The sequence below is a fragment of the Actinoplanes solisilvae genome, assembly GCF_003999975.1.
Taxonomy (GTDB): Bacteria; Actinomycetota; Actinomycetes; order Mycobacteriales; family Micromonosporaceae; genus Actinoplanes; species Actinoplanes solisilvae.
The window spans coordinates 1,025,108-1,081,164 of record NZ_RJAC01000001.1 but is presented as its reverse complement, the minus strand read 5'-3'; the positions used below and the strand labels follow the sequence as shown (position 1 = coordinate 1,081,164).

At 70.5% G+C, this 56,057-nt stretch carries 60 protein-coding genes (2 of these 60 running past the window's edge); 36 read left to right on the top strand and 24 right to left on the bottom strand.

Going from position 1 to position 56,057, the window contains the following annotated elements; all coding sequences use genetic code 11:
• The 3 genes from EER30_RS05200 to EER30_RS05190 form a co-directional block, all read right to left on the bottom strand.
• Positions 1-309, bottom strand: partial view of an ATP-binding protein gene (locus EER30_RS05200; RefSeq protein ID WP_127498724.1) — the beginning only. The gene continues 3,126 nt to the left of window position 1, outside the view; only the first 309 of its 3,435 coding nucleotides appear in the window; it begins with the start codon at positions 307-309; its stop codon lies off the left edge, out of view.
• A gap of 103 nt (positions 310-412) precedes the next feature.
• On the bottom strand, positions 413-775 hold the full coding sequence (locus EER30_RS05195; RefSeq protein ID WP_127498722.1) for a hypothetical protein: 363 nt from the start codon (positions 773-775) through the stop codon (positions 413-415).
• A 1-nt stretch (position 776) separates the two neighbouring features.
• Positions 777-1,070: a hypothetical protein gene (locus tag EER30_RS05190; RefSeq protein WP_127498720.1), complete on the bottom strand. Its 294-nt coding sequence runs from the start codon at positions 1,068-1,070 to the stop codon at positions 777-779.
• Positions 1,071-1,423: 353 nt separating this feature from the next.
• On the opposite strand from EER30_RS05190, the gene folP reads away from it, so the two are divergent.
• From folP to EER30_RS05155, 7 genes are all read left to right on the top strand, one after another.
• Entirely contained in the window at positions 1,424-2,296 is an 873-nt protein-coding gene (gene folP, locus EER30_RS05185) for a dihydropteroate synthase (protein WP_127499374.1), read from the top strand.
• Positions 2,297-2,301: 5 nt separating this feature from the next.
• Positions 2,302-2,664 carry a dihydroneopterin aldolase gene (gene folB / locus EER30_RS05180; protein WP_127498718.1) on the top strand — a complete coding sequence of 121 codons (363 nt, stop codon included), beginning with the start codon at positions 2,302-2,304 and terminating at the stop codon, positions 2,662-2,664.
• Positions 2,661-3,188 (top strand): 2-amino-4-hydroxy-6-hydroxymethyldihydropteridine diphosphokinase, encoded by a 528-nt coding sequence (folK, locus tag EER30_RS05175; protein WP_127498716.1) that lies wholly within the window; start codon positions 2,661-2,663, stop codon positions 3,186-3,188. Before folB ends, folK begins: the two co-directional genes overlap by 4 nt.
• Before the next feature lie 35 nt (positions 3,189-3,223).
• The gene (locus EER30_RS05170) at positions 3,224-3,706 is read left to right on the top strand and encodes a DUF3180 domain-containing protein (RefSeq protein ID WP_127499372.1); all 483 of its coding nucleotides are present in this window, start codon (positions 3,224-3,226) and stop codon (positions 3,704-3,706) included.
• 138 nt (positions 3,707-3,844) lie between these two features.
• Positions 3,845-5,086, top strand: a complete 1,242-nt coding sequence (locus EER30_RS05165) for an ABC transporter permease (protein WP_127498714.1) — start codon at positions 3,845-3,847, stop codon at positions 5,084-5,086.
• Between the two features lie 31 nt (positions 5,087-5,117).
• Positions 5,118-5,405, top strand: a complete 288-nt coding sequence (locus EER30_RS05160; RefSeq protein ID WP_127498712.1) for a hypothetical protein — start codon at positions 5,118-5,120, stop codon at positions 5,403-5,405.
• Positions 5,406-5,470: 65 nt separating this feature from the next.
• Positions 5,471-5,962: a hypothetical protein gene (locus tag EER30_RS05155; RefSeq protein ID WP_127498710.1), complete on the top strand. Its 492-nt coding sequence runs from the start codon at positions 5,471-5,473 to the stop codon at positions 5,960-5,962.
• Here the strand turns inward: EER30_RS05155 and EER30_RS05150 are convergent, their stop codons facing one another.
• Positions 5,963-6,982, bottom strand: coding sequence for an ABC transporter ATP-binding protein (locus EER30_RS05150; RefSeq protein WP_127498708.1), 1,020 nt, complete (start codon positions 6,980-6,982; stop codon positions 5,963-5,965).
• 2 nt (positions 6,983-6,984) lie between these two features.
• On the opposite strand from EER30_RS05150, the gene EER30_RS05145 reads away from it, so the two are divergent.
• From EER30_RS05145 to EER30_RS05130, 4 genes are all read left to right on the top strand, one after another.
• The gene (locus tag EER30_RS05145) at positions 6,985-7,707 is read left to right on the top strand and encodes an ABC transporter permease (RefSeq protein WP_127498706.1); all 723 of its coding nucleotides are present in this window, start codon (positions 6,985-6,987) and stop codon (positions 7,705-7,707) included.
• Entirely contained in the window at positions 7,704-8,417 is a 714-nt protein-coding gene (locus EER30_RS05140; RefSeq protein ID WP_127498704.1) for an ABC transporter permease, read from the top strand. The genes EER30_RS05145 and EER30_RS05140 overlap by 4 nt, the downstream gene beginning before the upstream one ends.
• A gap of 160 nt (positions 8,418-8,577) precedes the next feature.
• Positions 8,578-9,555, top strand: coding sequence for a glycine betaine ABC transporter substrate-binding protein (locus EER30_RS05135; protein ID WP_127498703.1), 978 nt, complete (start codon positions 8,578-8,580; stop codon positions 9,553-9,555).
• Between the two features lie 171 nt (positions 9,556-9,726).
• Complete coding sequence (locus EER30_RS05130; RefSeq protein ID WP_127498701.1) at positions 9,727-10,821, top strand: hypothetical protein; 1,095 nt, start codon at positions 9,727-9,729, stop codon at positions 10,819-10,821.
• Between the two features lie 6 nt (positions 10,822-10,827).
• On the opposite strand, the gene EER30_RS05125 is transcribed toward EER30_RS05130, so the two are convergent.
• Together EER30_RS05125 and EER30_RS05120 are read right to left on the bottom strand one after the other, a co-directional pair.
• Positions 10,828-11,952: an NADH-quinone oxidoreductase subunit D gene (locus tag EER30_RS05125; protein ID WP_127499370.1), complete on the bottom strand. Its 1,125-nt coding sequence runs from the start codon at positions 11,950-11,952 to the stop codon at positions 10,828-10,830.
• Between the two features lie 17 nt (positions 11,953-11,969).
• Positions 11,970-12,938, bottom strand: coding sequence for an SAM-dependent methyltransferase (locus tag EER30_RS05120; RefSeq protein ID WP_127498699.1), 969 nt, complete (start codon positions 12,936-12,938; stop codon positions 11,970-11,972).
• Between the two features lie 126 nt (positions 12,939-13,064).
• Between EER30_RS05120 and EER30_RS05115 the strand changes: the two genes are divergently transcribed.
• The 10 genes from EER30_RS05115 (at position 13,065) to EER30_RS05070 (ending at position 24,638) form a co-directional block, all read left to right on the top strand.
• A complete protein-coding gene (locus tag EER30_RS05115; RefSeq protein WP_127498697.1) occupies positions 13,065-13,961 on the top strand; it encodes a Rossmann-like and DUF2520 domain-containing protein in 897 nt (298 codons plus the stop codon).
• Positions 13,958-14,788: a pantoate--beta-alanine ligase gene (panC, locus tag EER30_RS05110; protein ID WP_127498695.1), complete on the top strand. Its 831-nt coding sequence runs from the start codon at positions 13,958-13,960 to the stop codon at positions 14,786-14,788. Before EER30_RS05115 ends, panC begins: the two co-directional genes overlap by 4 nt.
• Positions 14,788-15,216 carry an aspartate 1-decarboxylase gene (gene panD, locus EER30_RS05105; RefSeq protein WP_127498693.1) on the top strand — a complete coding sequence of 143 codons (429 nt, stop codon included), beginning with the start codon at positions 14,788-14,790 and terminating at the stop codon, positions 15,214-15,216. Before panC ends, panD begins: the two co-directional genes overlap by 1 nt.
• 140 nt (positions 15,217-15,356) lie before the next feature.
• On the top strand, positions 15,357-16,265 hold the full coding sequence (locus EER30_RS05100; protein ID WP_127498691.1) for a septum formation family protein: 909 nt from the start codon (positions 15,357-15,359) through the stop codon (positions 16,263-16,265).
• Between the two features lie 62 nt (positions 16,266-16,327).
• Positions 16,328-17,971 carry an L-aspartate oxidase gene (locus EER30_RS05095; protein ID WP_127498689.1) on the top strand — a complete coding sequence of 548 codons (1,644 nt, stop codon included), beginning with the start codon at positions 16,328-16,330 and terminating at the stop codon, positions 17,969-17,971.
• A gap of 14 nt (positions 17,972-17,985) precedes the next feature.
• Complete coding sequence (gene nadC / locus EER30_RS05090; protein ID WP_127498687.1) at positions 17,986-18,837, top strand: carboxylating nicotinate-nucleotide diphosphorylase; 852 nt, start codon at positions 17,986-17,988, stop codon at positions 18,835-18,837.
• Between the two features lie 82 nt (positions 18,838-18,919).
• Positions 18,920-19,684 (top strand): type III pantothenate kinase, encoded by a 765-nt coding sequence (locus tag EER30_RS05085; protein WP_127498685.1) that lies wholly within the window; start codon positions 18,920-18,922, stop codon positions 19,682-19,684.
• Between the two features lie 72 nt (positions 19,685-19,756).
• A complete protein-coding gene (gene lysS, locus EER30_RS05080; protein ID WP_127498683.1) occupies positions 19,757-21,265 on the top strand; it encodes a lysine--tRNA ligase in 1,509 nt (502 codons plus the stop codon).
• Positions 21,266-21,382: 117 nt separating this feature from the next.
• Positions 21,383-21,739, top strand: coding sequence for a histone-like nucleoid-structuring protein Lsr2 (locus EER30_RS05075; RefSeq protein WP_127498681.1), 357 nt, complete (start codon positions 21,383-21,385; stop codon positions 21,737-21,739).
• Between the two features lie 376 nt (positions 21,740-22,115).
• Positions 22,116-24,638: an ATP-dependent Clp protease ATP-binding subunit gene (locus tag EER30_RS05070; RefSeq protein ID WP_127498679.1), complete on the top strand. Its 2,523-nt coding sequence runs from the start codon at positions 22,116-22,118 to the stop codon at positions 24,636-24,638.
• Positions 24,639-24,744: 106 nt separating this feature from the next.
• Here the strand turns inward: EER30_RS05070 and EER30_RS48435 are convergent, their stop codons facing one another.
• The 4 genes from EER30_RS48435 to EER30_RS05055 all read right to left on the bottom strand — a co-directional run bounded on the left by EER30_RS48435 (position 24,745) and on the right by EER30_RS05055 (position 29,701).
• The gene (locus EER30_RS48435) at positions 24,745-25,095 is read right to left on the bottom strand and encodes a hypothetical protein (RefSeq protein WP_240669754.1); all 351 of its coding nucleotides are present in this window, start codon (positions 25,093-25,095) and stop codon (positions 24,745-24,747) included.
• Positions 25,082-26,149: a glycoside hydrolase family 43 protein gene (locus EER30_RS05065; protein ID WP_240669753.1), complete on the bottom strand. Its 1,068-nt coding sequence runs from the start codon at positions 26,147-26,149 to the stop codon at positions 25,082-25,084. Before EER30_RS05065 ends, EER30_RS48435 begins: the two co-directional genes overlap by 14 nt.
• Before the next feature lie 10 nt (positions 26,150-26,159).
• Entirely contained in the window at positions 26,160-28,658 is a 2,499-nt protein-coding gene (locus EER30_RS05060) for an alpha-L-arabinofuranosidase C-terminal domain-containing protein (protein WP_240669752.1), read from the bottom strand.
• A 146-nt stretch (positions 28,659-28,804) separates the two neighbouring features.
• Positions 28,805-29,701: an HhH-GPD family protein gene (locus EER30_RS05055; protein ID WP_127498675.1), complete on the bottom strand. Its 897-nt coding sequence runs from the start codon at positions 29,699-29,701 to the stop codon at positions 28,805-28,807.
• Between the two features lie 21 nt (positions 29,702-29,722).
• Between EER30_RS05055 and EER30_RS05050 the strand changes: the two genes are divergently transcribed.
• The 4 genes from EER30_RS05050 to EER30_RS05035 all read left to right on the top strand — a co-directional run bounded on the left by EER30_RS05050 (position 29,723) and on the right by EER30_RS05035 (position 32,115).
• Positions 29,723-30,226, top strand: a complete 504-nt coding sequence (locus EER30_RS05050; RefSeq protein ID WP_127498673.1) for a glycine cleavage system transcriptional repressor — start codon at positions 29,723-29,725, stop codon at positions 30,224-30,226.
• Positions 30,223-30,753, top strand: a complete 531-nt coding sequence (def, locus tag EER30_RS05045) for a peptide deformylase (RefSeq protein WP_127498671.1) — start codon at positions 30,223-30,225, stop codon at positions 30,751-30,753. The genes EER30_RS05050 and def overlap by 4 nt, the downstream gene beginning before the upstream one ends.
• 84 nt (positions 30,754-30,837) lie before the next feature.
• Positions 30,838-31,596: an RAD23 family protein gene (locus EER30_RS05040; protein ID WP_127498669.1), complete on the top strand. Its 759-nt coding sequence runs from the start codon at positions 30,838-30,840 to the stop codon at positions 31,594-31,596.
• Positions 31,597-32,115 (top strand): 2'-5' RNA ligase family protein, encoded by a 519-nt coding sequence (locus tag EER30_RS05035; protein ID WP_127498667.1) that lies wholly within the window; start codon positions 31,597-31,599, stop codon positions 32,113-32,115.
• Between the two features lie 184 nt (positions 32,116-32,299).
• On the opposite strand, the gene EER30_RS05030 is transcribed toward EER30_RS05035, so the two are convergent.
• From EER30_RS05030 to EER30_RS05010, 5 genes are all read right to left on the bottom strand, one after another.
• Positions 32,300-32,932, bottom strand: a complete 633-nt coding sequence (locus tag EER30_RS05030) for a DUF6518 family protein (protein ID WP_127498665.1) — start codon at positions 32,930-32,932, stop codon at positions 32,300-32,302.
• 93 nt (positions 32,933-33,025) lie between these two features.
• Entirely contained in the window at positions 33,026-34,213 is a 1,188-nt protein-coding gene (disA, locus tag EER30_RS05025; RefSeq protein WP_127498663.1) for a DNA integrity scanning diadenylate cyclase DisA, read from the bottom strand.
• Positions 34,214-34,286: 73 nt separating this feature from the next.
• Complete coding sequence (gene radA, locus EER30_RS05020) at positions 34,287-35,705, bottom strand: DNA repair protein RadA (protein ID WP_127498661.1); 1,419 nt, start codon at positions 35,703-35,705, stop codon at positions 34,287-34,289.
• A 29-nt stretch (positions 35,706-35,734) separates the two neighbouring features.
• Positions 35,735-36,415 carry a hypothetical protein gene (locus EER30_RS05015; RefSeq protein WP_127498658.1) on the bottom strand — a complete coding sequence of 227 codons (681 nt, stop codon included), beginning with the start codon at positions 36,413-36,415 and terminating at the stop codon, positions 35,735-35,737.
• Between the two features lie 97 nt (positions 36,416-36,512).
• Positions 36,513-37,340: a UbiA family prenyltransferase gene (locus tag EER30_RS05010; protein WP_127498657.1), complete on the bottom strand. Its 828-nt coding sequence runs from the start codon at positions 37,338-37,340 to the stop codon at positions 36,513-36,515.
• A gap of 46 nt (positions 37,341-37,386) precedes the next feature.
• Between EER30_RS05010 and EER30_RS05005 the strand changes: the two genes are divergently transcribed.
• The 4 genes from EER30_RS05005 to EER30_RS04990 are packed head-to-tail and all read left to right on the top strand — an operon-like array spanning position 37,387 to position 40,810.
• Positions 37,387-38,115: a methyltransferase domain-containing protein gene (locus tag EER30_RS05005; RefSeq protein ID WP_127498655.1), complete on the top strand. Its 729-nt coding sequence runs from the start codon at positions 37,387-37,389 to the stop codon at positions 38,113-38,115.
• Positions 38,112-39,266 carry an acyl-CoA dehydrogenase family protein gene (locus EER30_RS05000; RefSeq protein WP_127498653.1) on the top strand — a complete coding sequence of 385 codons (1,155 nt, stop codon included), beginning with the start codon at positions 38,112-38,114 and terminating at the stop codon, positions 39,264-39,266. The genes EER30_RS05005 and EER30_RS05000 overlap by 4 nt, the downstream gene beginning before the upstream one ends.
• Before the next feature lie 33 nt (positions 39,267-39,299).
• Positions 39,300-40,355 carry a type III polyketide synthase gene (locus tag EER30_RS04995; RefSeq protein WP_432417519.1) on the top strand — a complete coding sequence of 352 codons (1,056 nt, stop codon included), beginning with the start codon at positions 39,300-39,302 and terminating at the stop codon, positions 40,353-40,355.
• On the top strand, positions 40,352-40,810 hold the full coding sequence (locus tag EER30_RS04990; RefSeq protein WP_127498649.1) for a DUF6023 family protein: 459 nt from the start codon (positions 40,352-40,354) through the stop codon (positions 40,808-40,810). The genes EER30_RS04995 and EER30_RS04990 overlap by 4 nt, the downstream gene beginning before the upstream one ends.
• A gap of 148 nt (positions 40,811-40,958) precedes the next feature.
• Here the strand turns inward: EER30_RS04990 and EER30_RS04985 are convergent, their stop codons facing one another.
• Both EER30_RS04985 and EER30_RS04980 read right to left on the bottom strand, forming a co-directional pair.
• Positions 40,959-41,177: a hypothetical protein gene (locus tag EER30_RS04985; protein WP_127498647.1), complete on the bottom strand. Its 219-nt coding sequence runs from the start codon at positions 41,175-41,177 to the stop codon at positions 40,959-40,961.
• A gap of 292 nt (positions 41,178-41,469) precedes the next feature.
• Complete coding sequence (locus EER30_RS04980) at positions 41,470-42,240, bottom strand: hypothetical protein (protein ID WP_127498646.1); 771 nt, start codon at positions 42,238-42,240, stop codon at positions 41,470-41,472.
• Positions 42,241-42,576: 336 nt separating this feature from the next.
• Between EER30_RS04980 and EER30_RS04975 the strand changes: the two genes are divergently transcribed.
• The 4 genes from EER30_RS04975 to EER30_RS04960 all read left to right on the top strand — a co-directional run bounded on the left by EER30_RS04975 (position 42,577) and on the right by EER30_RS04960 (position 45,690).
• Entirely contained in the window at positions 42,577-43,062 is a 486-nt protein-coding gene (locus EER30_RS04975) for a CarD family transcriptional regulator (RefSeq protein ID WP_030443670.1), read from the top strand.
• A gap of 50 nt (positions 43,063-43,112) precedes the next feature.
• Positions 43,113-43,805: a 2-C-methyl-D-erythritol 4-phosphate cytidylyltransferase gene (ispD, locus tag EER30_RS04970; RefSeq protein WP_127498644.1), complete on the top strand. Its 693-nt coding sequence runs from the start codon at positions 43,113-43,115 to the stop codon at positions 43,803-43,805.
• Between the two features lie 94 nt (positions 43,806-43,899).
• Complete coding sequence (gene ispF, locus EER30_RS04965; RefSeq protein WP_127498642.1) at positions 43,900-44,373, top strand: 2-C-methyl-D-erythritol 2,4-cyclodiphosphate synthase; 474 nt, start codon at positions 43,900-43,902, stop codon at positions 44,371-44,373.
• A gap of 153 nt (positions 44,374-44,526) precedes the next feature.
• Positions 44,527-45,690 (top strand): tetratricopeptide repeat protein, encoded by a 1,164-nt coding sequence (locus EER30_RS04960; RefSeq protein ID WP_127498640.1) that lies wholly within the window; start codon positions 44,527-44,529, stop codon positions 45,688-45,690.
• Between the two features lie 136 nt (positions 45,691-45,826).
• On the opposite strand, the gene EER30_RS04955 is transcribed toward EER30_RS04960, so the two are convergent.
• From EER30_RS04955 to EER30_RS04930, 6 genes are read right to left on the bottom strand one after another with little or no spacing between them, the layout of a single operon-like run.
• Positions 45,827-46,810: an N-acetylglucosamine kinase gene (locus EER30_RS04955; protein ID WP_127498638.1), complete on the bottom strand. Its 984-nt coding sequence runs from the start codon at positions 46,808-46,810 to the stop codon at positions 45,827-45,829.
• A complete protein-coding gene (locus EER30_RS04950) occupies positions 46,807-48,063 on the bottom strand; it encodes a family 4 glycosyl hydrolase (RefSeq protein ID WP_127498636.1) in 1,257 nt (418 codons plus the stop codon). The genes EER30_RS04955 and EER30_RS04950 overlap by 4 nt, the downstream gene beginning before the upstream one ends.
• Complete coding sequence (locus EER30_RS04945; protein ID WP_127498634.1) at positions 48,060-48,944, bottom strand: carbohydrate ABC transporter permease; 885 nt, start codon at positions 48,942-48,944, stop codon at positions 48,060-48,062. The genes EER30_RS04950 and EER30_RS04945 overlap by 4 nt, the downstream gene beginning before the upstream one ends.
• Entirely contained in the window at positions 48,941-49,879 is a 939-nt protein-coding gene (locus EER30_RS04940; RefSeq protein WP_127498632.1) for a carbohydrate ABC transporter permease, read from the bottom strand. The genes EER30_RS04945 and EER30_RS04940 overlap by 4 nt, the downstream gene beginning before the upstream one ends.
• 6 nt (positions 49,880-49,885) lie before the next feature.
• Positions 49,886-51,193, bottom strand: coding sequence for an ABC transporter substrate-binding protein (locus EER30_RS04935; RefSeq protein ID WP_127498630.1), 1,308 nt, complete (start codon positions 51,191-51,193; stop codon positions 49,886-49,888).
• Positions 51,194-51,214: 21 nt separating this feature from the next.
• The gene (locus EER30_RS04930) at positions 51,215-52,396 is read right to left on the bottom strand and encodes an ROK family transcriptional regulator (protein WP_127498628.1); all 1,182 of its coding nucleotides are present in this window, start codon (positions 52,394-52,396) and stop codon (positions 51,215-51,217) included.
• Positions 52,397-52,637: 241 nt separating this feature from the next.
• Here EER30_RS04930 and EER30_RS49570 point away from each other — a divergent pair, with 241 nt between their 5' ends.
• The gene (locus EER30_RS49570; protein ID WP_284699700.1) at positions 52,638-53,801 is read left to right on the top strand and encodes a chitosanase; all 1,164 of its coding nucleotides are present in this window, start codon (positions 52,638-52,640) and stop codon (positions 53,799-53,801) included.
• Between the two features lie 58 nt (positions 53,802-53,859).
• Here the strand turns inward: EER30_RS49570 and EER30_RS04920 are convergent, their stop codons facing one another.
• Entirely contained in the window at positions 53,860-55,017 is a 1,158-nt protein-coding gene (locus EER30_RS04920) for a homogentisate 1,2-dioxygenase (protein WP_127498626.1), read from the bottom strand.
• 97 nt (positions 55,018-55,114) lie between these two features.
• Between EER30_RS04920 and EER30_RS04915 the strand changes: the two genes are divergently transcribed.
• Together EER30_RS04915 and EER30_RS04910 are read left to right on the top strand one after the other, a co-directional pair.
• Positions 55,115-55,960 carry a hypothetical protein gene (locus tag EER30_RS04915; protein WP_127498624.1) on the top strand — a complete coding sequence of 282 codons (846 nt, stop codon included), beginning with the start codon at positions 55,115-55,117 and terminating at the stop codon, positions 55,958-55,960.
• Positions 55,957-56,057: the 5' portion of a fumarylacetoacetate hydrolase family protein gene (locus tag EER30_RS04910; RefSeq protein ID WP_127498622.1), read on the top strand. 997 nt of this gene lie beyond the right edge of the window; 101 of the gene's 1,098 nt are visible here — the first part of the coding sequence; it begins with the start codon at positions 55,957-55,959; its stop codon lies off the right edge, out of view. The genes EER30_RS04915 and EER30_RS04910 overlap by 4 nt, the downstream gene beginning before the upstream one ends.

Genomic DNA, 56,057 nt, shown 5'->3' with positions numbered 1-56,057 from the left:
GGGGGACGGCGGTGCCGGCGAAGGGGCTGCCGTCACCCGGTCGTCGAAGTCGAACCCGTAGTCGAAGTCGAGTTCTGGATCGGGCCGGGATTCACCCGCCGGAGTGGCCGGTGCCGGTGGCGCCGCCCCGCCGAAGAGATCGAGGAACGGCGAATCGATGTCGAGTGTGGTGTCGACCGCCCCGTTCCGCGGCCGCACCGGCTGCGGCGACTGGAAGACCCCCACGGCGCCGTGTCCCGGCGCCGCGACGAACTCCTCCGCGGCCTCAAGATCCCCGGAATCAGCCGGAGGGTAGCCGTCCGAACGCATTCCGTTACTCCGCCTGCCCTGCGCGTCGGCATCCGCGCGGGGATGCCCGTGCGGGAAAGGTCCGCTCATGCGTCGGCCCCGAGGGAGTGTGCGACAGAACTGGTCATACCAACTCCTCCCGAACCCGGATGCGAGTGGCGACAAGTCTCGGATCGCGGCGCTCGACCGCCGGCTCGCGGGTGCGACGCCAGTCGGTGAGGGCGGTCCGGATGACGACCCGTGCGGGACGGTCGGGGTCGACATGGCGGAACACGTACGACGTGGTGACCATGGCCAACGCGATCTCCCAGGCCGGGAACGCGTCGAACTCGAAGGTCATCAGGTAGTGCAGGACCATGAAGAGTGGAACCAGCGCCACGAACATGCCGTACTGCGCGTACGGCAGGTGGATGGGCAGGGTGTAGCCCGGGGGGCCCAGATAGACGAGCCTCGCCCGGTAGATGTCGTCGTCGGTACGAAGCCGCATCTCAGTTGAAGATCAGGTCGATGAGGAAGTCGCCGACGAAGAACAGGGTTGCCGCACCGGCGATGAAGGCCAGGCCGACGATGGCGATGGCCGAGCTGGTCAGCACCTTCGAGATCTCACCGCGGCTGGCGCGGCCGATGAAGATGACGCCCAGCACCGCGAGCAGGATCGGCGCGATGTTGCTGGCGAAGAACTTGACGACGCCATTGGTATCGATGCCCTTGGGTTCGGGCGCGGCGAGCGTAATCTGCTCGAGCACGGACGCGGCCTGCGTGGCGAGCTCAGTGGCGATCATCGTTAAACCTCCCCGTGCCCGGCTAGGGGGTTCCGGACACGCTGCAGTTGTGAAGCCTCACGGCACCGCCCATATCGTGCTACTTCCCACCCTGGCGCGTCGAGTGAGCCGTTTGGGCACAGCCATGCTCGTCTGCTCTCTCCGGTCCTTCAAATGATGCCCAGTTCCGAAGAGTACGGCCCGCCGTTCTTCGCTACAAGCGTCCGAAACGTTACGCAAGGTGATGGCGTGCGTGAAATTGAGTTACGGGCCATCGTACGCACGTGCGACAACCCCGGCCGCCGTACCCTCGTCCCGTGACGACTGAGCCGACGGCCGAGCCGACAGATGCGCAGGTGGCGGGCCGCGCACTGATGCACGTGGATCACCCGGTCGTGATGGGCATCCTCAACGTCACGCCCGACTCCTTCTCGGACGGCGGCCGATACACGGACGTGGAAGCCGCGATCTTGCACGGCGTCGAGCTTTACCACGCAGGTGCGAACATCGTGGACGTCGGCGGCGAGTCGACCCGTCCGGGCGCCGAGCGCATCGACGCCGATACCGAGATCGAGCGTGTGGTCCCGGTGATCGAGGGTCTGGCGCGGGCGGGCGTGCCGCTGAGCATCGACACCACCCGTGCGGCCGTCGCGACCGCGGCTCTCGACGCGGGCGCCGCCGTGATCAACGATGTCTCGGGCGGTCTCGCCGACCCCGGGATGGCCCGCGTGGCGGCCGAGTCGGGCTGCCCGTGGATCCTCATGCACTGGCGCGGCCACTCGCGGCACATGACGAAGATGGCCGTCTATGACGATGTGGTCGCCGAGGTGCGCGGTGAACTGCTGCAACGGGTTGGCGAAGCGCTGAGCGCCGGTGTCGATCCCGGACAGATCATTCTCGACCCCGGGCTGGGCTTCGCCAAGAACGCCGAGCACAACTGGGCCCTGAGCGCCCGCCTCGACGTCTTCGTCGATCTCGGCTACCCGGTCCTCTTCGCGGCCAGCCGCAAGACCTATCTGGGCCGGTTGCTGGCCGGTCCGGACGGCACTCCCCGCCCGGTCGAGGACCGTGAGGCGGCGACCCTGGCCACGTCGATCCTTGCTGTCGCGGCAGGAGCCTGGGGCGTACGGGTCCACGACGTCACCGCGACCGCCGACGCGCTCGCGGTCTGGCGCGCGACCGGCTCGCCGCGGCTCCAGCGGCCCGTGACAGGCAGTGTCGAAGATCGGGTGAGTGAGAAGGAGTGAGCGGGGTGCAGGGTCAGATCGCGCTGAGCGGGCTGCGGGTGCGAGGACGGCACGGCGTCTTCGACTTCGAGCGCGAGCAGGGTCAGGACTTCGTGATCGACGTACGTCTCGAGCTCGACCTCGGCCCGGCCGCGGCCAGCGACGACGTCGCCGACACGGTGCACTACGGCGAGTTGGCGGGCCGCCTCGCCGAGATCGTCGGCGGCGAGCCGGTCAACCTGATCGAGACCCTCGCCGACCGGTTGCTGACCGCCTGCCTCGACGACGCGCGGGTCGCCGCGGCCGAGGTCACCGTCCACAAGCCGCAGGCCCCGATCCCGCTCGAGTTCGCCGACGTGTCCGTCACGCTGCGCGGGAGCCGTACATGAGCCGGGCTGTTCTCTCGCTCGGGAGCAACCTGGGAGATCGTGAAGAGCACCTGCGGCTGGCCCTGAGAGTGCTCGGCCCGGCCGTCGAGGCGAGTTCGGGCGTGTACGAGACGCCACCGTGGGGCGATGCCGGCCAGCCGGCGTACCTGAACGCCGTTGTTCTGGTCTCGGACCCGGCGGCGGGCCCGCGGGACTGGCTGGAGCGCGCCCGCACGGCCGAGATCGCGGCGGGACGGGTGCGTGATCCGCTGCGGCGTTTCGGCCCGCGCACCCTCGACGTCGACGTGATCGCCGTCTGGGACGACGACGGCCGGCCGGTGCTCAGCGACGATCCGGAGTTGATCCTGCCGCATCCGCGCGCCCATCTGCGGGCCTTCGTGCTGCGCCCCTGGCTCGACCTGCGACCCGACGCCGAACTGCCCGGTCACGGCCCGATCGCCGCGCTGTTGGACGAACCTGCTCTGGCCGGCGACCTCGCCGGGCTGACCCCACGACCCGATCTCGCACTAGAGTCGACGAAGTGAGCAGCAACCCGCAGGCGCCCCGGCCGGATCCGTCGATGCGCCCGACCAGCATCTCGGTGCTGATCGTCGTGGTTCTCGTCGCCGCGGCCGTCGGCTGGCTGCTGCTCAGCGCGTTCTACGAGACGCTGCCGCCTCTGCCGTGGTCGCCCGTGGTCGTGCTGGCCGCGCTCGCGATCGCCGAGGGTCTGCTGGCGCAGAACACGTGGGCCCGCATCCGGCGACGCAAGCCCGGCACCCCGCCGGTCGACCCTCTCGCCGTCGCCCGATACGTCGCTCTGGCCAAGGCGTCCTCACTGCTCGGGGCGCTGTTCACCGGTTTCTCGGCGGGCGTGCTCATCGTTCTGCTCATGAAGGGAACAGTCGCGGCCGGCGCCGACCGGCCCGCCGCGATCGCCACGGTGGTGTCGGCCCTCGTCCTGATCGGCGCCGCCCTCTGGCTCGAGCGCGCGTGCCGCGTTCCCAAGCAGCCCGATTCCAAGGACAAGAACGACCTCGACCGCCCGTCCGGTCTTCTCTGACGCCCGTCGGCAACCCCCCGATTTCGGTCTTGAACTGAGACCGACTCGTATCCGTATGCTCTGGGCACGGGCACGCGCCCGGCGGGAGACATCGGCGTGCGTTCACCTCACGGGGGCGCACACGAGGAAGGCGCGACGATGGCGTACGACGAGGCGACCTACCGTCGGCAGGCCGAGGAACCCACGCCCACCGATCCGGCGGCGTACCGCGCCAACACGCTGGCCGGGGCCGATCAGCGACGCCGGGCCGAAGAGCTCGACAGCGTCGGCGAGACGACGGCCGACCTGCATCGCCGGGCCGAGGCCGACGAGGACGGCCGTGACCGGCTCGGCATCCACCTCGGCTGGGAGGTGGTGCTGCTGGTCGCCGCGGCGGCCATCGGCTTCCTGCTGTGGCGACTCGACGGCGACAGCATCCGGCGGCCCGCCCTCGACACGCTGCTGATCACCGGCGCCGCGATCGGCCTGCTGGCGCTGGGCGCGGGCCTGAGCCTGCGGGCCGGCGTGCCCAACCTGGCGCTCGGCCCGATCGCCCTGGCCGCCTCCCTGCAGTACGCCGAGCAGGGCGATCAGGGCCTGGTCAAGGCGATGGTGCCGGCCCTCATTCTCGCCGCGGCGGGCGCGATCGTGATCGCCGTGATCGTGCTGGTGCTGCACGTGCCCGGCTGGGCGGCGACGCTCGCCGGCGCCCTCGGGGTGATCGTCTTCGACCAGTTGCGGGTCGCCCCGGTCGCACTGCAGGGCACCTACGACCCGACCGATCACGCGTTCTTCCTCTTCGGCGGCTTCGCGCTGCTGGCCGTGCTCGGCGGCGCGCTGGGCACGATCAGCCCGGTGCGGCGCTGGCTGGGCCGGATGCGACCGATCGGCGACCCGGCCCGTCGCCGCGGCCCGGCCGTCGCCGTGCCGGTGCTCGGCGCGCTGCTGCTGTCCTCGCTCTTCGCGGTCGGCGCGGGCCTGCTGCTGGCCGCCCGGTCCGACGCCCCGGTCATTCCGGGCACCGGCCTCGAGTGGACCGGCATCGCGCTCGGCCTCGCCCTGCTCGCCGGCACCAGCGCGTACGGCCGTCGCGGTGGCATCTTCGGCACGTTGTTCGCCGTCGCCGCGCTCACGCTGTTCCTCGACTACGCCGCGCGCCGCGATTTCGACATCTCGCTGTTCGCGATCGCGGCCGCCGTCTTCGCGGCCGGACTGGTCGTCACCCGCCTGGTCGAGACCTACGGCCGGCCGCTTCCCGTGGCCGGCCCGGCCGACTGGAACGCCGCGCCCACCTCGGCCGGCGCGAACTGGTCACCCGATCTGCCCGAGACCTGGTCGACCTCGACGACGACCCCGCGCGGCGACCGCTGGGACGCCGGTCCCTGGGGAACCAGCCGGTAACGGCCCCGCCGCCCCGCTTATGCTTTTACCCATGACCACCCCGAGCTTCGCCGAGCTGGACGCCCTGCCGACCGAGGAGCTGCGCGAGCGCTCCTTCAGCCTCGCCCGCGAGCGCCGCGACGTCAGCTTCTTCTGGTCGGTCTTCAAGCACCTGCCCGACTCGGAAGAGGCGTCGCAGCTCGACGGCGCACCCAACTCGATCGGCCCGATCGTCGACGAGGCGGTCGCGCTCTGGCGCGAGCTCGAGGGGCACATGCTCGAGGAGACCGAGCCGCTGCTGCGAGCCAAGTTCATCGACTACTTGCAGAAGCACCAGTAACGCCTTCACCAGGGCATTCATGGCCGTCGTTTGAAACAGGGCCCGCGCTGGGAATCCAGCAGCGCATGGCTCTCGGTAACCGGTACAAATCCGCTCCCGGCGCGGGCACTCTGGCCGCGCTGATACTGGTCCTCGTCTTCGGCAGCCCCTGGTATGCCGACTGGGCGGCGGACAACACAAACCCGAACACGGCCGGCGGCTGGTGGCTGCGCCTGCTGTCGTGGCCGCGCTGGTCCTTCGACTCCGACAACTCGCTGCGCGACATCATCGTCGGCGACCTCAAGGCGATCCTGCTGGTCGTGCTGACCGCGCTCTTCCTCTACCTGCTGCCGGGCTCGCAGCTCGCCCGGGCCCGCGGGACGATCAGCCAGTTCTTCGCCGGCTGGGCGTCCTACATCTTCGCCGGTGGCTTCGCCGCCCTGCTGACGACGCTGTTCCTGGCCAACCCCTCACTGCTGGGCGCGTTCCAGGCGGCCGGCAACGGGGCCTCGTACGGGCTGTTCGTCGGCTGGATCGTCGGCCTCGCCACGCTCGGGGGCTATCGCGGAACCCGATGATCAGATCTGGGCGGCCGGCTGCGTCTCGCGGCCGGGCGCCTCGAACAGGTCGGCGCGCGTCACGGTGCCGATCGCCTTCCCCTCCTCGACCACGACCACCTCGGCGACGTCGGAGGCCAGCATCACAGCGAGCGCGTCGTAGAGCGTGCCGCCGGCGTCCACCGTGGCTCTGCTGCCCGGATCGAGCGCCTGCTCGGCCGGGCGCAGCGCGGTGCGTACGCCGGTGACCGCGAGGCGGCGGATGCCCCGGTCGGCGCCCACGAAGTCGGCCACGTCGGAGGAGACCGGGCGGCTCAGCAGCTCGGCCGGTGGGGCGTACTGCAGGAGCCGCCCGCCCTGCGCGAGCACCGCGATGCGGTCGCCCAGCCGCACCGCCTCGTCGATGTCGTGGGTGACCATCACGATCGTCTTGCCGACCGCGGCCTGCAGTTTGAGGAACTCCTCCTGCAGGCGTCCGCGCGCGATCGGGTCGACCGCCGAGAACGGCTCGTCCATCAGCAGCACCAGCGGATCGGCGGCCAGCGCGCGAGCCACGCCGACCCGCTGCCGCTGACCGCCGGACAGCTCGTGCGGGTAGCGCTTGGCGTAGCGGGCCGGGTCGAGGCCGACCAGCTCCAGCAGTTCGTCGGCGCGGGACGCGACCTTCGAGCGGTCCCAGCCGAGCAGTCGCGGCACGGTGCTGATGTTGGTGCGGATGTTCTGGTGCGGGAAGAGCCCGACGTTCTGGATCACGTAGCCGATATGCCGGCGCAGATCCACCGGGTTGCGCTCGAGGATGTTCTGGCCGTCGATGAGGATGCGGCCGTTGGTCGGCTCGATCAGCCGATTGATCATGCGAAGGATCGTGGACTTCCCGCACCCCGACGGCCCGATCAGCACCGTGAGCTCACCGGCGTGCACCTCGAGGCTGAAGTCGCCGACCGCGACCGTGCCATCCGGGTACGTCTTGCCGACGTCCTCGAGCGTGATGGAGGCCGCGCTCCTGGCGCGACCGGACTCGTTGATCGCGGTAGCGTCCACGTATGTCCTTCCTGTCGTGGGGCCTGGCGGCCGCCTCGCCGCTGGCCGCACCCGCCGATGACGGGCCCGGCAACCCGTGGTTCTCGTGGCAGTACGTGCGGGACAACGCCGAGACCCTGGCCGCGGCAGTCCAGTTCCACGCGGGTCTGACCGCCCGAGCGGTCATCCTCGCACTGGTCGTTGCCCTGCCGCTGGCCGTGCTGGCCTACTGGATCAAACCGTTGACCGGCCCCATCCTCGCACTCTCCGGCGTGCTCTACACGATTCCGTCGCTGGCCCTGCTGGCCCTGCTGGCGCCCGCGGTGGGCACCACCACAGACACGTCGGTGCTGATCGCTCTGGTGCTCTACGCCCTGCTGGTGCTCGTCCGGAACTCCCTGACCGGCCTGGCCCAGGTCCCTGACGAGGTGCGCGACGCCGCGACCGGCATGGGGTACGGCCGCTTCGGCCGGCTGCTGCGCGTCGAGTTGCCCCTCGCGCTGCCGGGCATCATCACCGGGCTGCGGCTCGCGACGGTCTCGACCGTGGCCCTCGTCACCGTGGGCTCGCTGATCGGTCAGGGCGGGCTGGGCGACCTGATCCTCGGCGGCTTCCGCAACAACTTCTTCAAGGCCGAGATCCTCACCGGCTCTGTGCTCTGCCTGGCCCTGGCGCTGGTCCTCGACCTGCTGATCGCGGGTCTGGGGCGGCTGCTCACCCCCTGGACGCGAAGGGCCACCTCGTGAACACCCTGTCCGAGGCCATCCTCTGGCTCAACGACCCGCTGAACTGGACCAACCCGGGCGGGCTGCTCGAGCGGCTCTCCGAGCACCTCCAGATCAGCTTCTGGGCCGTCCTGCTCGGCTGCGTGATCGGCTGGCCGATCGGCATCTGGCTCGGTCACCGCGGCCGCGGCGGCGCGGCCGTGATCACCTTCTCCAACCTGACCCTCGCCCTGCCCACGCTGGCCCTGCTCACGATTCTGCCGCTCACCCCGCTCGGGTTCGGAAAGCCGCCGGTCGTCGTGGCCCTCGGCATCTTCGCGATCCCGCCCCTGCTCTCGAACGCCTACACGGGTCTGCGCTCGATCGACCCCGAGATCAAGGACGCGGCCAAGGGCATGGGCCTGTCCGGCGGCCAGATGCTGCGCCGGGTCGAACTGCCGCTGGCCGTGCCCTACCTGGCGGCCGGGCTGCGTACCGCCGCCGTGCAGGTGGTGGCGACCACGACGCTGGCGACCTTCGTCAACGGCGGCGGGCTCGGCGAGATCATCAGCGCCGGTTTCGGCCTGGGCATCAGTGTCGGGGGCAACCAGATCGTGGCCGGGGGGATCTTTGTGGTGCTCCTCGCACTCGCCGTCGAGGGACTGCTCGCGCTGCTACAACGCCTGGTCACACCCCGTCCGTTGCGGGCCGCCAAGCGTCGCCGGCCGACCGCGGCCGCCCCGGCCGGGTAACGAACTCGCATATTCCTGGAAAGTTGTCATACCCAGCGGGTAGACGTTGCTGGACACGGAAACGGGCAACGCACTCTCTCCAGCCCGTCGGACACGCGGCGCGACCGACCGGTCGCGCCGGGACACAGAAGGCGGCACCATGCGTCGAAAGTTGATCTTTATGGCCGCCACCGCAACGGCGGCCGTCGTCTCTTTGGCCGGCTGTGGTGACGCCGGCTCCTCCGGGACCGAGGCCCCACCCTCCGCCGCGGCCGGCGCCGGTTGTGCACCCGTGGCGGGCGACACCCTCGTCGTGCTCGAAGACGACAAGAAGCTGCAGAACACCGACAACATCCTCCCCGCGATCAACAAGAAGGCGTCCTCGCCCGCGTTGATCGCCGCGCTCGACAAGGTGTCGGCCGCGCTCGACACGACCAAGCTCATCGCGCTCAACAAGGCCGTCGCCGAAGACCGCAAGTCGTCCAAGGCGGCCGCGCAGGAATTCATCACGGCCAACAACGTCACCGCCGGCATCGCCAAGGGCCCTGGGGGCCAGCTCACGGTCGGCGCCGCCGACTTCCCCGAGAGCGCCACCCTCGCCGAGCTCTACGGCGCGGCGGCCACCGCTGCGGGCTACACGGTCAAGGTGCAGACGATCGGTAACCGCGAGCTCTACGAGCCCGCGCTCGAGAAGGGCGACCTCGACATCGTCCCCGAGTACGCCGCCACTCTCGCCACGTTCCTGGCCGGCAAGGTCGAGGGCAAGAACGCGAAAGACCCCTCCTCGCCCGAGCTGCAGACGACCATCACCAACCTGACCGCCCTCGGCGACAAGCGCGGCCTGGTCTTCGGCAAGCCTTCCACCGCGCAGGACCAGAACGCGTTCGCGGTCACGACCGCCTTCTCCGACAAGAACGGCGTGAAAACTCTTTCCGATCTCGCGGCCAAGTGCTCCGGCGCCGCCACCGTCCTCGGCGGCCCGGCCGAGTGCCCGCAGCGGCCCAAGTGCCAGCAGGGCCTCGTCGACGTCTACGGGTTCCAGGCCGGCAAGTTCAGCAGCCTGGACGCGGGTGGTCCCCTCACGGTGACCGCCATCAAGACCGGCACGGTGAGCGTCGGTCTGGTGTTCAGTTCCGACCCGGCACTGGCCAGCAGCTAGCCCAGATTGTCCGAGAGCGCCGGGTTTCTTACCATCTGAAGCCCGGCGCTCGCACATTTGCCGGATCGCCGTGTCTGGGTAATATCGGCGCCCATGCCGGAACTGGACTCCGTGGCGGGAAACGCGCGTCTGCTCCGTGGCCTCATTTGGGCGGGTGTTTCGCTTGCCCCCTTGGCCGCGGTCGTCGTGCTGCTCGGCACGGCCTCGAACTCGGTGCGGTTCGCGGTCATACTCATCGCGGTCGCCGTCGCGCTGATCGGTGCCTCGGTGCTGGTCCGCAACGATCCGGTGGTCAGCCGCCTCGAGGTCGAGGACCGGGTGGCCGAGGAGGTCGCCCAACTGCGGCGCGAACTGCGGGCCGAGTTCGGGCCGGGCGCGGCCATGCAGCACCCGGCGGCCATGCAGCACCCGGCGCCCGTGCCCGCCAAGCGCCCGCTGCCTCCGCAGCGCGGCTCGGTCGCGCCACCGCCGCCTCCTCCGGCCGAGGAGTCCGGCTTCTTCGCCGACGCCCCGCCGATGTATCCCGAGGACGACCCGTTCCCCGGCCCGTCCGACGACTTCACCATGCAGCCGGCCGGTCCGCCGCCGATGCAGCAGCCCGGCCCGCCGATGGGGGCTCGGCCGCCCGCACCGGGTGGACGAGCCGGCGCCGCCGCGGTGCGCCCGCCCGCTCGTACCGGGCCGGGCATGACCACCGGGGGACGCCCGATCGGTAACCCTGGGGCGCACGACCCCGGCTCGGTGACCGGGGGCCGAGCGGCCGCCGCAGCCGTGTCTCCGCCGCCCCAGCAACTCCCGCGTCAGCGCGGCGCGGCGTCGGTGCCACCGCCGCCTCAGGGCCCGCCACGCGCGTCAGCGGCCGTTCGCCCCGGTGCCGCTCCGGCGCCCGGTGTCTACGGTGCGCCCGCAGGCGGCGGCAACACCTATGGCGCCCCGAATCCCGGCGCGGGCGACGACTACTCGTTCGACTCCGATGAATACAACGGCTACGGCGCCCCCAACTACGGCGCGGACCAGGGCGACTACGGCTACGCGGAGAACGGCTACGCCGACGGCGAGGGCTACGTCGAAGCTGACGGATATGGGCACGACGCCGGCCGCGATGCCGGCGACCCCGCGTACAAGGCTCGCCGCCACCGCCCGTCGGCCAACGACACCAACGTGGGCTCGCTCAGCGACTTCGCCTCGTACGGCGGGTATGCCCCGGAGCCGCCGCCGGACGACCGGTACGTGCAGGGTTATGCCCCGCCGCGCGGCCGCCACTGAGCCGCCTTACTTGTCGATGTCGCCGACCACGAAGAACATCGAGCCGAGGATGGCGATCAGGTCGGGCACCAGGCAGCCTGGGATCAGTGTCGCCAGCGCCTGCACGTTGGCGTAGGACGCGGTGCGCAGCTTCATGCGCCACGGCGTCTTCTCGCCGCGCGACACCAGGTAGTAGCCGTTGATGCCGAGCGGGTTCTCGGTCCAGGCGTACGTGTGCCCCTCGGGTGCCTTGACCACCTTGGGCAGTCGTACGTTGACCGGCCCCGAGATGCGGTCGACGCGGTCGAGGCACTGCTCGGCGAGATCGAGCGAGACGAAGGCCTGCTCGAGCAGCACCTCGAAACGGGCGTGGCAGTCACCGGCCGTACGCGTCACCACGGGCACGTCCAGTTCGTCGTAGGCCAGGTAGGGCTCGTCGCGGCGCAGGTCGAAATCGAGTCCGCTGGCCCGCGCGACCGGGCCCGACGCCCCGTACGCGGCAGCCTCCTCGGCGCTGAGAACACCGACGCCGACCGTACGGGCCAGGAAGATGTCGTTGCGGCGGATCAGGTTGTCCAGATCGGGCAGTCGCTTGCGAACCGTGGCGATCGCCTCGCGGGCCCGGCCCGTCCACCCGGCCGGCACCTCTTCCTTGAGGCCGCCGACCCGGTTGAACATGTAGTGCATGCGGCCGCCGGAGACCTCCTCCATCACCGCCTGCAGGGTCTCGCGCTCGCGGAAGGCGTAGAACATCGGCGTGATCGCGCCGATCTCGAGCGGGTAGGAGCCGAGGAACATCAGGTGGTTGAGCACCCGGTTGAGCTCGGCCAGGGCCATGCGCAGCCAGGTCGCCCGCTCGGGCACCTCGATGCCCATCAGCCGTTCGACGGCGAGCGCCACGCCCAGCTCGTTGGAGAAGGCGGAGAGCCAGTCGTGCCGGTTGGCCAGCATCAGGATCTGCCGGTAGTCGCGCACCTCGAAGAGCTTCTCGGCGCCGCGGTGCATGTAGCCGACGATCGGCTCGCAGGCGACGACCCGTTCACCGTCGAGCGTGAGCTTGAGCCGCAGCACGCCGTGGGTCGAGGGGTGTTGCGGGCCGATGTTGAGCACCATGTCGGCGGTCTCGAGCCCGGCGCCGGTCCCGACCGTCATCTCACGCAGCGCGTCCGTCACGGAAACATGCTCCCACGATCGTCGAGCCCGACGGTGTGCAGCAGCCACCAGTGGCCGCCGAGCCCGGACGGCTCGATCAGCTCGGCCCCCGCCCCGGCCGCCGCCAGCGCCCGCACGTAGCCCGCCGGGTCGCTGCGGGCCAGATCGAGCGGTGGCCGGGCGCCGTCGACCCCCAGCGCTTTCAGCGCGTCCCGCTGGCGAAGCAGCCGGTACGGCGTGCCGGCCGCGGACGCGACGGCATCGATCGCCACGTGGGCCGTGACGTCGCAGGACCCGTCCGGCACCGGCGGCACCTGTCGGCCGCCCCGATAGCCGGTCAACGTGCCGAGCAGCGGCCGGTCGTCGCGCAGATGCCCGTAGTCGACGGCCAGGGCGCAGCCGCGCCGCACCCGGCTCACGGCCTCGGCCCAGGCGGCGTCGCGCGGCCATCCGATCTCGGCCCGCCCGGGCGACGGCCACCAGCGCCGCAGCCAGAAGAGATCGGCCGGGTCGACCAGCCCGCCCAGCGACTCGGCCCCGGTCGACGGCTCGACCGTCACCCGCCGCAGCCGGCCGTCATCATCGAGATCGGCGACGTCGAGCGGAACGTTGTCAAGCCACTCGGTGGCCAGGAGCAGGCCCACGACTCGGTCCGGGATGTCGGGCTGCCAGGCGATGCCGGCGTTCAGCCCCGGCGGGCGGGCGGCCAGCTCGACCCCGGTGAGCCGCACCCGCTCGGACAGCAACGGCTGCAGCGTGGTGAGCAGCTCGCCGCGCCCGGCCCCCACGTCGACCAGGTCGAACACCTCGGGCCGCCCGAGCGCCTCGTCGATCCGCTCGATCAGCCGCGCGAGCGCCCCGGCGAACAGCGGCGACGCGTGCACGCTGGTGCGGAAGTGATCGGCCGGCCCCTCGCCGGCCCGGACGAAGAAACCGCCGGGCCCGTAGAGCCCCGCCTCCATCGCCGCACGCCATCCCGCTTCCACAGCAACAACCCTAGAGCGCCCGACTTGAGCGGTGATGGCCTTGTTCACAGGGTCTTGTCACGGGGCCGATTCGGCGGCGCATACTTGCGCACGACCGGTACCCCTTCCGAGGACTGGATCTTTGATATGAGCGCATCGTCGCGCCCCCGCACGAGGGCGTTTCCGCTGACCGTCGGCGTTGTCGGCGCCGGTCGGGTCGGTGCTGTGCTGGGCGCTGCCCTCAGCGCCGCGGGCCACCGCGTGGTCGCCGCGGCCGCCGTTTCCGCTGCCTCCCGCGAGCGGGCCGCCCGCCTGCTGCCCGAGGCCGCGATCCTGCCCGCCGACGAGGTCGCCCGCGCCGCGGACGACCTACTTCTGCTCGCCGTCCCCGACGACGCCCTCGCCGGCGTCGTGAGCGGCCTGGCCGCCACCGGCGCCCTGCGCGCCGGTCAGGTCCTGGCCCACACCTCCGGCGCCCACGGCCTCGCCGTGCTGCAGACCCAGACAAGCGTGGACGGCATGGCCCTGCACCCGGCCATGACCTTCACCGGCGCCGAGACCGACCTCGACCGGCTTCCGGGCATCGCCTGGGGCGTCACCACCACCAACCGGGCCCTCGCCGCCCGGCTGGTCGCCGATCTGGGCGGCATCCCCGAGTGGGTCGCCGAGCAGGCCCGGCCGCTCTATCACGCGGCCCTCGCGCACGGCGCGAACCACCTGGTCACCCTGGTCAACGAGGCGGCCGGCCTGCTGCGGGCGGCCGGCATCACCGAACCCGGCCGGGTCCTCGACCCGCTGCTGCACGCCGCCCTCGACAACGCGCTGCGGCTCGGCGACGCGGCGCTGACCGGCCCGGTCTCCCGCGGCGACGCCGGCACCGTCGGCAAGCATCTCGACCACCTGCCGTCCGAGGCGGTCCCGGCCTATCTGGCGCTGGCCCGCCGCACTGCCGACCGGGCGATCGCCGCCGGCCGCCTGCGCCCGCAGGACGCGGCCCTGCTTCTCGACGTCCTTTCTCGCGCGGCGGTAGGGAGCCCCTCGTGACGGAACTGATCCACACCCGCGACGAGCTGGCCGCCACGCTCGCCCCGGTGCGGAAGGTCGCCGTGGTGATGACCATGGGCGCCCTGCACGAGGGCCACCGGCAGCTCATGCGTGAGGCCCGCGAGCGCGCCGACTTCGTGCTGGTCACGATCTTCGTGAACCCGCTGCAGTTCGGCCCGAACGAGGACTTCGACAAATATCCGCGCACGCTCGAGGCCGACCTCGAGGCGTGCCGGGCCGAGGGCGTCGCCGTGGTCTTCGCGCCGAGCCGCGACGACGTCTATCCCGGCGGGGCTCCGTCGATCACGATGAACGCCGGCCCGCTCGGCGAGATCCTCGAGGGCGCGAGCCGGCCCGGCCACTTCAGTGGCATGCTCACCGTGGTCGAGAAGCTGCTCATGCTCACCCGGGCCGACGTGGCGTTCTTCGGCGAGAAAGACTTCCAGCAGCTCGCGTTGATCCGCCGCATGGTGCACGACCTCGAGCTCGGCGTCGAGATCGTCGGCGTTGCCACCGTACGGGAACCGGACGGTCTCGCCATGTCGAGCCGCAACCGCTATCTCGCGCCCGACGAGCGACGGGCCGCGCTCGCGCTCTCCCAGGCGCTGCGCGAGGGCGCCACCCACTCCGACGCCGACCTCGCCCTGGCCACCGCCGGCAAGATCCTGGCCGACGAGCCGGGCGTACGGGTCGACTACCTCGCGCTCACCGGCACCGACCTCGGCGACGCGCCCGAGAAGGGCCCGGCCCGCCTGCTGGTCGCCGCCCGCGTCGGCACGACCCGACTGATCGACAACGTTCCCCTGACCCTGGAAAAGGCCGCCTGATGCACCGCACCATGCTCAAGTCCAAGATCCACCGGGCCACCGTGACCCAGGCCGACCTGCACTACGTGGGCTCGGTGACGGTCGACCTCGACCTGCTCGAGGCGGCCGACCTCATCCCCGGCGAGCAGGTGGCGATCGTCGACGTGACCAACGGCGCTCGCCTCGAGACCTACATCATCGCGGGCGAGCGCGGCAGCGGCGTGCTCGGCATCAACGGCGCCGCGGCCCACCTGGTGCACCCCGGCGACCTGGTCATCCTCATCTCGTACGGCCAGATGGACGACGCCGAGGCCCGCTCCTACGAGCCACGCATCGTGCACGTCGACGCCGACAACAAGATCATCGAGTTGGGCGCCGACCCGGCCGCGGCCGCCGAGGGAATGCCCGGCGGCCTGATGCGCGGCGACCGCACGCTGTCGGCAGCCTGAAAGGCCGGGCGCTGTCGACAGCCTTAAAGGCCGTACGCTGTCGGGGGCCTGAAAGACGGTTGATTCCCCGAACGCCAGCCTGCAAATCCCCATATGATCGCCAAAACGGACATTGACGGCGCTCGGGGAAGGCCTAACGTATGCGACACCGGCTCGGGATCACGGCTGTCCTGAGTCTGGTGCTGCTCGTCGCCGTCGGCTGCGGCAAGCCCGGCGGGGTCGACGGCGACCTGACCGACGGATGGAGCGCGATGGCCGTCGCCACCGGTTTCGAGCCGAACACCGGTGCCTGCCACAGCGCCAACTTCAACTCGGTCGGCCCGCGCGGCACCTATGAAGAGGTCGACTGCGCCGCGAAGCATCGCACCGAGACCGTCTACGTCGGGGCGTACGAGTCGCCGGCCGCCGACGCCGACGTGCCACCGGCCGACAGTTCGGCCGGTGGCCGGGCCGCCTACGCGGTCTGCGACCAGAAGACGACCACGTTCGTCGGTGGCCCGTGGCGCAACGCCCGCCTGTGGATCGGCGTCACCCGCCCCACCGAGGCGGCCTGGAACGGCGGCGCCCGCTGGTTCCGCTGTGACGTGATCGAGCTGAACTCGGTCGAGGACGACGGCGGCCTGGTGCAGCGCACGGGCAGCCTGCGCGACGCGCTCGCCGCCGGTTCCTCCGATGTGCTGCTCGGCTGTTACGCCATCCAGCTCGACGGCGACGGCGCGATCGCCACCATGCCGGTTGTGAGCTGCGGCGCCAAGCACAACGGTGAGTTCGTCGGGGTCTGGTACGCCAAGGGTCTCGACTACCCGAGGACCGACAAGACCTGGGCCAAGTTCCACGACGGCTGCCGCGACCTGATCGCCGATTACGTCGGCGTGCCCAAGGACGACGACCTGCAATACCGTACGGGTGTGGTCTCGTTGCCCGGCGGCGCGGACGTCTGGGCCCAGGGCGACCGCGGCGTGCGCTGCTACATGTGGCTGGACGGTGTGGAACTCACGTCGACGCTCCGGGGCAAAGGCGTCAAGAGCCTGCCCGTGCAGTACAAGTAACGGTGACCACGAATGGCCGCCCCCGACTCGGAAGTGTCGTACCGGCGGAGTGTACTGAGCGGATGTTTGTCGCCGACCTTCCGGAGCTGCCCCGCCGGCTCGCCGCCGCCGATCCCGGGTGGAGCGAGACCACCGATGTCCTCGTCGTGGGCTCCGGCGTGGCCGGCCTGACCGCCGCGCTGCACCTGCGCGAGCAGGGCCTGCACGTCACCGTCGTCACCAAGGTCAACATCGATGACGGCTCGACCCGCTGGGCCCAGGGCGGCATCGCGGCGGTGCTCGACCCGCTCGACACCCCGGCCTCGCACGCCAACGACACCGAGATCGCCGGCGTCGGCCTCTGCGACCCGGCCGCCGTGCGCGTGCTGGTCGAGGAGGGCCCGGCCCGCGTCCGCGAGCTGATCCGGCTGGGCGCGTCCTTCGACCGCAACGCCGACGGCTCGCTCATGCTCACCCGCGAGGGCGGCCACCGCGCCGACCGCATCGTGCACGCCGGCGGCGACGCGACCGGGGCCGAGGTGCAGCGCGCCCTGCACGAGGCGGTCCACCGCGACCCGTGGATCCGCCTGGTCGAGCACGCGCTCGTGCTCGACCTGCTGCGCGCCCCCGACGGCCGGGCCTGCGGCCTGACCCTGCACGTGCTGGGCGAGGGCAGCGAAGACGGCGTGGGTCAGATCCTGGCTCGCGCGGTCGTGCTGGCCACCGGCGGCATGGGTCAGATCTACGCCTCCACCACCAACCCGTCGGTCTCCACCGGCGACGGCGTCGCCCTCGCGCTGCGGGCCGGCGCCGTGGTCACCGACGTCGAGTTCGTGCAGTTCCACCCCACCTCGTTCGTCACCGCCGACGTCACCTCGGTCCAGCGCCCGCTGATCTCCGAGGCGCTGCGCGGCGAGGGTGCCCACCTGGTCGACGAGACCGGCACGCGCTTCATGGTCGGGCAGCACGAGCTGGCCGAGCTGGCCCCGCGCGACGTGGTGGCCAAGGGCATCCACCGGGTGCTGCTCGAGACCGGCGCCGACCACGTCTATCTCGACGCCCGCCACCTCGGCCGCGAGTTCCTCGAGCAGCGCTTCCCGACGATCGTGGCCTCCACCCGCGCGGCCGGTGTCGACCCGGCGACCGATCTCATCCCGGTCGCCCCGGCCGCCCACTACGCGTCCGGCGGCGTCCGCACCGACCTGTCCGGCCGAACGAGCATCCCCGGCCTCTACGCGTGCGGCGAGGTCGCCTGCACCGGCGTGCACGGCGCCAACCGGCTGGCCAGCAACTCCCTGCTCGAGGGCCTGGTCTTCGCCCGGCGCATCGCCGACGACATCGCCCGCGAACTGCCGCCGCAGGCCGAGCCCGCCCCGGCCACCGGCGACCGCGGCTGGGTCGTCCCGCCGGCCACTCGCGCCGAGCTGCAGCGGGCGATGACCCGTGGTGCCGGCGTGCTGCGGTCGGCCGACTCGCTCGCCGGCACCGCCAAAGAGCTGGCCCGCCTGGCCGAGCAGCGCGACACCCCGCGCAACGCCGCCTGGGAGGCGACCAACCTGCTCACGGTCGCGACCGTGCTGGTCGCGGCGGCGCGCACCCGCCGCGAGACGCGCGGCTGCCACTGGCGCGAAGACTTCCCGGTCGCCGAGGACGAGTGGCGCGGTCACCTGCTGCACACCCTCGATCGCAAGGCACGGTTGTCCCAGTCTTTCGAAGAGATGGCCTGACCACAGGGGGATCCATGAACGAGCTCGACGTCGCCGAGGTGGAACTGATCGTCCGCACGGCGCTGGCGGAGGACCTCGGTTCGCCGCCGCACGACGTGACCAGCGAGGCCACCATCCCGGCCGATCAGGTCGACACGGCCGAGCTGGTGGCCCGGGCCGACGGCGTGGTGGCCGGCCTGCCGGTGGCGGCCGTGGTCTTCAACGACACCTCCGGCGGCCGCGACGTCTTCGAACAACGGGTGGCCGAGGGCGACCGGGTCTCCCGGGGCGACGTGCTGGCCGTCATCACCGGCCCGACCCAGGCGCTGCTCACCGCCGAGCGCACCGCCCTCAACCTGCTCAGCCGCATGTCCGGGGTGGCCACCCACACCCGCCGCTGGGCCGACGCCCTGGCCGGCACGAAGGCGACCGTGCTCGACACCCGCAAGACCACCCCCGGCCTTCGCTACCTGGAGAAATACGCCGTACGCGTCGGCGGCGGCACCAACAAGCGCATGGGCCTCTACGACGTCGCCATGATCAAGGACAACCACAAGGTCGCCGCGGGCAGCATCACCGCCGCGTTCCGCCTGGTCCGCGAGAAGTTCCCCGAGGTGCCGGTCCAGGTCGAGGTCACCACCGTGGCCGAGGCGATCGAGGCGGTCGAGGCCGGCGCCACCTTCCTGCTCTGCGACAACATGCCGCCCGCCCGGCTGCGCGAGGTCGTGGCCGAGGTCGGCGACCGGGCCGAGCTCGAGGCGACCGGCAACCTGCGCCTCGAGACGGTGGCCGACTATGCCGCGACCGGCGTCGATTACCTCTCGGTCGGTGGTCTGACCCACTCGTCGCCGATCCTCGACATCGCGATGGATCTCCGCCCGCGCTGACCCCGCGGGGTTGGTGGGACGATGGAGAGGGTGGCCACCGGCGGGGCCGCCCTTTCGGCGTACGAAATTTTGAGGGGTTGCCGTGCTGCTTTGTATTGATATCGGTAACACCAACACGGTGCTGGCGACCTTCGACGGTGACAAGCTCGTGCACAACTGGCGGATCAAGACCGACGCGCGGTCCACGGCCGACGAGCTCGGCCTGATGTTCCGCGGCCTGCTGGCCGGCGACGCGGTCGAGATCACCGGGGTCGCGGCCTGCTCGACCGTGCCGGCCGCCCTGCGCAGTCTGCGCACCATGCTGGCCCGCTACTACGGCGACCTGCCCAACGTGATCGTCGAGCCGGGCGTCAAGACCGGCGTTCAGCTCGCCATCGACAACCCGAAAGAGGTGGGCGCCGACCGGGTGGTCAACACGCTCGCGGCGCACGCCCTCTACGGCGGGCCGTCGATCGTGGTCGACTTCGGCACCACCACCAACTTCGATGTGATCAGTGAGAAGGGGGAGTTCCTGGGCGGCGCCTTCGCCCCGGGCATCGAGATCTCCTTCGACGCGCTGGCCGCCCGGGCCGCCCAGCTGCGCAAGGTCGAGCCGGCCAAGCCCAAGTCGGTGATCGGCAAGAACACCGTCGAGTGCCTGCAGTCCGGCATGTACTTCGGCTTCGCCGGCCAGGTCGACGGCATCGTCTCGCGGATGATCGACGAGATCGGACCGGTCAAGGCGGTCATCGCCACCGGCGGGCTCGCCTGGCTGGTCAAGGACGAGTGCCGCACGATCACCACGCACGAGCCGATGATCACGCTGATCGGCCTGCGGATGGTCTACGAGCGCAACGTCGGCGCGTAATAGGTTTTTGGCCCTGGCCTGGCCCTGAGTAGGCTTTCAGGGCCAATTACCAGCCGTACAGAGAGTCGTGCCGTGACCGAGCAGAATGTGGCCGCACCAGAGAACGCCGAGGACCTTCCCGAGCAGATGCGGGTCCGCCGGTCGAAGCGCGACCGGATGCTCGCCGAAGGGGTGTCCCCCTACCCGGTGACCGTCGCGCGGACGACCTCGCTGAAGCAACTGCGCGAGGAGTACCCCGACCTGCCCGTCGACGCGGCCACCGGCGACCAGGTGTCGATCACCGGTCGGGTGATCTTCGTGCGCAACGGCGGCAAGCTGTGCTTCGCCACCCTGCGCGACGGCGACGGCACCGAGCTGCAGGCCATGCTCTCGCTGGCCAAGGTCGGCGAGCAGCGCCTGGCCGACTGGAAGCAGCTCGTCGACCTCGGCGACCTGGTCTCGGTGACCGGCGAAGTGATCACCAGCAAGCGAGGCGAGCTCTCCGTCCTCGCCGACTCGTGGGCGATGAGCGCCAAGGCGCTGCGCCCGCTCCCGGTGGCGCACAAGCCGCTCTCCGAGGAGACCCGGGTCCGTCAGCGTTATGTCGATCTGATCGTCCGGCCGCAGGCCCGCGACATCGTTCGCGCACGCGCCACGGTGGTCCGCAGTCTGCGCGAGTCGCTGTTCCGCCGCGATTATCTCGAGGTGGAAACGCCAATGTTGCAGTTGCTGCACGGCGGCGCGACGGCTCGGCCTTTTGTGACGCACAGCAACGCGCTCGACACCGATCTCTATCTGCGCATCGCGCCGGAACTCTTTTTGAAGCGGGCCGTCGTCGGCGGCATCGATCGCGTCTTCGAGATCAACCGCAACTTCCGCAATGAGGGTATGGACTCCACCCACTCGCCGGAGTTCGCGTCGCTCGAGGCCTACCAGGCGTACGCGGACTACAACGTCATGCAGCAGCAGGTGCGCGAGTGGATTCAGGAAGCCGCCTTCGCGGTCGCCGGATCACACATCGTGACGCACTTCGACGGCACCGAGTTGGACCTGAGCGGCGAGTGGGCGTCGGTCACACTCTATGGTTCGCTCTCCGAGGCGCTCGGCGAAGAAGTCACCCCTTCCACCGATATTGCGCAACTGCTGCGTTATGCCGAAAAGCATGACCTTTCCGTCGACCCGAAGTGGGGCCCCGGCAAGCTCGTCGAGGAGCTGTTCGAGCACCTGGTGGAGCACACGCTGCAGGCACCGACCTTCGTGCGCGACTTCCCCGAGGACACGTCGCCGCTGACCCGGGCCCACCGGGAAACGCCCGGGCTCACCGAGAAGTGGGACCTCTACGTCTCCGGGTTCGAACTGGCGACCGCCTATTCCGAACTCGTCGACCCGGTTGTGCAGCGCGAACGGCTGGTCGCCCAGTCGCTGCTGGCGGCGGGCGGCGATCCCGAGGCGATGCAGCTCGACGAAGATTTCCTGCGGGCCATCGAGTACGGAATGCCGCCCACGGGTGGCATGGGAATGGGAATCGACCGGCTCTTGATGGCGCTCACCGGGCTGGGCATTCGAGAAACGATCCTCTTCCCGCTCGTACGCCCAGAGTAAGCGCCGGACCGGTCCGTACTCAAAATGTTCTGACCGCCATTGACGCGCGGCGCCGCCCTGGCGTTATTGTCTGTGCGTTGCATTGGGGAGAACCTGTGTTCGGGAGGATAGCGGCGCGTGGCCAAGCAGATCATTCACAAGCTGGTCGATGACATCGACGGAGGCGACGCCGACGAGACGGTGAAGTTCGCTCTCGACGGCATTCAGTACGAGATCGACCTCTCGGAGAAGAACGCCGCCAAATTGCGGGAGACCTTCGAGCCGTACGTGGCGGCCGGTGCCAAGGTCGCCCGGGGCGGCGTGGTCGTGGGTGGCCGGGCCGCTCGCGGCCGGGGCGGCGCGACCGCCGACCGGGAGCAGAACCGGGCGATCCGGGAGTGGGCCAAGAAGGCCGGCAAGGACATCTCCGACCGGGGGCGGATCCCGCAGGAGATCGTGGACGAGTTCCACGCCAAGGGCCCGGGCCGCAACTGACCCGACCCCCAGCCCGACGCAGCATGGTCCGCCACATCCTCCCGGATGCGGCGGACCTGCTGCTTTTCGGTGGTCCTTCGGTGGGGCGGCGTAAAGTTATCCACAGCTGGGGACGAACTTGTCCACAGGCTGTGGACGCCGGGTCGTCGGATTTCGCTGTGCGCGTAGCCGTTCCGCTGGGGGAACAGCGGTTGAGCGTGCGAAGTTGGCTAAATCAACGTTGCGGTCGGTTTCGAGGGGCCACGAGGGCCCAGCAAGACCACCCGGCGGCGATAGAGTTGTCAGTACGGGCATCACCGATGCCCGTGCGCTGGCCCCGCCAGCTGTTGAGACAAGCTCAGCACATTGGCGCACGGCACGTGAGGAGCACGAGGGCATGTTCGAGCGGTTCACCGACCGAGCGCGACGGGTTGTCGTCCTGGCCCAAGAAGAGGCCCGGATGCTCAACCACAACTACATCGGGACCGAGCACATTCTGCTCGGCCTGATCCACGAGGGTGAGGGCGTCGCCGCCAAGGCTCTCGAGAGCCTGGGCATCTCTCTCGAGGGAGTGCGGCAGCAGGTCGAGGAAATCATCGGCCAGGGTCAGCAGGCGCCGAGCGGGCACATCCCGTTCACGCCCCGCGCCAAGAAGGTTCTCGAGCTGTCGCTGCGTGAGGCGCTCCAGCTCGGCCACAACTACATCGGCACCGAGCACATCCTGCTCGGCCTGATCCGCGAGGGTGAGGGCGTCGCCGCCCAGGTCCTCGTCAAGCTGGGCGCCGATCTCAACCGGGTGCGCCAGCAGGTCATCCAGTTGCTCTCCGGCTACCAGGGCAAGGAGCCGGCCGCCGCCGGCGCCGCGGCGGGCGAGGCTGCGCCCTCGACGAGCCTGGTCCTCGACCAGTTCGGCCGCAACCTGACCCAGGCCGCCCGCGAGGGCAAGCTCGACCCGGTCATCGGGCGCGAGAAGGAGATCGAGCGGGTCATGCAGGTGCTGTCCCGCCGCACCAAGAACAACCCGGTTCTCATCGGTGAGCCGGGCGTCGGCAAGACCGCGGTCGTCGAGGGCCTGTCCCAGTCGATCGTCAAGGGCGAGGTGCCCGAGACGCTCAAGGACAAGCAGCTCTACACGCTCGACCTCGGTGCGCTGGTCGCCGGCTCCCGCTACCGCGGTGACTTCGAGGAGCGCCTGAAGAAGGTGCTCAAGGAGATCCGCACCCGGGGCGACATCATCCTGTTCATCGACGAGATCCACACCCTGGTGGGTGCGGGTGCCGCCGAGGGCGCCATCGACGCCGCGAGCATCCTCAAGCCGATGCTGGCCCGTGGTGAGCTCCAGACCATCGGCGCGACCACCCTCGACGAATACCGCAAGCACCTGGAGAAGGACGCCGCTCTCGAGCGCCGCTTCCAGCCCATCCAGGTCGGCGAGCCGTCGCTGGCGCACACGATCGAGATCCTCAAGGGTCTCCGTGACCGCTACGAGGCCCACCACCGCATCAGCATCACCGACGCCGCCCTGGTGGCCGCGGCGACGCTGGCCGACCGGTACATCTCCGACCGCTTCCTGCCCGACAAGGCGATCGACCTGATCGACGAGGCCGGCGCACGCATGCGCATCCGCCGGATGACCGCGCCGCCGGACCTTCGCGACTTCGACGAGCGCATCGCCCAGGTGCGGCGCGACAAGGAGTCCGCGATCGACGCGCAGGACTTCGAGCGGGCCGCGCAGCTGCGCGACAAGGAGAAGCAGCTGCTGGGCCAGAAGGCGCAGCGCGAGAAGGAGTGGAAGGCCGGAGACCTCGACGTCGTGTCCGAGGTCGACGACGAGCAGATCGCCGAGGTCCTGGGCAACTGGACCGGCATCCCGGTTTACAAGCTGACCGAGGAGGAGACCTCTCGCCTGCTCCGCATGGAAGATGAGCTGCACAAGCGGGTCATCGGCCAGGAAGACGCGGTCAAGGCGGTCTCCAAGGCGATCCGGCGTACGCGGGCCGGTCTGAAGGACCCGAAGCGCCCCTCCGGTTCGTTCATCTTCGCCGGCCCCTCCGGTGTCGGTAAGACCGAGCTCTCGAAGGCGCTGGCCGAGTTCCTGTTCGGCTCGGAAGACGCGCTGATCCAGCTCGACATGTCCGAGTTCCACGACCGCTACACGGTGTCCCGTCTCGTCGGTGCCCCTCCCGGCTACGTCGGTTACGACGAGGGTGGCCAGCTCACCGAGAAGGTGCGCCGCAAGCCGTTCTCCGTGGTCCTCTTCGACGAGATCGAGAAGGCCCACCCGGACGTCTTCAACACGCTCCTGCAGATCCTCGAGGACGGCCGCCTGACCGACGGTCAGGGCCGCATCGTGGACTTCAAGAACACCGTCATCATCCTCACCACCAACCTCGGCACCCGCGACGTTGCCAAGGCGGTCTCCCTGGGCTTCCAGGCCTCGGAAGACGTCGAGAGCAACTACGACCGGATGAAGGTCAAGGTCAACGACGAGCTGAAGCAGCACTTCCGCCCGGAGTTCCTCAACCGCATCGACGACACGATCGTCTTCCACCAGCTCCGCCAGGAAGAGATCCTGCAGATCGTCGACATCTTCACCGCGCGGATCGAGTCCCAGCTCAAGAACAAGGACATGGGCCTCGAGCTGACCGACAACGCCAAGAAGTACCTGGCCAAGAAGGGGTTCGACCCGGTTCTGGGCGCGCGGCCGCTGCGCCGCACGATCCAGCGCGACCTGGAAGACACCCTGTCCGAGCAGATCCTCTTCAACGAACTGCGCCCCGGCCAGATCGTTGTCGTCGACTGCGAGGGCGACCCGGAGAACATCGAGAAGTCCAAGCTGGTCTTCCGCGGTGCTGACCGGGGAGTCTCGGTTCCGGACGCTGTTCCGGCCGACCTCGAGGCCACGGCCACCGAGGAGTAAGACCCCAGCAAACGGCCCGGCTGCGATCACGCAGCCGGGCCGTTTCGCGTTCAAGAGCAGGGCCGCGTACGCGGCTGGGGGGTCCACGTACGCGGCGGCCAACCCGTCAGCTCAGCCGGAAGACCGTACCGGATGAGCCGACGGAGATCGTGGAGCCGGAAACGCGCAGGTAGCCGGCCTCGGAGCGCAGCTTGAGGCCGGTCCGCCCGACTTCCCGGCGCAGTGGCAGCGGCGTGGCGTCAAGAACCATCGCGGCCCCCAGGAGGCGGTCCGGGCGATCGACCGACCGCAGCACCTCGGTCCCGTCCGCCCGCGCCTCGAACCGGAACTGTGTCGCCGCCAGATCCCGAGGAGCCCGCTGCACGATGATCGCGCCCTCGGTCGTGTGCCGCACGAAGTCGTCGGGCCGCTCAGCGGGCGACAGCCGTACGATCGGCCCGCCGTCACCGACCGGCACCCCGAACAGCGGCGTCCCGTCCGGATGCCAGTAGAAGCCTTTGGACCCGAGCGTGCCGGTTCGGGTCGTACAGGGGATCGCCGACGATGTCGCGATAGTCGCGGGCGTGGTAGACCAGCACGTCCGTGTGCCCGTCCTCGGCCACCGTGAACGAGTTGTGCCCCGGGCCATACCGGGAGGTCGCCGTGTTGGTCACGAAGATCGGATCCGGGGTCTTCACCCACGACTCGCGCCTGAGCAGGTCGGCGTCCGCGTCGGCGGTGAGCAGCCCCATGCAGTATCGAGCGTCCGTGGCGCTGGCCGAGAAGGTCAGGAACACCCGGCCGTTGCGGATCAGGACGGCCGGCCCCTCGTTCACCCGGAAACCCTGGATCTCCCAGTCCCGGGTCGGCGTGGTGATCCGGGTCGGCTTGCTCGCCAGTGACCACGGCGTGCCCATCCGCGCGATGTAGAGACTCGTGTTGACCGCGATCTCCGGTTCGCTCTGAGCCCACACCAGGTAGCGGCGGCCCCGGTGCGCGAACGTCGTCGCGTCCAGCGTGAAGCCATCCCACTCGGTGAGGAGCTGGGTCTTGAGCTGCCAGCCGCTTGCGTCCAGCGGGTCGGTCAGCGGCGACTCGAGCACGTAGGTGCGGATGCGGAACACGTCGTCGGAGTCGCCGGCCGCGAAGTAGACGTACCAGCGACCATCGACGCGGTGCAGCTCCGGCGCCCAGATGTGCCCGGCCATCTTGCCGCTGGCCGGCCGCCGCCAGATCACCGTCTCGGCCGCGCCCGACAATCCGGCCAGCGTCGGGGAGCCCCGCAGTGCGACCCGGTCATATTCGGGAACCGAGCCGGTGAAGTAGTAGACGCCGTTCGTCCGGGGGGTGATGAACGGATCGGCGCGCTGCGTGACCAGCGGCTGGACGGTCGGCACGCCATAGATCTCGGCATCCGTACGGGGCTGGGCCGCGATCGCCGTTCCGGCCGACCCGAGTCTGGCCATTCCCGCCCCGGCCGCGACCCCGAGGGAGCCGCGCATCAGAGTGCGCCTGCTGAAGGCGTACGACATGGGTTGTCCCCTATCTCGTCTTGAGGCGCAGGAAGGTGACCGAGCTCGCCGGGAACTCGCGGACGAACGTCGAGCCCAGGCCGGTGATCGTGGTCGTGACCGGCTGGATCGGCTCGGCCGAACGGGTGTTCTGCTCGCCCGGGTCACCCCTCAGCACGGTCATGCGGCCCGTGGAGGCGACGCGCTGACCCCCGAGGTCGACCTTGGTGAACGCCGGCGTGGGGGAGGCGTTCACGACCTTGACGATCAACTCGCCGGCCCTGGTGTCACGGGTGACGACCTGGGCGAACGGCTCGATGACCCGGTTGTCGTCGAAACTTCCCCACACCTCGCCGTCGCGGATCAGGGTCACCTTCGTGCCGCGAACCTCGATCCTCAGGTCGTACGTCTGGCCGGTGTTGACAGTGTCGGGTCTGGTCAGGAGCTGTTCCTTGGCGTCGGCGGACCCGCTGGCCTTCTCGATCGCGCCCTGGGTGTTGTTCCAGCCGCCGAGATTCCACCAGTACCAGGTGCCCGAGTCCTTGATGCCGAACGGGATGAGGAAACCCTCGGCCCCGGCGGTCTTCGTGGCCTTGACGCTGATGTCGTAGTCGGTCGCGGTGATGTTCGTGGCCGCCGCGACCATCGTGTTCTCGGCGCCCAGATCGGTCTGCGCGTAGGCGCCGTCGTTCACCGTCCACGTGCCGCGGTTGGCGACGGGACTCCAGCCGTCCGCGTTGCCGTCGTTGAAGTCGTCGCTGAGCAGCACGTTCCCGTCCGGCGTGGTGACCCGCAGATCGTCATAACGAGCCGCCGTACGCCACGTCGAGAACCCGACCCGTCCGGTGATCGGCTGCGGCTGCACGACCCGCCCGCCGGTCACCGTGGACGGCACGACCCGGTCGCCGACGTTCGTCATGAACAGTTTCTGCACCTGGTAGCTGGTCGAGCCCCACGACTCGTCGTTGTCGAGCCAGATCAGGTCGGGCCGCCACTGCACGTTGTCGATGTTGGCGAACAACGGCGCGTACGAGGCCATCTTCACGACGTCCGCGTTGCGTTCCAGCCCGGTCATGTAGGCCGCCTCGGCCAGCGAGTTGAAGAACTTGGCGTCCTGCGAGGCGTATTCACCGAGGAACACCTTCGGGCCGTTGCGGTCGTACGTGTCGTACCGCTCGTTGTTCTGCAGGAACCAGTTCGGGCTGTTGTAGTAGTGCTCGTCGACCATGTCGCTGCCGACCGCCCGGTTCTTGGCCCACAGGTTCTCGAAGGTCGCGCCCTGGTCGTCCGGCCCGGAATTGCTGATCACCGTGATCTCCGGATGTTTCGCCTTGATCGCCGCGCGGAAATCCAGGTAGTTCGCGAAATACTCCTCGGGCAGGTTCTCCTCGTTGCCGACCCCGACCATCGTGAGGCCGAACGGTTTCGGGTGCCCCATCCGCGCCCGCACCTTGCCCCATGTCGAGGTGGCCGGCCCGTTGGCGAACTCGATCAGGTCGAGCGTGTCCTGGATGTGCCGCTGCAGCAGCACCGGGTCGTCGGTCGCCCGGTTCTGCCCACAGCCGGTGACCAGGGCCGGTACGACCGGCAGGGCAGCGGCGCCGATGTCCTCGGAGAACTGGAAATACTCGTAGTAGCCGAGCCCGTAGCTCTGGTTGTAGCCCCAGAAGTTCGCGTTGGTGGCCCGCGTCTCGACCGGCCCGACGGTGTCCTTCCACTGATAGGACCGGGCGCGCGGGAAGCCCGACACGGCGTCGTAGGCGTAGTGGCTGCCGGTGTTGACCAGGCACCCGCCCGGGAACCGCACGAAGCCCGGCTGCAGGGCGGCGACCTTCTCGGCCAGATCCTTGCGGAGCCCGTTGGCCCGTCCCTTGAACGTGTCGCGCGGGAACATCGACACCATGTCGAGCCGCAGCGTGCCCGTTCCCGCGTACGCCACCGACAGCCGCCCGAGATCGCTGGTGCTCGTGGCTCGCAGCGTCCCGGCGTACCGGGTCCAGGTGTCGTTCTTGACGCCGATGCTGAGCGGTGCCGCGAGGGCCGTGCCGTCGGCGGTCTTCAAGGCGACGTTCACCGTGCCGGCTGCGTCGGCGCGCGCCCACACCGAGAAGTTGTAGCGCTCGCCGCGTTCGACCGCGAGGCCGCTGTTGTAGCCCGCGTTGGTCACCCCGCCCGGCCCGGTCAGCCGCAGGTAGGTGCGATTCCGCTCATTCAGGCGCCCGTCGTCGTCCACGGTCGCCGCGGCGCCCGTCGCCGTCCATCCGGTCAGCCCGGTGTACGACCGGTTGTCCGCGGCCTGGAACTCGAAGGAGCGATTTCGGACCAGCTCGGCGTAGAGCCCGCCGTCAGCTCCGTAGTTGATGTCCTCGAAGAAGACGCCGTACATTTCGTCGCCGATGGCCGGGCCTGTGGCGGCGGGATCGACCGTGATCGTGTAGTCGGGGTCGGCGGCGGCGGCGGCCGGAGGCGCGACCGCGAGCGGCAGCGCGATCAGGGCCGCGACGAGGCCGGCCAAGCGAGTGCGAGCCACCGGGATCCCCCCTTGTGCGCGCGAACAACTCCTTCTCGTGTTTGTGGCCAGTGGAGTCATAGCCCCACCTGAGGACGCCGCTCGCGTGATATCCGTCTATGTTAGCGTTCACTCTAGACGGAAGCCTTCGGAAAGTCAGCCTCCGATCACAGAGACTGCGGGCGTACGGCCGGAGCGTCGCCCGCGAGCACGAAGGCGTCCCCGCTCAACGGCTCGACCAGGCCGTCCTCGACCAGCCCGGCCAGCGCCCGGGCCCGCTGCACGTCGTCGTTCCACACCAGGTCGAGGCGCTGCCGCGGGACCGGGCCGGTCTCGTGGCGCAGCACCTCGAGCAGCAGGCCCCGCACCTGACGGTCGGTGCCGGCGTACCGCTGCGGTTTGCGGCTCGGCCCCACCATCGCGGGCGAACCGGCCCGCCGCCACGCGCACACCGCTTCGAACGGGCACTCGGTGCAGCGCGGTGACCGGGCCACGCAGAGCAGTGCACCCAGCTCCATGAACGCGATGCTGGCGCGGGCCGCCCGGGCCGGTTCCTCGGGGAGCAGTTCGGCCATCGCGACCAGATCGGCGGCGGTCGTGGCCGGACCCGCGTCGGGCTTGCCCTCGACCGCCCGCGACACGACGCGGCGCACGTTCGTGTCGACCACCGGGTGGCGCTGGCCGTAGGCGAAGGTCGCCACGGCCCGCCCGGTGTACGTGCCCACGCCGGGCAGCGCGAGCAGCTGGTCGAGATCGGACGGGACCCGCCCGTCGTGCCGCTCGACCATCGCCACCGCGGCGGCGTGCAACCGCATGGCGCGGCGCGGGTAGCCCAGCCGCCCCCACATGCGGATCGCCTCCGCGGGCGGATCGGAGGCCAGGTCGGCCGGGGTGGGCCAGCGGGTCATCCAGGATCGCCAGGCGGGCTCCACCCGTACGACCGGGGTCTGCTGGAGCATCACCTCGCTCACCAGCACGCCCCAGGCGCTCGTGTCGGGCTGCCGCCAGGGCAGATCGCGGGCATTCTTGTCGAACCACGTGATGGCGTCATCGGCGAGAGTCATGTCAGGTCTTACTGTAGGCAGGTGCATGAGCTCGCCATCACCGTCATCGGCCCCGACCGCACCGGCATCGTGGCCGACGTGGCCGAAGCGCTGGCCGGCGTCGGTGCCAACCTGACCGACTCCACCATGACGCGGCTGCGCGGTCACTTCACGATGACCCTCATCTGCACCGGCCCGACGCCGGCCGAAGCGTCGGCCGCGCTCGAGTCGCTGACCGGCGTCGTCACCGAGGTGCGCGAGGTCGCCCCCGAAGAAGACGCGCTGGCCGAGGGCGAGCCGTTCGTGGTCAGCGTGCACGGCGCCGACCGGCTCGGCATCGTCGCGGCCGTGACCCGGGTCGTCGCCGGCGCCGGCGGCAACATCACCGATCTGAGCACCCGGCTGACCGGGACGCTCTACGTGATCATCGCCGAGGTCGACCTGCCCGGCGGCTCGGCCGACGAGCTGGCCGAGCGGCTCGCGGTGGCCGCCGCCGAGCTGGGCGTCGAGGTGACGTTGCGGCGCGCCGAGTCGGAGATCCTGTGACCATCTCGTGGGACGGCCCCGAGGGCAACGTGCTGCCGGTCGTCACCGCCCCCGCCACGGTGCTCAGCACGGTCGGCGACGAGGTCGACCCCACCGACCCCGCCGTCGTGCAGCTCGCGGCCGACCTGGTCGCCACCATGCGCGTCGCGCCCGGCTGCGTCGGGCTGGCCGCTCCCCAGGTCGGCGTCGGCGTGCAACTCTTCGCGGTCGACGTGAGCGGACACCCGAAAGCATCGACATTGCACGGTACGTTCGTCCTCTGCAACGCGAAGATCATCGAGGCGAGCCGCTGGAAGGCCGGGCGCGAGGGCTGCATGTCGGTCCCCGACCTCACCGGCGACGTGAAAAGGGCCGGCCGCGTCGTCGTCGCCGCGACCCTGCCCGGCAGCGGGGAATCGGTCGAGATAGTGACCGACGCCTTCGAGGCCCGCGCCCTGCAGCACGAGATCGATCACTGTGCCGGAAAGTTGTTTCTCGATCGTGTCGCCGGGGCGCACGCCATCTACCAGCGCAAAGTTTATCTCTGACCGGACGACGCGAGTCTGTGTCGCATAACGTCCGGCGCGTCGCGTCCACCCTCGCGGGCGCGCGGGTTTACGGTGGGCCCCATCATGCGAACGACGGTTGGTCCCCTTCCCTCCGCCGTCTACTGGCGGCGTCGTGCGGTCGTGCTGGGTGCTGTGTTGCTCGGCATCATCGTGCTGTTCGTTTCCTGCACCGGAGACGACAAAAAAGACCCTCAGGGCCAGAACAAGAACACGTCGACCTCGTCGCAGATACCGGCGACCACGCCGACCTCGGCCGCGCCCACACCCTCCTTCGCCGACGCCAAGCCCGGCGGCGGCAACCCCTCGCTGCCCGCGCCCGGCGACCTCGAACCCCAGTCGCCCGGCAACGAGGACCAGCAGCAGACGCTGCCGCCCACCGGCGGGACGGGCACCGGGCAGAACAACAACGTCAACAATCCGTCGGACGGCTCCTGCGCCGACAACGAATTGGTCGTGACCCCGGTTCCGTCCGCCACGAACCTCAAGCGCGGTGCGGCGGTCCAGCTCGAGCTGAAGGTCAAGAACAACAGCTCGCGTACGTGTTCCCGCGACGTCGGAGCCGACCCGCAGGAGCTCTACATCGACCAGGGCGCCCGCAAGTACTGGTCCTCCGACACGTGCAGCACGGCCAAGGGCAGTGACGTCCGGCAGCTCCCGCCCGGCCAGGAACTCACGTACAAGGTGACCTGGAACGGCCGCCAGTCGAGCAACTGCACCGGCGGCTCGGCGTCCGGCCCCAACCCACCGCCCGGCCAGTTCGAGCTGCGCGCCCGCCTGGGCACGCTCGTCAGCGAGCCGGTTGTGCTGACCATCGCGTCCTAAGTGGTCGCCGCACTCGAGCTCTACCTGGACGTCGACGCCACCCGTCGGGTCCGCACACTGTGGCGGGCCCTGGAGGACGAGGGCATCCCGACGCTGGCGTCGCTGCTGAACGAGAAACACCGCCCGCACGTCTCACTGGCGGCGGCCCGTCAGCTAGCGCCGGACAAGGTAGTCGACGCACTGGCCGGCCTACCGGTCGGACGCGGCCTGACCCTGGACATGGATTTCGTCGGCCAGTTCGTGGGCCGCGTGCTGTGGCTGGGCGTCACCCCGACCGCTCCACTGCTCGAACACCACCGCCAGGTCCACGAGCGTCTGGACGCGGCCGGGGTCGAGGTGTGGGATCTTTACCGGCCGGGCCGCTGGGTGCCGCACTGCACGATCTCGATGCGCGTCCCGAACCCGCAGATGGCCCCGGCGATCCGGCGGTGCCTGGAGGTGCTCCCGTTGCGCGCCACAGTCGTCGGCGCATCGGTGACCGACCACGCCAACGACATCGCTGAGCCGCTGCCGGCCTGACAAGCAGGGCCCGTTCGCCCAGAGCCCGCCGCGCGCAGAGCCCGCAGAGCCCGCCGCGCGCAGAGCCCGCCGCGCGCAGAGCCCGCCCTCCCCAAGGGGGATCCCCCGCTTGTCAGTGTGACGGGATATGGGGATCTTTGCGCGGCGGCCTGTGGACAGACTCGAACTGTGGACAGGGAGCGGCTCAGCGGAAGCCGGTCAGCGACAGCAGGACGTAGCCGATCGCGGTCAGCGGCAAGGCGCACAGCAGCGCCAGACCGCGCTGGCGCCACGATCGTCCGACGAGCAGGGTGATCGCCAGGCCCAAGGTCACCACGACGGCCACGTACGCGAGCTGGTCGCCGGTGCCGTAGGAGGGGTCGCCGATGCGCCGCGCCTGCACCACGCCCTCGGCGAACAGGACCGCGCCCGGCATGCCGAGCGCCGCCGTCCCGAGAAGCCGGCCACCGCGGGCCAGCGGATCGCGGGCGAGGACTCCGGCGGCGCCGAAGACTGTTCCGGCGATCACCCCGAAGCCCATCCACATCAGCGCGACGCTGTTGTAGGTGTTCGACAGGTCGTCGTTCTGGATCACGTTCGCCGTGAGGTAGTAGCTGGGCACGGCCACCACCAGGCAGACGATCGCGCCGAGCACGCTGACCAGCGTTGACCAGCGGAAGCGGTAGGTCAGCAGGAACGCCGCGACCGCCCACACGGCCAGGGAGTTGCCTAGGTCGCCCAGCGGCGACGGCACGTACTTGATCCAGACGAAGTCGAGGGCGCCCAGCAGTACGCCCGCCACCGGGGCTACCACGACGACGTTCCGGTTACCAGACATGACTGATGATCTTAGGAACGCCGGTGACCTGCCCGCATCGCACCGAGGGCAGAGCAGGGTCGGCCGAAAGACCGAAAGACCGACGGCAGAGAGTCAGACGTAGCGTTCGAGGATCGACGCCTCGGCCAAGCGGGACAGACCCTCGCGTACGCCGCGGGCCCGCGCGTCGCCGACGCCGTCGACCGCCTGCAGGTCTTCGACCGTGGCGCCGAGCAGGCGCTGCAGGCTGCCGAAGTGGTCGACGAGCCGGTCGACGATCTGGGCGGGCAGGCGCGGCACCTTGGCCAGCAGGCGGAAGCCGCGCGGGGACACCGCCGCGTCGAGCGAATCGGAGGCGCCCGGATAGCCGATGGCCTTGGCCACCGCCACCAGGTCGATCATCTCGGTCGCGGTGAGCAGGTCGAGCTCGACCAGGGCCTCGTCGAGGGTGCGCGCCTTGCGGCCGGTGGGCAGATAGTCGCGGATCACCAGGGTGCGGTCGGAGTCGACGCCGGCCATGAGCTCGTCGAGCTGCAGGGCGAGCAGGCGGCCGTCGGTGCCGAGCTCGACGACGTAGCCGGAGATCTCGTCGGCGATGCGGCGGACCATTTCGAGCCGCTGGACGACGGCGACGGCGTCACGCACGGTGACCAGGTCTTCGATCTCGAGCGCGGACAGGGTGCCGGAGACCTCGTCGAGGCGCAGCTTGTAGCGCTCGAGGGTGGCCAGCGCCTGGTTGGCCCGGGAAAGGATGGCGGCCGAGTCGTCGAGGACGTGGCGCTGCCCGTTCACGTAGAGGCCGATGATGTGCATCGACTGGCTCACCGAGATGACCGGGAAGCCCGACTGCTTGGCGACCCGCTCGGCGGTGCGGTGACGGGTGCCCGACTCTTCGGAGGGGATGCCCGGGTCGGGCATGAGGTGCACGGCGGCCCGCACGATGCGGGTGCCGTCGCTGGAGAGCACGACCGCGCCGTCCATCTTGCACAGCTCGCGCAGGCGGGTGGCCGAGAACTCGACATCGAGGGCGAAACCGCCGGTGCAGATGCTTTCGACGACGGCGTCGTGACCGAGCACGATCAGCGCGCCCGTGCGGCCGCGCAGGATGCGTTCGAGGCCGTCACGCAGCGCCGTGCCGGGCGCCATGAGGGCCAGGTTGGCGCGGAGCGGATCGCCGCTCACACCGCCCCCGGTGAGCCCGGGACCCCCGGAGGTCACTGCCGGACGCGCCGAACCGTTGACGCCGGGTTTCGGCGTCGGGCTGGAAGCGGCGGGTTTGGAACCATCGCGGTCGAGCGGCACCTGGACATTCTACGGACTGTCATCCAGAGCAACGAGCCGTGGTTCGACGAATGCTCCGTAGCGTGATGAAACGTCACCGTCGGTCACCGCCGTGGGAGGCTGACGCCCGGGCCGCCGACTGCAGGGCCGACCGCAGATCGCTCACCTCGGTCACCTCGATGCCCTTGGGTGCCTCGGGGGCACAACCGGGCGGAACGAGCGCCACCTTGAAGCCGAGCCGGGCCGCCTCGGCCAGCCGCCGGCCGACCGCCCCGACCCGCCTGATCTCGCCGGTCAGGCCGACCTCGCCGATCGCCACCAGGTGGGGCGCCATCGCCAGGTCGAGCCCGCCGGAGGCGACCGCGAGCGCCATGGCCAGGTCGGCCGAGGGCTCGGTCAGGCGGATGCCGCCGACGGTGGCCGCGAAGACCTCGCGGTTGTAGAGCTTGAGCTGTTTGGTGCGGCGCTCGAGCACGGCGAGCACCATCGCCAGCCGGGCGCTGTCGAGGCCCGAGACGGTGCGCCGCGGCGAACCCTGCACCTCGGCGCCGATCAGGGCCTGCACCTCGGTGACCAGAGCCCGGCGGCCCTCCATGGCCACGGTCACGCAGGTGCCGGGGACGGGTTCGGAGTAGCGGGTGAGGAAGAGGCCGGACGGGTCGGGCAGGCTGGCGATGCCGTTCTCGTTCATCTCGAAGCAGCCCACTTCGTCGGCCGCGCCGTAGCGGTTCTTCACCCCGCGCACCAGGCGCAGCGACGAGTGTTTGTCGCCCTCGAAGTGGAGCACGACGTCGACCAAGTGTTCGAGCACGCGGGGGCCGGCGACTTGGCCGTCCTTGGTCACGTGGCCGACCAGGACGGTGGCGATGCCCCGCTCTTTGGCCACGCCGACCAGGGCGGAGGTGACCGCGCGCACCTGGGTGACGCCGCCCGGGACGCCCTCGGTGCCGGGGGCCGAGATCGTCTGCACCGAGTCGAGCACGAGCAGGCCGGGCTTGACCGCGTCGAGGTGGCCGAGGACGGCGCCGAGGTCGCTCTCGGAGGCCAGATAGAGCTGCTCGTGGAGGGCGCCGAGCCGCTCGGCGCGCAGCCGCACCTGGCTCACCGACTCTTCGCCACTGACCACGAGGGACGGTGTGCCCGAATGGGCGGCCCACTGCTGGGCCACGTCGAGCAGGAGTGTGGATTTGCCCACACCGGGCTCGCCGGCCAGCAGCACCACCGCGCCGGGCACGAGACCGCCGCCGAGCACCCGGTCGAGCTCGCCGACGTTGGTCGGGACGGCACGGGCGGGGGCCGCGCTGATCGTGGCGATCGGGCGGGCCGGTTCGGCCGGCAGACGGGAGCTGACCACCCGGCCGGCACCGAGCGGCGCGGTGACCGTTGACTCGATGACCGAACCCCACTCGCCGCACTCGGGGCAGCGGCCCAGCCACTTGGGTGGCTGGTGACCGCAGGCGTCACAGACGAAGGAGGGGCGGGCGGCCTTGGCGGTGGTGCGGGACGTGCTCACCCCGCAAAGCTAGCGGGACGGTACGACAATTACTCGTGGTCCTCGCCGGACTCGACCGGGCCACGCGAGGCCGGCGAGAGCGGGATGGCGAACGGGGCCACCAGCTCGAGCGGCTGGGTGGTGCCGCTGACCTCGAAGACCAGGCTCAGCGAGTTGCCCGGGGCGAGGCGGTCGCTCAGGCCGACGGCCAGGACCTTCTGATCGTCCTCAGGCAGGAACGTCGCGCTGCCCAGGGCCGGGATCGTGATGCGCGCGGGCTGCACCGAAGGCGCCGCGGGCTCGGCCGGCGCCGACGGGGACGCGGAGGCGGACGGGGCGACCGACGCGGAGGCCGAGGCGGACGGAGCGGCGGAAGCAGTGGCGGCCGGCCCGGTGAGGCCGATCTGGCGGGCCGAGACGATGCCCGCGGTCTCGGTCTGCTGCGGCCGGCTGCTGATCAGCACGGTGATCGGCGCCTGCGTCTGGTTGAACAGCGCCAGCTCGAGCTGGGCGTTGCCGTTGGCCGGGAACCCCTCGGCGTCGTCGTAGACGACCTGGAGGTTGCGGATCTCGAGACGGCCGTCGGGGCTCTGCGTGTTCAGACCCGAGATCGGGGTCTTCAGGAGGGCGGTCTCGGCGACCTGGCCGGCCGAGCAGCCGGACAGTGCGATCACGGCGGCCGTGGCAACACCCGCGGCCAGAGCGACGCGGCGGGTTCCCAGCGAGCGCATCACGATCCTCCAAGCTGATCAAGCCGAACACCAACGAACTCAGGCGTAAGGCTCAGCCTAGAGGTCGGTGATCGGGCGCGTGCGCCGACCCGTCCAATCACACCACCCGGCCGCTGGAGATGAGCAGCAGAACGTCGATCAGAGCGACGAGGATCACCGCCCGGAACATGGCGACCGCGCGTCCCTTCGCGCGCCGGGCGGCGTACCACCCGAGGGGAAGGACCACGACGGAGGCCGCGGCGGCCACCCAGCCCGGCCACGACGGTGGCCCGGGAGGCCCGAAGACCAGCGTCAGCGTGGCCGCCAGCAGGAGCAGGGCCGCCGCGACCGAGGAGCCGGTCGCGGCGAGCCGGTGCGGCAGCCCGCGCACGCCGGTGGCCTCGTCGTCGGCGAGATCGGGCAGCACGTTGGCGAAGTGGGCGCCGCCGCCGAGCAGCGCCCCCGCGGCGACCAGCCAGGCCGGCGGCGTCGGATGGCCCGGCAGCGCCACCACCACGAAGGCCGGGAGCAGGCCGAACGCCACCAGATAGGGCACCACCGAGAACGCGGTCGATTTCAGCGGCCAGTCGTAGAGCAGCGCGAACACGCCCACCAGCGTGATCAGCACGGTGGCCCGCAGCCCGAACGGCAGCCCGAGCAGGGGGATGGCCAGCGAGGCGACAAGACCGGCGATCCCCACCGTACGGCGGGAAACCGCCCCGGACGCGACCGGCTTGTCGCGCCGTCCGGTCGCCGCGTCGCGGTCGGCGTCGAGCCAGTCGTTGACCCAGCCCACGGAGAGCTGGGTCGCCCCCACGGCCGCGAAGACGCCGAGGATCGACCAGCCGCGGTGTCCGACTCCGATCGCCAGCAAAGTCATGGCCACGGTGACCGCACCGCCGGGTTCCGGGTGGGACGACTTGATCACCGAGAGCACGCGGGACATGCATGCAGTGTGGCGGGTGTGACCGATGCATGCCAGGCTCGATCACATGCCGTCGAACGGACGTAACGATCCGCGACAGTACGACGACCTCGCTGACCACTGGTGGCGCCCGGGTGGCGCCTTCGAGCTGCTGCATTGGCTGGCCGCGGCCCGTGCGGCCCTGATCCCGCCCGCCCGGGTGCCGGGCGCCGTGCTGGTCGACGCCGGCTGCGGGGGCGGACTCCTCGCCCCGCATCTGCGCGGAAAGGGCTACCGGCACATCGGGATCGACCTTCGTGTGTCCGGTCTCACCCAGGCGGCGTTCCGCGGGATTCGGCCGGTGCGCGGCGACGTGACGGCCATCCCGCTGGCGACCGGTTCGGCCGACGTCGTGGTCGCGGGCGAGATCCTCGAGCACGTCACCGACATGCCGGCCACCGTCGCCGAGCTCTGCCGGGTGCTGCGGCCGGGCGGGCTGCTGGTGCTCGACACGGTCAACGACAACCCGCTCAGCCGCTTCGTGACGGTCACCCTGGGCGAGCTGATCGGGCTCGCCCCCGTGGGCCTGCACGACCCCGCGCTCTTCGTCGACCCGCGCCGGCTCACCGCCGAGTGCGCCGCCCATGGCGTACGCCTCCAGGTGCGCGGCGCCCGCCCCAGCCTGCCCGGCATCGTCCGCTGGCTCGTGCCGCGCTCGCGGCCCGACAGCGGTGGCCCCCTGGGCCGCATCGTTCCCACCCGGTCGACCGCCGTGCTCTATCAGGGCTACGGCCGTAAGGCAGAGGAGCTCGCATGATCGCAGAGGCCCGGCGGCTCGCGCCCCGGTTCGCGGCCCGCGCCGCCGGCTATGACCGGGACGGCGCCTTCCCCGTCGACGACTTCGCCGACCTGCGCGCCGCAGGACTGTTCGGCCTCATGGTCCCGGCCCGGCTGGGCGGCGCGGGCGCGAGCTTCTCCGACTACGCCGCGGCCGCGTACGAGCTCGCCCGCGGCAACGGCGCCACCGCGTTGATCTTCAACATGCACGCGTCGGTGACCGGCGCGCTGGCCGGCGTCACCGACGAGCTGGCCGACGCCCTGGGGCTCTCGGCCGAGGCGCTGCAGGCCCGCGACGATCACCTGCGTGCGGCCGCCGAGGGCAAGTGGTACGCGGTGGCCATGAGCGAGCGCGGCGCGGGCTCCCGGTTGTCCCAGCTCAGCACGTCGTACGAGGTGGTCGACGGCGGCTATCGCATCAGGGGCGCCAAGACGTTCTGCTCGGGCGCCGGGCACGCCGACGCCTATCTGGTCGCCGCCCGCAGTGCCGCCGACCCGTCGCAGGTCTCGCAGTTCCTGGTGCCGGCCGGCGACGGCCTGCGGGTCGAGCCGACGTGGGACGCGCTCGGGATGCGCGCGACGGGGTCGCACGACCTGCACGTCGACGTGACAGTGCCGTACGCGGCCCTGCTCGGTGGGGTCGAGGGCCTGGCGCTGGTCGTGGCCCAGATCGCGCCGCACTGGATGGTGGCCAGCTATGCCGCCGTCTATGTCGGGGTGGCTCGCGCGGCCGTCGACGCGGCGATCGAGCACGTCAACGAGCGCAAGCTCGGCCACCTGCCGGCGATCCGCGCGCGCATTGGCCGGGCCGACGCGGCGGTGGCGGCGGCCCACCTGGCGGTCCTCGAGGCGGCCCGACGGGTCGACGAGCAGCCCGGCGAGGCCGAGACGACCCGCTGGGTGTGGCGGGCCAAGCTGCTGGCCGGAACGACCGCGGCCGAGGTGGCCGCCTCGATGCTGGAGGCCGCCGGCACCTCCGCGATGCGCCGCGGGCATCCCCTGGAGCGTCTCTACCGGGACGCACGTGCCGGATCGCTGCAACCGGCTACCAGCGATGTGTGTGCGGACTGGCTGGGGGTAGACGCGCTCGGTGGCGACGCCGACTCGGAAGGTTCCGCGCCGCGCTGGTAGGCGGCTTTCGCAGGCAGGGAGGCGCACGTGGAACTGAAGGCGACCATCGCGGGGATGGGTACGGCACTGCCGCCGTCGGCCCGGCAGGACGAACTGTGGGAGACCTGTTTCGCGCGGCACTACGCGCCCGAGAAGCGGGCGCTGGCCAAGCGGATCTTCGAAAACTCCGGCGTACGGACCCGGCAGGCGGCGGTGAGCCCGCTGCTCGAGGACGTCTCGGACTGGTCGACCGAGCAGCGCATGCGCCGCTACCTGGTCGAGGCGCTGCCGCTCGGCAAGGAAGCGGTGTCGCGCGCCCTGACCGACGCCGGCGTCGAGGCCGGCCAGCTCGGGCTCTTCGCGGTGTGCTCGTGCACCGGCTACGCGACTCCCGGCCTCGACATCCTGCTCGCCCGCGACCTCGGCATGTCACCGACCGTGCAAAGACTCTTCGTGGGGCACATGGGTTGTTACGCGGCGCTACCCGGGCTGGGGTCGGTGTCCGACTTCGTGGTGGCCCGCGAGAAGCCGGCGCTGCTGCTCTGCGCCGAGCTGACCAGCCTGCACCTTCAACCACCCCGAGCCCGTACGGATCTCCAGCAGATCGTTTCGCACGCCCTCTTCGCCGACGCGGCCGCCGCTGTCGTGCTCACGCCGGGCGGCCCCGGATTCGCCGTCCGCGAGGTAGCCGCGGTCACCGACACAACCACAGCCGACCACATGACGTGGGAGGTCACCGACCTCGGCTTCCGCATGGGCCTGTCGCCGCGCGTGCCGTCGGTGCTGAAGCTGCACGTCCGCAAGCTTGTCGACGACCTGCTCGACCGGCACGGGCTGACCATCGCCGAGGTCGACGGCTGGGCGATCCACCCCGGCGGCCCCAAGATCCTCGACGTCGTCCAGCAACAACTCGGTCTCGATGACGAGGCGCTCGCCCCCTCCCGCGGGGTGCTTTCGGCGTACGGGAACTGTTCGTCGCCGACCGTGTTGCTGGTGCTCGACGCGCTGCGCAGCCGGGAGCGGCCGCCCCGGCTCGTGGTCATGCTGGCGTTCGGGCCGGGTCTCACCCTCTACGGAACGCTGCTGGAGGCCTCTACAGTCACATCGTGACGGGTGAGCGGGCGCGCGGCGCGGTCCTCTACGCGGCGGCCGCGGCGCTGGTCGCCGGTGGGGCGACCTGGTGGTTCCTCTCGGCCCCGCCCGACCGCGGGAGCGACCAGGTCAAGCAATGGCAGGCGGCCGTCGAGCAGGCGCTGCCCGACACCGACGAGCAGATCGACGCCGAGACGGCGACGCTGGCAGCCGGCGACGAGCGCCCGTTCGTGACCGCGGTCGACACCGACGAATACCTGGTGTCGGTCGTCTGCCGGGGCGGGCCGGACACCTATGTGCGGGTCAGCCTGAGCGAGAGCGGCCGCGATTCGGGGCAGGGCCTGCGCTGCTCCGACGAGCGCCGCCCGGACAGCTTCAAGGTCGGTCTGGCCGACGAACTGCGCCTGTACGTGATCGTCGGCGAGCCCGGCCCGGTCGTCTTCCGCTACTCGCTCCAGCGCGTCCCGAGCTGACGGCGCGTTCGTCGAGCGCGCCTGGTTCTCCGCCGCCGCCCGCCGCAAGAACGGGCACACCGAAGTGCGGTATCCGCGCCGGCGGCGGGCGTTGATGCCGATCCGCTGGTACCACGGCACCTTCACGATCAGCGGCCGGCAGCTGCGCCTACCGGCTGCCCGTGGCCGCCCGCCGCTGCGCGTGGGGCTGGACCGGGCCGTGCCGTACCCGACTGGCACCGTCCGGTCGGTGACGCTGCTGTTCGATGCCGGGCGGCTCTGGATCGATGTCACCGCCGAACTGCCCGTCGCCACCTACCCCGACCACGCCCGGCCCGATCCGGACCGGGTAGCCGGGGTTGATCTGGGTTGTCAGTTCGCCGGGCATCGTGATGTTGCCGCGGCGTTCACCATCGCCACCCGCACCCCGGGCGGCGCCACCACCACCCCAGCCCAACCCTGTTCTGGGATGGTCACGGACCGTCGAGCCGGAACCCACCTCCCCGGACGGGGACCGGCACGGCGTGACCCCGCCGCCGACCACCATCGGCAGCAGGAGGGTCCCTTGGCCGGCGGAGGCCCGCCCCGCCAACCGTGGTGGGGAGTCGCTCGCCCACACCCATGGACGAGGATCCACAAACCGACCGGTCACAACCCGGCCAACGTTCGTGGACACCGCACTAGAGACGAGCCAGGTCGGGGCGGAAGTCGTCGACCGAGGCCGTGCGGGGGACCAGGCGGACGATCTCGAAGCGGCCGTCGACCAGGACGGCGGCCGCCGTCGTGTCGGGGGCGCCGAGGTGCAGGTGGGAGCGCAGGCTGCCGGTCGGGTCGTGGAGGGTGCGCACGGTCTTGCCTGCGGCCTGGGGCGTGGCACCGGTCGGCGGCGTGCCGGCGGTGGCGGCCGACGCGGCCGCGGCCGAGACGGTGATGACGGCGATCTCGGGGCCGACCGCGTCGATGGTGTCGGAAATCAGGCTCGAGCACGCGCAGCCGTCGACGAGCAGGATGACTGCCGGTAGACGGTCTCTCAGGGTCACCGTGCGACCGTCGGGGGCGAGCAGCTCGAGCGCGGGTAGGGTCGACACCCGGTCGGCGGTGGTGGTCGCTGTGCGCTGGGCGACGGGCTGCCGCGGCGGGCCGGGCCACGCGGAGGCGAAGAGGCTGGCCACGGTGACCAGGACGGCGAGCGAGATGATCAAGACCGGGGCGCGGAGCGCGGTGGACACGACGCGGCGCAGCCGGCGCATCGCGGGGCGGCGGGCCAGCCGCTGCCAGCGCGTGGGCGGGTCGCTCAGCCGCAACTCAGCGCGGACGGCCTCGACCTCGTCGGAGAGCTCGGAGAGGTCGTCGGGGATGACGATGGTGCCCCACTCGGCGGGCAGGTCGGGCAGGTCGTCGGGCGAACCGCCATCCGACGACCATCCGCCGTTGCCGCTCGCACCAGCCATGACTCACCCTCCCCCCAAGCCGACCCAGTCGTTCTTCGGTCGGGGACCTTGTATCCCAGCCTTCCCTACGCACGGCCCGACCGCCAGTAGTGCGCGCTTCCGGACCTTAGCGATAAGCTTGACCTCACAAACGCCGTAGGTGCGAAATATCCGACTTGCACGATAAAGCCGTCACCAAACGGTGACTGAGAGTTACTGAGGCAGCTCCAAGCGCTTATGTCAAGCCGCAGAAACGCCCATCACAGGGCCTCTGAGCTGCACTAACAGTCACCGGCTGGGCGGGACATAGCTGCCTGAGCGTGTTACCCTAGACACAGCGAAAGGGGCTTCGAACCTATGGTTTTCAGTGTCGGCGAGACCGTTGTTTACCCCCACCACGGGGCCGCACTCATCGAGGCGATCGAGACTAGGGTCATCAAGGGCGAGGAAAAGCAGTACCTCGTTCTGCGCGTCGCCCAGGGCGACCTGACTGTGCGGGTGCCCGCTGAGAACGCCGAGATCGTCGGCGTGCGCGAAGTGGTTGGCGAGGAAGGCCTGGGGAAGGTCTTCGACGTCCTCCGCGCTCCGCACACCGAGGAGCCGACGAACTGGTCGCGGCGTTACAAGGCCAATCTCGAGAAGCTTGCTTCCGGTAACCCCCTCAAGGTTGCCGAGGTCGTGCGCGACCTCTGGCGTCGCGAGCGCGAGCGTGGCCTCTCCGCCGGAGAGAAGCGCATGCTGGCCAAGGCCCGCGACATCCTCGTCGGTGAGGTCGCTCTGGCAGAGAAGAGCACCAAGGACGAGGCTGAGGTTCTCCTCGACAAGGTCCTTACCGAGGCCTGATCCAACCCTCATCTCAAGTTGAAACACGTGCATCCGCACAGGACCGCGACGTGACCGCGAAGCTCAATGCCCGCGGTGACGTCGCGGTCCTGGTTCCGGCGGCAGGCGCCGGCGTTCGGCTCGGCCCCGGCGGCCCCAAGGCCCTGCGACTGCTCGCGGGCGAGCCGCTGCTCGTTCACGCGATTCGTCGCGTGGCCGCCTCGCCGTCCGTCCGCCTCATCGTGGTCGCCGCTCCAGCGGCCGAGGTCGAGGCGGTTCAGGCTCTGCTGGCGCCGGTCGCGCCGGTCACCGTGGTGGCCGGTGGGGCCGAGCGTCAGGAGTCCGTCGGCCGGGCCTTGGCCGTCGTGCCGCCCGAGATCGACATCGTGCTCGTGCACGACGCGGCCCGCGCCCTCACCCCGCCCGAGATCGTCGAGTCGGTGGCCGCAGCCGTGCGCGCGGGCCATCCCGCCGTGATCCCGGTGCTGCCCGTGGTCGACACCATCAAAGAGGTCGACCCCGGCGAAACGGTGCTGGGCACGGTCGACCGTTCGGTGCTGCGCAGCGTGCAGACGCCGCAGGGCTTCCGGCACAGTGTGCTGGCGGCCGCCCACGCGTCCGCGGCCGACCCGCTGACCGACGACGCCGGCCTGGTCGAGAAGGCCGGGCTTCCGGTCACCTGCATCCCGGGCTCCGACCTGGCCCTGAAGATCACCCGCCCCCTCGACCTGGTCCTGGCCGAGGCCCTGCTCCAGTTGCCCTAGGCGAATCCTGTTCTGAGCGACGGCCGCCCTGAGCGAGGGCTGCTCGATCGGGCCGAGGAGCTGGCCGCGGAGGGCTGTTCAGTAATCTGGCTCGGTGATCAACCAGCGGGTCGGGATCGGGACGGACGTGCACGCCTTCGAACCGGGGCGGCCCTGCTGGGTGGCTGGGCTGCTGTGGCCCGACGATGTGGGCCTGGCCGGGCATTCCGACGCCGACGTGGCCGCGCACGCCGCCTGCGATGCCCTGTTCGGCGCCTCCGGGCTGGGCGATCTGGGCAGCAACTTCGGCACGTCACGGCCGGAGTGGGCCGGAGCCTCCGGGGTCGCCTTGCTGACCGAGAGCGCGCGGCTCGTACGGGCGGCGTCCTTCGAGATCGTGAACGTCTCGATCCAGGTGATCGGCAACCACCCCAAGATCGGCGAGCGCCGGGCCGAGGCCCAGGAGGTGCTGTCGGCCGCCGTGGGGGCGCCGGTCACGGTCTCGGGCACCACGACCGACGGGCTCGGTCTGACGGGCCGCGGCGAAGGACTGGCCGCGACGGCGATCGCGCTGATCTCCCAGCTTTGAGGCGGGAGCGCGACTCCGAGGTTCGCGTGGAGCGGCCCCCCGCCGGGGCTCCGGACGACAGTCGCCCGTTTTGTCGCGCGGGAAGGTCGCGTGGGCGGGACGGGCGCCTCACCCGGGAACGCGTCGGTGGTCGGGAGCGCCTACGCTCGGAGCGTGGCCGCGCCCCTGGAACCAGAGACCACGCCGGAGGAGTACCGGCAGCGTGCGCTTCTGCTTGCCGACCTCGGGCGTTATGACGAGGCCGCGCAAGAGATCGCGTCCGGGCTGACGGCGGCGCCCGACGAACCCAGCCTGCTGGCGACCCTGGCTCGCATTCACCTGGCCGCCGAGCAGCCGGGCGAGGCGCTGCGGGCCGCCGACAAGGCCGCGGCCGCCGCCCCTGACACCCTCACCGGCATGGTGGTGCGGGCCATGGCGCTCACCGACAGCCGGCAGTTCGGGGAAGCAGCCCGGGTGGCGTCCGAGATCCTGCGTCAGTGGCCGGCCGACGCCTACGCCCAGCGCACCGGGGCCGCGCTGCTCAGCGAGTCGCGCAACGGGCAGGAGGCGCTGAACGCGGCCTGGAACGCCGTGCGCGTCGCACCGTCCGAGGCCGAGGCCCACCTCGTGCTGGCCGTGGTGGCGGCCCGCCTGCGGCTGTTCGATCTGGCCCAGCGGGCGTACGCGCAAGCCCTTGATCTTGATCCCGCGGTGGGGGATGCCCAGCGCGACATGGGGATCGTGCGGTTCGAGCGGCGGCGGTGGGCCCAGGCGCTCGAGGCGCTGGCCGACGGCGCGACGCTCCCGACCGCGCCGGAACCCGATCGGGAGGGCGAATATCCGTCGCCGTTCCCGCGGAAATACCCGGCGCCCGACCGGGTCGATCCCGACGAGGGCAAGGAGCGAGGGTCGGGGAGCTGGGTGGACGAGTCGGCGATCAGCCGCCCGGCCGAGCCCGTGCTCGATCCGTCGGAACCGTCCGCCGCCGCTGTGCGCAGGGGAGTGCTCTACGGCGTCATCGCGACGGTGATCGCGGGCGTCATGGCCGGGCTGATGACGTTGGCCAGCGAGGGCATCTCTCGGGCCTGGGCCGGGGTGATCGGGCTCCTGATCTTCGTGGGTGTGGTCGTCGCGCTGAACCGGATCGTGCCCGAACCGCTGGCCCGAGCGCTAGGACGACTCCGCACCCACGACCGCAAGCTGGCCGCTGCGGCTTATGTCGGTTTCGTGGCGCCACTGCTGCTGTTCGTCTATGCCCTCGTCGGCGGTCTTGTTCCGCTGGCGACCGGCGTGGTGCTCGCCGGCCTCGCCGCCCTGCTGATCCAAACCCGCCGTTGAAGTCCCAAATCCGCCGCCAGCGATCCGAGCCCGCCGCTAGCGATCCGAGCCCGCCGCTAGCGATCCGAGCCCGCCGCTAGCGATCCGAGCCCGCCGCTAGCGATCCGAGCCCGCCGCTAGCGATCCGAGGCCCCGGCTAAGCCGCGGCCGTCGCGGCCAGGGCCGTGCGCAGCTTGGCCTCGCTGTCGGTGTGGCCGAGCGCGTCCAGCGCCAGCAGCGCCGCGCCCGTCACCGGCGGAACATCAGGAACGGTGACTTCCACGAGCGGCGCCTGGCGGCGGGCGCCCGCCACCACCTGACGATGCAGCACGGGATGCTGGGCCTGCAGGACGCTGCCGCCCAGCACCAGGGCGTGCGGCCGGTCCAGCAGCGACAGACGAGAGGCGGCCACCCGATGCTGGGCCAGGATCTCGCCGGCCTGCCGCGCGATCAACGCCGAAGCCACCCGATCACCGGACGAGGCCACCCCGAAGAGAACATGCGACAACGACGGAACACGCGAGCGCGGGATCTCGCCCAGATGGATCGCGATCGAGACCGCCTCGACCGTGGGCCGGTCGAAATGGGCGGCCACGGCGGCACTGAGAGCCGTCGCTTCGCCCCGCCCGTCCTCACCCCGCGCGGCCAGGTGCAACGCCTGGTCCGCGAGGTCGTGCCCGCCACCCCAGTCGCCCGAGATGGGCCCCAGAGCCACAAAGCGCGCCGTACGCCCGTCAGCTGCGCGGCCGACACAGTTGGTGCCCGCCCCGCAGACCACCGTGACCGCGTCCGGCATCGACGTGCCCGACCGCAGCAGCGCGAAGCAGTCGTTGTCCACGATGGTCCGACCGGCCCATCCCGCGGCCGAAAGGGCGTCGTGGAGTTCGGTGACCTCGTGCGGCAGGTCGGCCCCGGCCAGGTAGGCGGCCGTGAGCGCGACCGGAGTCCCGAAGTGCAGTCCCGCCTGTTCGAAGGCGGCCCGCACCAGGGAGTCGAGCACGGCGACCGCCCCGTCCAGCCCGATGTTGTGCGGCGACGACGTGCCGCCCCGCGCGTATGCGAGCACCGAGCCGTCGGTAGCGCCCAGCACCACGTCCGTCTTCGAGTTGCCCCCGTCGATCGCCAGGTAGAGCGACCTCATCGCGCCCACGCGAGGTGCGCGCGCCCACTGGCGATCAGCTTGTCGGCCAGCCTGTCGGCCCGGTCGTGCTGTCCGATCAGCGGGTGCGCCAGCAGGGCGTGGTAGACGCGGTCGCGCCCGCCCCGAAGGGCCGCGTCCAGGGCGAGTTCCTCGTACCCCGAGACGTGGCTGATCAGCCCCGAGAGGTCGGGCGGCAGCGGGTTCAACGGCAGCACCTCCGGCCCGGAAACCGAGGCGCGGGCCGAGACCTCGATGACCGACTCGTCGGGCAGGAACGGCAGCGTGCCCTCGTTGCGGACGTTGACCGAGTGCACCGCCGCGTCGTCGTACCCGTGCAGCGACGCGATCAGCCCTACCGCCGCCTCGGAGTAGTACGCCCCGCCGCGCTCCGCGAGCAGCGCCGGCTTCTCGACCAGGGAAGGCGAGCGGTACATCTCGAGCAGCGTCGCCTCGAGCTCGGCCACCCGCTGCCCCCGCGTCGGCGCGCCCTGCGACTCCCGTACGTGGCGGTCGTGGTCGTAGAAGTAGGACAGGTAGTACGAGGGCACGTTGCCCAGCAGGCTCAGCACTCGCGGAGGCAGATCGACGGAGGCGGCCAGCGAGTCGAGATGGGAGGAGAGCAGCGAGGGCAACCGGTCGACGCCGTCGACGTAGGCCGCGCGTTCCCAGGTCAGGTGGTTGAGGCCGACGTGTTCGAGGGTCACCTCCGGCGGCGTGACCCTCAGGTGCTCGGCGAACCGCCGCTGGAAGCCGATCGCCACGTTGCACAGCCCGACCGCGCGATGTCCCGCGTCGAGCAGCGCCCGGGTCACGATGCCGACCGGGTTGGTGAAGTCGATGATCCACGCGCCGGGGCGGGCCCGACGGCGGACGCGCGCGGCCACGTCGAGGGCGACCGGGACCGTACGCAGGGCTTTGGCCAGGCCGCCGGCACCCGTGGTCTCCTGGCCGACGCAGCCGCAGTCGAGGGGGAACGTCTCGTCGGCGATGCGCGCCTGCTGGCCGCCGACCCGAAGCTGGATGAGAACCACGTCGGCGTCGGTCACGCCCGCGTCCAGGTCGGTGGTCCACCAGAGCTTGGCCGGGTGCCCGAACTCGGTCAGGATGCGGGCCGCGAACGCGCCCACGATCTCGAGCCGCGGAGCCGCCGGGTCGATCAGCACCAGTTCGGTGACCATCGAGCCGAGCCGGGCGAAGCCGTCGACCAGCTCCGGGGTGTAGGTGGAGCCGCCGCCGATGACTGCGATTTTCAACCCTTGAATCCCGTCAGTGTGATGCCTTGGACGAAGGCACGCTGGGCGAAGAAGAAGATGACGATGAGCGGGGCCATCGCCAGCACCGTTGCTGCCGTGACGAGATTCCAGTCGACGTGATGGACACTGTGGAATGACGCGAGGCCGAGCGACAGCGTCCACGCGTTCTCGTTCTCGCTGGTGTAGAGCAGCGGGCCGTAATAGTCGTTCCAGCAGTAGAAGAACTGGAACAGCCCGGCCGCCGCGATGCCCGGGCGGGCCATCGGCAGCACGACGCGCAGCAGCGTGCGCCATTCGCCGCAGCCGTCGACCCGCGCCGCGTCCAGATATTCGCTCGGGATCGTGAGCAGGAACTGGCGCAGCAGGAAGACGCAGAAGGCGTCGCCGAACAGGGCGGGGACGATCAGCGGCCAGAGCGACCCGGTCAGCCCGGCGTTGGCCCACATCAGGTAGAGCGGCACGGTCACGACCTGCGGCGGGAGCATCATCACGCAGATCACGACCAGGAACAGCGCGTTGCTGCCGCGGAACTTCAACTTCGCCAGGGCGTACGCCGCGGGGACGCTGGAGAGCAGCACCAGAACCGTCGACGACACCGCGTAGATGACCGTGTTGAGCAGATAGTGCGGGAGCGGGGTCACCTCGAAGACCCGCACGTAGTTCTCGGGATGCCACGTGTTCGGCCAGTAGTCGCTGGTCAGCGCCTGATCACTGGTCATCAGCGAGAGCAGCACGAGATAGACGACCGGCGTCACGAACATGATCCCGATGGCGATCGCGATGCTGTGCCGCGCGATCCACGCCAGCCGTCGTTGCCGCTTGAAACGCCGATCGGGAGGCGCGGTCTCCAGGGCCGGCGGCGCAGCCAGAACAGCGGTCACGATTCCTCCCCCGAGAAGGCCTTGGCCCGGCGCAGCAGGAACAGCGTGACCGCGAGCGCGACCACGAAGAGCCCGATGGCCAGCGCGTTGGCATAGCCGAGCGCGCTGTAGCGGAAGCCGACGGTGTAGAGCCACAGCGGGTACGTGAACGTCGAGCCCTCGGGGAAGCCGAAGTTCGACGAGATCCCGCCGCCGACGGTGGCCTGCCCGCTGGCGATCGAGCCGGCCACCGCCGCCTGGTCGAAGTACTGCAACGTGTAGATCACGCCGGTGACCGCGGCGAACAGGATCACCGGGCGGATCGTCGGCAGCGTGATCGACCGGAAGCGCTGCCAGGCGTTGGCGCCGTCCAGCGACGCGGCCTCGTAGAGGCTGGACGGCACGCCGAGCACGGCGGCCAGGAAGATCACCATCAGGTCGCCGATCGCCCAGAGGCCGAGCAGGACGAGCGACGGCTTGGCCCAGGCCGGAGAGTTGAACCAGAGCGGGCCCTCGATGCCGATCATTTCGAGGAAGTGGTTGACCGGGCCGGTGCCCGGTTTGAGCAGGTAGACGAACGCGATCGTGGCGGCCACCGGCGGGACCAGAGCGGGCAGGTAGAACAGCGTGCGGAAGAAGCCCGCGCCGCGCCGTAGCTGGGTGAGCAGCATCGACAGGCCGATCGCCCCGAGGATCCGTACCGGGACGAGAACGACCACCATCCACAACGTGTTGCGGATCGACTGCAGCAGGAACGGGTCGTCGGCCATCCTGCGGTAGTTGTCGAGCCCGACCCACTCAGGCACCGAGAGCAGGTCGAACTTCGTGAACGAGAAGTAGACCGCCGAACCCAAGGGGTACAGGAAGAACACCGCGATGCCGATCAGCACCGGCGCGAGGAACGACAGGGTCGTCGCGCCCTTGCGGACCCGTACACCCAAAGGTTTGGCTGTCATGAGTGATCAGCCGCCGAGGGTCATGACGCTGTTGATCTGCTTGTCCGCCTCGGCCAGGCCCGCGTCGAGGTCCTTGACCTTGCCGGACTGGTAGCCGTTCAGGAACTGCCCGAAGGTCTCCTGGTAGGCCGGGCCCGACGACGAGGGCGGCGTCGTCGACGAGTTCGGGTTGGTGAAGATGTCGATGAACGTCTTGAAGTCGGCGTCCGCGTGCAGACCCGGGTCGTTGATCGCCGCGGTCGTGGTCGGGATGTTCTTGAGCAGCCCGGCCAGCTTCACGATCGCCTGGTCGTTGGTGGTCAGATACTTGATCAGTTCCCAGGCGGCTTCGGGGTTCTTCGCGTTCTTGCTGATCCCGACGATGTTGCCGGTGACGTAGCCGCCGCCGTAGTGGGCGGCGTCGCTGGTCGGGATGGGCGCCACGCCGTACTTGAGGTTGGGGCTCTGGTCCTTGACGAAGGCCAGGCGATATTCGGCGTCGATGTTGATCGCGACCTGGCCCTTCTGGAAGGCGTTGTCGGCGCTGTACTCGTCGCCCAGGCCGGCGCGGAACTTCGTCAACTTGTCGTAGCCGTACCAGTCGACGAGGTTCTTCTGCCAGGTCAGCAGCGTCTTCCAGGCCGGGTCGCTGCCGATCGCCGACTTGCCGTCGTCGGTGAGCCACTTCGCGCCCACGGCCGGGGCGAGGTGCGAGGGCGAGTTCTCGTAGAAGTCGTAGAGCGGCAGGAACCCGACGGTCTTGAGCGAGCCGTCCGGGTTCTTCACGGTCAACTTCTTGGCGTACGCCGTCAGCTCGTCGAGCGTCTTGGGCGGCGCGCTCAGTCCGGCCTTGGCGAACAGGTCCTTGTTGTAGAACATGCCGTACGCGTCGGCGAGGAACGGCATGGCGCAGCGCTTGCCCTGGAACTCGGTGTAGGACCGCGTCGTCGCGTTCAGCTTGGCCAGGTCGACCTGGTCGCGGTCGATGTACTGCTTGAGGTCGACCCACGCACCGGACGCGCAGAACTTGCCCACGATGTCGGTCGAGTAGGAGAGCCCTACGTCGGGCCCGTTGCCGGCGCCGATGGCCTGGGTGACCTTGGAGTCGTCCTGCCCGGCCTTGATCGTGACCTTGATCTTCGGGTGGTCGTTCTCGAAGTCCTTGACCACCTGGGCGATCGCGTCGGCCTCGCGCTCGGTGAAGAAGTGCCACAGCTCGACCGTGCCGGACACCTCCGTACCGGGGTCGGCGATCTTGTTCTCCTTGGGGGCCGGCGTGCAACCGGCCGACAACAGAATCAGGGCAAAAAGGGCAGGCGCGAGCCGTTTGTTCACTGTGGCCTCTCAGACTGGGGGTTAAGAGGAGCGGATCGAGGCGATGAGGGCGTCGTGGACCGCGGCCAGCCCGGCGTCGAGCGCGCCGAGCAGCACCGCGTCGTCGTCGATGGCGGTGACGGCGATCGAGCTCTCCAGCGGGGCCGCGCGGCGCACCGCGAAGGTCACGGCGGAGAGCAGCGTCGCGCCGCCGGCCTGGGCGATCGGGCCGGCCAGCACGACCAGGTAGGGGTCGAGCACGGCGATCACCGCGGCCAGGCCGATCACGATGCGGTCGGCCAGGGCGATCAGGAAGTCGCCGCCGTTGGCCGGGTCGGCCGCCGCGGCCCGGACCACCTCGGCCGGAGTGCCGCCGGGCACGCCGTTGTCCCGGGCCAGCTCGAGGATGGCCGCGCCGCCGAAGAGGTCTTGCAGGTCGAGTTTGCGATGGGACGAGTCGGGCGAGTAGAGCGGCATGTAGCCGATCTCGCCGGCGCCGCCGCGCGCGCCGCGCATCAGCGTGCCGGCCATGTCGATGGCCAGACCGAGGCCCTCCTCGCCCAGCCACAGCAGGGCGAAGCCTTCGGCGTCACGGCCCACGCCCCGCTGCCGTTCGGCGATCGCGGCCAGGTTGACGTCGTTGTCGACGTCCACCTCGGTGCCGAGCGCCGCCGCGAGCTGGGGCACCAGGCCCGTACGCCCGAAGCCGGGCACGTCGACGTGCCGAATGGTCTCGGTGTGCGGGTCGTAGGAGCCGGCCACGCCGAACTGCACGTGGCGGATGCGCTCGGCCGGGACGCCGGCCTCCGCGCTGAGGCGCGCGACCACGTCGACCAGGGCGGTCAGCGGGTCGGTGGTGAGGAAGTCGACGCGCGACTCGACCCGCCCGCGCACCTCGCCGGTGAGGTCGCAGAGCGCGGCGACCACTGAGGGGGCGCCGCTCGCGCCGATGTCGCGCACGGAGACGGCGGCTGCGTAGGCCGCGTCGGGGTTGGCGTTGTAGATCTCCGCGTTCGGTCCGGGGCGGCCGCTGTTGTGGCCGACCACGTTGATCAGGCCGGCCTCGGTGAGCCGGCGCAGCACCTCGGAGATCGTCGGGGTCGACAGCGCGGTGAGCTTGCGCAGGTCGGCCCGCGTGAGCATGCCGGGATCCAGCAGGTGGGCCAGGGCCGCGCTTTCGTTCATGGCGCGCAGCAGTTTGGACGAACCGGCCAGACGGGTCACGGCGGCTCCCGGGCGAGTCGGAGCGATAGGCAAACTGGCTAACAGTTAGCCGGACGTTAGGCCGACCATCGACGGGTGTCAAGGGTCTGCCCACAGCCTAGGCCAGTTGATCGATGACTATTGATAAACCTTTTTAACTGTTCTAGCGTCTCTCCTCATCGCGCGATTCATCCCCCATGAACCACCCTCTTCGAGGAGCGTCATGATCCGCGCCAGGAGACTCTTTTACGCTGCCCTGGCGGTGGCCGTCCCCGCCGCCGCCCTCTCCTTCGGACTGTCCCCGGCCAGTGCCGCCACCGTCGGCCCGATCAAGGGCCTGGGCGGCAAATGTGTCGATGTCGCCGGGGCCAGCTCGGCCAACGGAGCCGCCGTGCAGCTCTACGACTGCAACGGCACCACGGCCCAGCAGTGGACCGTCGGCAACTCCGACAACACCATCCGCGCGCTGGGCAAATGCCTCGACGTCACGGCCGCGTCGACGACCAACGGCGCCAAGATTCAGATCTACGACTGCAACGGCACGGCCGCGCAGAAGTGGACGACTTCGGGCAGTGCCCTGGTCAACACCGGCAGCGGCAAGTGCCTCGACGTGACCGACCGCAGCACCGCGAACGGGGCCCGCCTGCAGATCTGGACATGCGCCGGGTCGACGAACCAGGCTTGGACCCTGCCCGGCGGCTCGACCCCGCCGACCAATCCGCCGACGGGAGTGAACTTGGACAACCCGGCGAAGAAGGACGTCGCGATGCAACTCGTCTCGGCGGCCGAGAACTCCTCCCTGGACTGGCGGGCCCAGTTCGGCTACATCGAGGACATCGGCGACGGTCGCGGCTACACGGCCGGCATCATCGGCTTCTGCTCGGGCACCGGCGACATGCTCGAGCTCGTCGAGGCGTACACCGCTTCCGTGCCCGGAAACGTGCTGGCCAAATACCTGCCGGCGCTGCGCAACGTGAACGGCACGGACTCACACGCCGGGCTCGACCCCAACTTCACCAACGACTGGCGGACCGCGGCGAACGACTCGCGCTTCCAGGCGGCGCAGGAGTCGGAGCGCGACCGGGTCTACTTCACCCCCTCGGTGCGCGACGGCAAGAGCGACGGCGTACGGGCTCTCGGGCAGTTCGCCTATTACGACGCGGCCGTCATGCACGGCTACGAGGGCATGCGTCAGATCCGTAGCCGCGCGCTGGCCAAGGCGCGGCCGCCGGCGCAGGGCGGCGACGAGCGGGCCTGGCTCAACGCCTTCCTCGACGAGCGCGTGATCGAGATGAAGAAGGAGGCGGCGCACGAGGACACGACCCGGGTCGACACGGCCCAGCGCCGGTTCCTCAACAACGGCAACTTCGACCTGAACACGCCCCTCGACTTTGCCGTCTACGGGCAGAACTTCCGCATCGGCTGAGCTTTCCGTCCGGGGAAAGAGGCCGGGGCCGCCGACGGGCGCCCCGGCCTCGCTCGCGTTACCGGTTCCAGGTCCAGGCGTACGCCGTGTCCTCCACCGCCAGTGCGGTGTCGCACAGGTCGAGGGGGCGGAACGTGTCGACCATGACCGCCAGCTCGTCGAACGCCTCGACGCCGAGCGCCCGCTCGACCGCGCCCGGCTGCGGCCCGTGGGTGAAGCCGGACGGGTGCAGCGAGATCGACCCCTGCTCGATGCCCGAGCCGCGGCGGGCCTCGTAGTTGCCGCCGGTGTAGAACATCATCTCGTCGGAGTCGACGTTGTGATGGTTGTAGGGCACCGGGATCGCCAGCGGGTGGTAGTCGACCTTGCGCGGCACGAACGAGCAGACCACGAAGTTCGGCCCCTCGAACGTCTGGTGCACCGGCGGCGGCTGGTGCACGCGGCCGGTGATCGGCTCGAAGTCGTGGATCGAGAACGCCCACGGGTAGAGGCAACCGTCCCAGCCGACCACGTCGAACGGGTGCTGGGCGTACACGTGCCTGGTCCACCCGGCGCGGTGCTTGACCAGCACCTCGACGTCGGTCTCGTCGACGACCAGCGGCTCGCTCGGCGCCCGCTGGTCACGCTCGCAGTAGGGCGCGTGCTCGAGGAACTGCCCGCGCACCGAGAGGTAGCGCTTCGGCGGTCCGATGTGGCCGGTCGCCTCGATCGTCAGCATGCGCACCGGCCCGTCCTGCGGCACGATGCGGTGCACCACCGAGGTCGGAATGATCACGTAGTCGCCGGTCGAGGCCTCGAGCGCGCCGAAGCTGGTCTCGATGACGGCCCGGCCGTCCTCGATGTAGAGGCACTCGTCGCCCACGGCGTCGCGATAGAGCGGCGACGGCCGGTCGGCGATCACATAGCCGATGCGCACGTCGTCGTTGGCCAGCAGCGCGCGGCGCCCGAGCACCGCGTCGGCCGGGCCGGCGTCGAGCTTGTGGGTGCGCAGGTGCCGCGGCTTGAGCGGCAGGTTGGGCGAGCGGGAGAGGGCCGGAGCCTCGTGCGTCTCGGCCGACACGATCGCGGTCGGTGGGTACCGGTGATAGAGCAATGACGAATCGGACGAGAAACCTTCCTGCCCCATCAACTCCTCGGAATAGAGCCCGCCGTCCGGGCGCCGGAACTGGGTGTGCCGCTTGTGTGGCACCTCGCCGACGCTGCGGTAGTGCGGCATCGTTGCCTCCCACCTGGTGTCTCGCCTGCTGTCGCGGCAAAACCGATATAGCGGACGTGGTTGTCCGCTTCTCGAAGCGTCTATTAGGTTCGGATTCGTGTCAACGCTGGTTCCTCCGCTCTTCTCCGGGCTGGTGGACGACGCTTGCCTGCTTCCGCCGAGTCCGACGGCAGTGGCCGACGCCGTCGCCAAGCACGCTGAGCACCGTGCGGGCTGGTTCGCCGGACTGCTCGGCCCGCTGCTCGTGCCCGCATCGCTGATCGGCGCCGACCTGCGCGCCCACCACCTTCCGGTCGCGGTCGTCGGCGACGTCAGCGTGAGCGCGTTGCCGATCGCGGTCGAGAAGCTGCGGGCGGCCGACGCTCGCGTGCGGCACATCGAGTCCGCGGTGGCCCGCCGCGGCGAAGATCCGCAGCCCGGACTCGCGGCCCTGCGCGTGCTGGCCGAGGGCGACGACGACCTTCTGGTGTACGCCGAGATCCCGCTGAGCTGGGGTCTGCTCGGCGCCCTCGACACGGTTGCCCAGGCGCGCGCCGACGGTCTGCGCATCGCCCCCAAGTTCCGCGTCGGCGGGCTCGCGGCCGAACTGTTCCCGACCCCGGTCGAGCTGGCCGCCGTGCTCTGCGCCTGCCGCGATCGTGACCTGCCCTTCCGGCTGGCCGCGGGCCTGCGCCACGCCATCCGGCACACCGACCCCGAGACCGGCTTCACCCACCACGGCTTCCTCAACGTGCTCACCGCCGCGGTCACCGCCCACGACGGCAGCGAGGTGGCCGAGGTCGCCGAGGTGCTGGCCGCGACCCACCCGGTGCCGCTGGTCGAGGCGTGCCGGTCGCGTCGCGGCGAGGAGCGGCCCCTCTTCGCCGGGTTCGGCGCGGTCGGCGTGGTCGAGCCGTTGACCGAGCTCGTGCGTCTCGGCCTGATCAACGGAGGCTACGAGTGACCGGGTTCGGGCTCGACAATCTGCCCTACGGCGTGTTCAGCCTGCCGCGCGGGCCGCGGCGACTCGGCGTACGCCTGGGCTCGGCCGTTGTTGATCT

Bases quoted from the DNA above. Each gene is read 5' to 3' on its own strand.
- EER30_RS05170 (WP_127499372.1), top strand. From the start codon at position 3,224: ATGCGCCCGACCAGCATCTCGGTGCTGATCGTCGTGGTTCTCGTCGCC.
- EER30_RS05005 (WP_127498655.1), top strand. From the start codon at position 37,387: ATGCCGTCGAACGGACGTAACGATCCGCGACAGTACGACGACCTCGCT.
- folP (WP_127499374.1), top strand. From the start codon at position 1,424: ATGCACGTGGATCACCCGGTCGTGATGGGCATCCTCAACGTCACGCCC.
- EER30_RS05145 (WP_127498706.1), top strand. From the start codon at position 6,985: ATGTCCTTCCTGTCGTGGGGCCTGGCGGCCGCCTCGCCGCTGGCCGCA.
- EER30_RS05100 (WP_127498691.1), top strand. From the start codon at position 15,357: ATGCGACACCGGCTCGGGATCACGGCTGTCCTGAGTCTGGTGCTGCTC.
- EER30_RS04975 (WP_030443670.1), top strand. From the start codon at position 42,577: ATGGTTTTCAGTGTCGGCGAGACCGTTGTTTACCCCCACCACGGGGCC.
- panD (WP_127498693.1), top strand. From the start codon at position 14,788: ATGCACCGCACCATGCTCAAGTCCAAGATCCACCGGGCCACCGTGACC.
- EER30_RS05135 (WP_127498703.1), top strand. From the start codon at position 8,578: ATGGCCGCCACCGCAACGGCGGCCGTCGTCTCTTTGGCCGGCTGTGGT.
- EER30_RS05195 (WP_127498722.1), bottom strand. From the start codon at position 775: ATGCGGCTTCGTACCGACGACGACATCTACCGGGCGAGGCTCGTCTAT.
- EER30_RS05165 (WP_127498714.1), top strand. From the start codon at position 3,845: ATGGCGTACGACGAGGCGACCTACCGTCGGCAGGCCGAGGAACCCACG.
- folK (WP_127498716.1), top strand. From the start codon at position 2,661: ATGAGCCGGGCTGTTCTCTCGCTCGGGAGCAACCTGGGAGATCGTGAA.
- EER30_RS05125 (WP_127499370.1), bottom strand. From the start codon at position 11,952: ATGACGGTCGGGACCGGCGCCGGGCTCGAGACCGCCGACATGGTGCTC.
- EER30_RS05070 (WP_127498679.1), top strand. From the start codon at position 22,116: ATGTTCGAGCGGTTCACCGACCGAGCGCGACGGGTTGTCGTCCTGGCC.
- EER30_RS05190 (WP_127498720.1), bottom strand. From the start codon at position 1,070: ATGATCGCCACTGAGCTCGCCACGCAGGCCGCGTCCGTGCTCGAGCAG.
- EER30_RS05095 (WP_127498689.1), top strand. From the start codon at position 16,328: ATGTTTGTCGCCGACCTTCCGGAGCTGCCCCGCCGGCTCGCCGCCGCC.
- EER30_RS05040 (WP_127498669.1), top strand. From the start codon at position 30,838: ATGCGAACGACGGTTGGTCCCCTTCCCTCCGCCGTCTACTGGCGGCGT.
- EER30_RS05115 (WP_127498697.1), top strand. From the start codon at position 13,065: ATGAGCGCATCGTCGCGCCCCCGCACGAGGGCGTTTCCGCTGACCGTC.
- EER30_RS05055 (WP_127498675.1), bottom strand. From the start codon at position 29,701: ATGACTCTCGCCGATGACGCCATCACGTGGTTCGACAAGAATGCCCGC.
- EER30_RS04920 (WP_127498626.1), bottom strand. From the start codon at position 55,017: ATGCCGCACTACCGCAGCGTCGGCGAGGTGCCACACAAGCGGCACACC.
- nadC (WP_127498687.1), top strand. From the start codon at position 17,986: ATGAACGAGCTCGACGTCGCCGAGGTGGAACTGATCGTCCGCACGGCG.
- EER30_RS05155 (WP_127498710.1), top strand. From the start codon at position 5,471: ATGGCTCTCGGTAACCGGTACAAATCCGCTCCCGGCGCGGGCACTCTG.
- EER30_RS04980 (WP_127498646.1), bottom strand. From the start codon at position 42,240: ATGGCTGGTGCGAGCGGCAACGGCGGATGGTCGTCGGATGGCGGTTCG.
- EER30_RS05010 (WP_127498657.1), bottom strand. From the start codon at position 37,340: ATGTCCCGCGTGCTCTCGGTGATCAAGTCGTCCCACCCGGAACCCGGC.
- EER30_RS05160 (WP_127498712.1), top strand. From the start codon at position 5,118: ATGACCACCCCGAGCTTCGCCGAGCTGGACGCCCTGCCGACCGAGGAG.
- EER30_RS05030 (WP_127498665.1), bottom strand. From the start codon at position 32,932: ATGTCTGGTAACCGGAACGTCGTCGTGGTAGCCCCGGTGGCGGGCGTA.
- EER30_RS05015 (WP_127498658.1), bottom strand. From the start codon at position 36,415: ATGCGCTCGCTGGGAACCCGCCGCGTCGCTCTGGCCGCGGGTGTTGCC.
- EER30_RS05065 (WP_240669753.1), bottom strand. From the start codon at position 26,149: ATGTCGTACGCCTTCAGCAGGCGCACTCTGATGCGCGGCTCCCTCGGG.
- EER30_RS04985 (WP_127498647.1), bottom strand. From the start codon at position 41,177: ATGCCCGGCGAACTGACAACCCAGATCAACCCCGGCTACCCGGTCCGG.
- EER30_RS05000 (WP_127498653.1), top strand. From the start codon at position 38,112: ATGATCGCAGAGGCCCGGCGGCTCGCGCCCCGGTTCGCGGCCCGCGCC.
- EER30_RS04940 (WP_127498632.1), bottom strand. From the start codon at position 49,879: ATGACAGCCAAACCTTTGGGTGTACGGGTCCGCAAGGGCGCGACGACC.
- EER30_RS04955 (WP_127498638.1), bottom strand. From the start codon at position 46,810: ATGAGGTCGCTCTACCTGGCGATCGACGGGGGCAACTCGAAGACGGAC.